Annotated in this window: 42 protein-coding genes and 1 pseudogene (2 of these 43 cut by a window edge); 24 read left to right on the forward strand and 19 right to left on the reverse strand. The window is 44.6% G+C overall.

Going from position 1 to position 57,671, the window contains the following annotated elements; all coding sequences use genetic code 11:
* Nucleotides 1-11,060, forward strand: partial view of a tandem-95 repeat protein gene (locus ACED45_RS05145; RefSeq protein ID WP_371713433.1) — the 3' portion only. 10,459 nt of this gene lie to the left of the window's left edge; the window shows 11,060 of its 21,519 coding nt (coding positions 10,460-21,519); its start codon lies beyond the left edge, outside the window; its stop codon occupies nucleotides 11,058-11,060.
* Between the two features lie 221 nt (nucleotides 11,061-11,281).
* Complete coding sequence (locus ACED45_RS05150) at nucleotides 11,282-11,635, forward strand: hypothetical protein (protein ID WP_371713434.1); 354 nt, start codon at nucleotides 11,282-11,284, stop codon at nucleotides 11,633-11,635.
* 225 nt (nucleotides 11,636-11,860) lie between these two features.
* Here ACED45_RS05150 and ACED45_RS05155 read toward each other — a convergent pair whose 3' ends face one another.
* From ACED45_RS05155 to ACED45_RS05175, 5 genes are all read right to left on the reverse strand, one after another.
* On the reverse strand, nucleotides 11,861-12,757 hold the full coding sequence (locus ACED45_RS05155; protein ID WP_371713435.1) for a sigma-70 family RNA polymerase sigma factor: 897 nt from the start codon (nucleotides 12,755-12,757) through the stop codon (nucleotides 11,861-11,863).
* 466 nt (nucleotides 12,758-13,223) lie between these two features.
* Nucleotides 13,224-13,556, reverse strand: a complete 333-nt coding sequence (locus ACED45_RS05160) for an Hpt domain-containing protein (protein WP_017088494.1) — start codon at nucleotides 13,554-13,556, stop codon at nucleotides 13,224-13,226.
* Nucleotides 13,550-15,139, reverse strand: coding sequence for a response regulator (locus ACED45_RS05165; RefSeq protein WP_371713436.1), 1,590 nt, complete (start codon nucleotides 15,137-15,139; stop codon nucleotides 13,550-13,552). Before ACED45_RS05165 ends, ACED45_RS05160 begins: the two co-directional genes overlap by 7 nt.
* 241 nt (nucleotides 15,140-15,380) lie before the next feature.
* The gene (locus ACED45_RS05170) at nucleotides 15,381-16,931 is read right to left on the reverse strand and encodes a DHA2 family efflux MFS transporter permease subunit (protein WP_017060506.1); all 1,551 of its coding nucleotides are present in this window, start codon (nucleotides 16,929-16,931) and stop codon (nucleotides 15,381-15,383) included.
* 3 nt (nucleotides 16,932-16,934) lie between these two features.
* A complete protein-coding gene (locus tag ACED45_RS05175) occupies nucleotides 16,935-17,999 on the reverse strand; it encodes an HlyD family secretion protein (RefSeq protein ID WP_371713437.1) in 1,065 nt (354 codons plus the stop codon).
* A 128-nt stretch (nucleotides 18,000-18,127) separates the two neighbouring features.
* On the opposite strand from ACED45_RS05175, the gene ACED45_RS05180 reads away from it, so the two are divergent.
* The 3 genes from ACED45_RS05180 (at nucleotide 18,128) to ACED45_RS05190 (ending at nucleotide 20,629) form a co-directional block, all read left to right on the forward strand.
* A complete protein-coding gene (locus ACED45_RS05180) occupies nucleotides 18,128-19,030 on the forward strand; it encodes a LysR family transcriptional regulator (protein ID WP_017097897.1) in 903 nt (300 codons plus the stop codon).
* A 210-nt stretch (nucleotides 19,031-19,240) separates the two neighbouring features.
* Nucleotides 19,241-19,774 carry a YbhB/YbcL family Raf kinase inhibitor-like protein gene (locus tag ACED45_RS05185; protein WP_371713438.1) on the forward strand — a complete coding sequence of 178 codons (534 nt, stop codon included), beginning with the start codon at nucleotides 19,241-19,243 and terminating at the stop codon, nucleotides 19,772-19,774.
* 57 nt (nucleotides 19,775-19,831) lie between these two features.
* The gene (locus ACED45_RS05190) at nucleotides 19,832-20,629 is read left to right on the forward strand and encodes a helix-turn-helix transcriptional regulator (RefSeq protein ID WP_371713439.1); all 798 of its coding nucleotides are present in this window, start codon (nucleotides 19,832-19,834) and stop codon (nucleotides 20,627-20,629) included.
* Nucleotides 20,630-20,637: 8 nt separating this feature from the next.
* Here the strand turns inward: ACED45_RS05190 and ACED45_RS05195 are convergent.
* Nucleotides 20,638-21,276, reverse strand: a pseudogene (locus ACED45_RS05195) (MFS transporter); the annotation flags it as partial.
* A 42-nt stretch (nucleotides 21,277-21,318) separates the two neighbouring features.
* Nucleotides 21,319-22,260, reverse strand: a complete 942-nt coding sequence (gene dsdC, locus ACED45_RS05200; RefSeq protein WP_146491657.1) for a DNA-binding transcriptional regulator DsdC — start codon at nucleotides 22,258-22,260, stop codon at nucleotides 21,319-21,321.
* Between the two features lie 255 nt (nucleotides 22,261-22,515).
* On the opposite strand from dsdC, the gene ACED45_RS05205 reads away from it, so the two are divergent.
* The 9 genes from ACED45_RS05205 (at nucleotide 22,516) to ACED45_RS05245 (ending at nucleotide 32,928) form a co-directional block, all read left to right on the forward strand.
* Nucleotides 22,516-23,847, forward strand: coding sequence for a D-serine ammonia-lyase (locus ACED45_RS05205; RefSeq protein ID WP_371713440.1), 1,332 nt, complete (start codon nucleotides 22,516-22,518; stop codon nucleotides 23,845-23,847).
* 160 nt (nucleotides 23,848-24,007) lie between these two features.
* The gene (locus tag ACED45_RS05210; protein WP_285954550.1) at nucleotides 24,008-24,781 is read left to right on the forward strand and encodes a hypothetical protein; all 774 of its coding nucleotides are present in this window, start codon (nucleotides 24,008-24,010) and stop codon (nucleotides 24,779-24,781) included.
* Nucleotides 24,782-25,077: 296 nt separating this feature from the next.
* Nucleotides 25,078-26,100, forward strand: coding sequence for a tryptophan--tRNA ligase (gene trpS / locus ACED45_RS05215; protein WP_102267544.1), 1,023 nt, complete (start codon nucleotides 25,078-25,080; stop codon nucleotides 26,098-26,100).
* Nucleotides 26,101-26,499: 399 nt separating this feature from the next.
* Entirely contained in the window at nucleotides 26,500-28,530 is a 2,031-nt protein-coding gene (locus ACED45_RS05220) for a M4 family metallopeptidase (protein WP_371713441.1), read from the forward strand.
* Nucleotides 28,531-28,729: 199 nt separating this feature from the next.
* A complete protein-coding gene (locus ACED45_RS05225; RefSeq protein WP_371713442.1) occupies nucleotides 28,730-29,107 on the forward strand; it encodes a VOC family protein in 378 nt (125 codons plus the stop codon).
* A gap of 137 nt (nucleotides 29,108-29,244) precedes the next feature.
* Nucleotides 29,245-29,712: a hypothetical protein gene (locus ACED45_RS05230; RefSeq protein ID WP_371713443.1), complete on the forward strand. Its 468-nt coding sequence runs from the start codon at nucleotides 29,245-29,247 to the stop codon at nucleotides 29,710-29,712.
* A 358-nt stretch (nucleotides 29,713-30,070) separates the two neighbouring features.
* The gene (locus ACED45_RS05235) at nucleotides 30,071-30,931 is read left to right on the forward strand and encodes a delta-class carbonic anhydrase (RefSeq protein WP_371713444.1); all 861 of its coding nucleotides are present in this window, start codon (nucleotides 30,071-30,073) and stop codon (nucleotides 30,929-30,931) included.
* Nucleotides 30,932-31,210: 279 nt separating this feature from the next.
* On the forward strand, nucleotides 31,211-31,837 hold the full coding sequence (locus tag ACED45_RS05240) for a LysE family translocator (protein ID WP_371713445.1): 627 nt from the start codon (nucleotides 31,211-31,213) through the stop codon (nucleotides 31,835-31,837).
* 140 nt (nucleotides 31,838-31,977) lie between these two features.
* The gene (locus ACED45_RS05245) at nucleotides 31,978-32,928 is read left to right on the forward strand and encodes a LysR family transcriptional regulator (RefSeq protein ID WP_054541129.1); all 951 of its coding nucleotides are present in this window, start codon (nucleotides 31,978-31,980) and stop codon (nucleotides 32,926-32,928) included.
* Between the two features lie 44 nt (nucleotides 32,929-32,972).
* Here ACED45_RS05245 and ACED45_RS05250 read toward each other — a convergent pair whose 3' ends face one another.
* The 7 genes from ACED45_RS05250 to ACED45_RS05280 are packed head-to-tail and all read right to left on the reverse strand — an operon-like array spanning nucleotide 32,973 to nucleotide 39,541.
* Complete coding sequence (locus tag ACED45_RS05250) at nucleotides 32,973-34,349, reverse strand: BatD family protein (RefSeq protein ID WP_371713446.1); 1,377 nt, start codon at nucleotides 34,347-34,349, stop codon at nucleotides 32,973-32,975.
* Nucleotides 34,336-35,070: a hypothetical protein gene (locus ACED45_RS05255; RefSeq protein ID WP_060981391.1), complete on the reverse strand. Its 735-nt coding sequence runs from the start codon at nucleotides 35,068-35,070 to the stop codon at nucleotides 34,336-34,338. The genes ACED45_RS05250 and ACED45_RS05255 overlap by 14 nt, the downstream gene beginning before the upstream one ends.
* A complete protein-coding gene (locus ACED45_RS05260; RefSeq protein ID WP_371713447.1) occupies nucleotides 35,064-36,044 on the reverse strand; it encodes a vWA domain-containing protein in 981 nt (326 codons plus the stop codon). The genes ACED45_RS05255 and ACED45_RS05260 overlap by 7 nt, the downstream gene beginning before the upstream one ends.
* A complete protein-coding gene (locus tag ACED45_RS05265) occupies nucleotides 36,037-37,074 on the reverse strand; it encodes a vWA domain-containing protein (protein ID WP_371713448.1) in 1,038 nt (345 codons plus the stop codon). The genes ACED45_RS05260 and ACED45_RS05265 overlap by 8 nt, the downstream gene beginning before the upstream one ends.
* A complete protein-coding gene (locus ACED45_RS05270) occupies nucleotides 37,067-37,606 on the reverse strand; it encodes a DUF4381 domain-containing protein (RefSeq protein ID WP_371713449.1) in 540 nt (179 codons plus the stop codon). Before ACED45_RS05270 ends, ACED45_RS05265 begins: the two co-directional genes overlap by 8 nt.
* A gap of 19 nt (nucleotides 37,607-37,625) precedes the next feature.
* Nucleotides 37,626-38,558: a DUF58 domain-containing protein gene (locus tag ACED45_RS05275; RefSeq protein WP_108117989.1), complete on the reverse strand. Its 933-nt coding sequence runs from the start codon at nucleotides 38,556-38,558 to the stop codon at nucleotides 37,626-37,628.
* Between the two features lie 14 nt (nucleotides 38,559-38,572).
* Nucleotides 38,573-39,541 (reverse strand): AAA family ATPase, encoded by a 969-nt coding sequence (locus tag ACED45_RS05280; RefSeq protein WP_017092117.1) that lies wholly within the window; start codon nucleotides 39,539-39,541, stop codon nucleotides 38,573-38,575.
* Between the two features lie 403 nt (nucleotides 39,542-39,944).
* On the opposite strand from ACED45_RS05280, the gene ACED45_RS05285 reads away from it, so the two are divergent.
* The 3 genes from ACED45_RS05285 to ACED45_RS05295 all read left to right on the forward strand — a co-directional run bounded on the left by ACED45_RS05285 (nucleotide 39,945) and on the right by ACED45_RS05295 (nucleotide 43,869).
* The gene (locus tag ACED45_RS05285; protein WP_371713450.1) at nucleotides 39,945-41,000 is read left to right on the forward strand and encodes a DUF1254 domain-containing protein; all 1,056 of its coding nucleotides are present in this window, start codon (nucleotides 39,945-39,947) and stop codon (nucleotides 40,998-41,000) included.
* Between the two features lie 418 nt (nucleotides 41,001-41,418).
* Nucleotides 41,419-42,945: a methyl-accepting chemotaxis protein gene (locus ACED45_RS05290; protein ID WP_017081145.1), complete on the forward strand. Its 1,527-nt coding sequence runs from the start codon at nucleotides 41,419-41,421 to the stop codon at nucleotides 42,943-42,945.
* 360 nt (nucleotides 42,946-43,305) lie between these two features.
* On the forward strand, nucleotides 43,306-43,869 hold the full coding sequence (locus tag ACED45_RS05295; protein ID WP_081008980.1) for a type II secretion system protein: 564 nt from the start codon (nucleotides 43,306-43,308) through the stop codon (nucleotides 43,867-43,869).
* A gap of 97 nt (nucleotides 43,870-43,966) precedes the next feature.
* On the opposite strand, the gene ACED45_RS05300 is transcribed toward ACED45_RS05295, so the two are convergent.
* The gene (locus ACED45_RS05300) at nucleotides 43,967-45,349 is read right to left on the reverse strand and encodes an MATE family efflux transporter (protein ID WP_371713451.1); all 1,383 of its coding nucleotides are present in this window, start codon (nucleotides 45,347-45,349) and stop codon (nucleotides 43,967-43,969) included.
* Between the two features lie 410 nt (nucleotides 45,350-45,759).
* On the opposite strand from ACED45_RS05300, the gene ACED45_RS05305 reads away from it, so the two are divergent.
* From ACED45_RS05305 to ACED45_RS05315, 3 genes are all read left to right on the forward strand, one after another.
* Nucleotides 45,760-46,323 carry a hypothetical protein gene (locus ACED45_RS05305; RefSeq protein ID WP_371713452.1) on the forward strand — a complete coding sequence of 188 codons (564 nt, stop codon included), beginning with the start codon at nucleotides 45,760-45,762 and terminating at the stop codon, nucleotides 46,321-46,323.
* Between the two features lie 123 nt (nucleotides 46,324-46,446).
* On the forward strand, nucleotides 46,447-46,881 hold the full coding sequence (locus tag ACED45_RS05310) for a hypothetical protein (protein WP_371713453.1): 435 nt from the start codon (nucleotides 46,447-46,449) through the stop codon (nucleotides 46,879-46,881).
* Between the two features lie 337 nt (nucleotides 46,882-47,218).
* On the forward strand, nucleotides 47,219-48,052 hold the full coding sequence (locus ACED45_RS05315; protein WP_371713454.1) for an alpha/beta fold hydrolase: 834 nt from the start codon (nucleotides 47,219-47,221) through the stop codon (nucleotides 48,050-48,052).
* Nucleotides 48,053-48,198: 146 nt separating this feature from the next.
* Here ACED45_RS05315 and gcvP read toward each other — a convergent pair whose 3' ends face one another.
* The 3 genes from gcvP to ACED45_RS05330 form a co-directional block, all read right to left on the reverse strand.
* Nucleotides 48,199-51,078: an aminomethyl-transferring glycine dehydrogenase gene (gcvP, locus tag ACED45_RS05320; protein WP_102447365.1), complete on the reverse strand. Its 2,880-nt coding sequence runs from the start codon at nucleotides 51,076-51,078 to the stop codon at nucleotides 48,199-48,201.
* A gap of 89 nt (nucleotides 51,079-51,167) precedes the next feature.
* Nucleotides 51,168-51,548, reverse strand: a complete 381-nt coding sequence (gcvH, locus tag ACED45_RS05325) for a glycine cleavage system protein GcvH (RefSeq protein ID WP_017105929.1) — start codon at nucleotides 51,546-51,548, stop codon at nucleotides 51,168-51,170.
* A 51-nt stretch (nucleotides 51,549-51,599) separates the two neighbouring features.
* Nucleotides 51,600-52,892 (reverse strand): serine hydroxymethyltransferase, encoded by a 1,293-nt coding sequence (locus ACED45_RS05330; RefSeq protein ID WP_054546921.1) that lies wholly within the window; start codon nucleotides 52,890-52,892, stop codon nucleotides 51,600-51,602.
* 440 nt (nucleotides 52,893-53,332) lie between these two features.
* On the opposite strand from ACED45_RS05330, the gene ACED45_RS05335 reads away from it, so the two are divergent.
* The 3 genes from ACED45_RS05335 to ACED45_RS05345 all read left to right on the forward strand — a co-directional run bounded on the left by ACED45_RS05335 (nucleotide 53,333) and on the right by ACED45_RS05345 (nucleotide 56,850).
* Nucleotides 53,333-53,956, forward strand: coding sequence for a helix-turn-helix domain-containing protein (locus ACED45_RS05335; protein WP_017064652.1), 624 nt, complete (start codon nucleotides 53,333-53,335; stop codon nucleotides 53,954-53,956).
* 446 nt (nucleotides 53,957-54,402) lie between these two features.
* The gene (gcvT, locus tag ACED45_RS05340) at nucleotides 54,403-55,536 is read left to right on the forward strand and encodes a glycine cleavage system aminomethyltransferase GcvT (RefSeq protein WP_371713455.1); all 1,134 of its coding nucleotides are present in this window, start codon (nucleotides 54,403-54,405) and stop codon (nucleotides 55,534-55,536) included.
* A gap of 252 nt (nucleotides 55,537-55,788) precedes the next feature.
* Nucleotides 55,789-56,850, forward strand: a complete 1,062-nt coding sequence (locus ACED45_RS05345) for a S1 family peptidase (protein WP_371713456.1) — start codon at nucleotides 55,789-55,791, stop codon at nucleotides 56,848-56,850.
* Nucleotides 56,851-56,965: 115 nt separating this feature from the next.
* Here ACED45_RS05345 and ACED45_RS05350 read toward each other — a convergent pair whose 3' ends face one another.
* Nucleotides 56,966-57,292 (reverse strand): hypothetical protein, encoded by a 327-nt coding sequence (locus ACED45_RS05350; RefSeq protein ID WP_371713457.1) that lies wholly within the window; start codon nucleotides 57,290-57,292, stop codon nucleotides 56,966-56,968.
* Between the two features lie 201 nt (nucleotides 57,293-57,493).
* Between ACED45_RS05350 and ACED45_RS05355 the strand changes: the two genes are divergently transcribed.
* Nucleotides 57,494-57,671 carry the 5' portion of a helix-turn-helix transcriptional regulator gene (locus ACED45_RS05355; RefSeq protein ID WP_256798264.1) on the forward strand. The gene runs 140 nt beyond the window's last position, so only the first 178 of its 318 coding nucleotides appear in the window; the start codon lies at nucleotides 57,494-57,496; its stop codon lies beyond the right edge, outside the window.

Consider the following 57,671-nt stretch of genomic DNA (forward strand, 5'->3'; position numbering starts at 1 on the left):
ACTTTAATGGCGAAGTTAGCCTAGATGTTGTCGTGACGGATGAAGATGGAGCGACTGAAGCAACAACGGCGGGTATTACTGTCCTTGAGGTGAACGATCCGCCAGTTGCTGGCCCTACGTCATACACCATCGATGAAGATTCAGTACTGACTTTCAATGAGTCTCAAGTTCTGTTGAACGCTTCTGATATTGAAGGTGATGTTGAGCTTGTTGAGATCAACTACGATGGCCCAGACGGTATCTTCTCAATCAATGGTGACGGTACATGTAGCTTCGCTCCGAATGAAAACTTCAACGGCCAAGTTCAATTGGATGTAACCATTCAAGATGAAGACGGCGCTCAAGTTGATACGTTTATTACGGTTGATGTATTACCAATCAACGATGTACCAGTATCAGGCGACCTTGCATACAGTGTTGAGGAAGACGGTTCGATTACCTTGAGCCAAGAGCAGCTTCTTTCTCAAGCGAGTGATGTAGATGGCGACGACCTTACTGTTTCTAACTTGATTGTTGATGGAGACGCGACGGTTGTTGCTAACGATGACGGCAGCTTTACCGTTACGCCAGATGCGAACTTCAATGGTGACATTGACCTAACGTTCGACATTAGCGATGGTACAGATACGCTGGTTGCGACGGCTGACCTAACCGTTAACCCAGTCAATGACCTTCCACAACCACAAGATCAAACGTTCAGCATCGGCGAAGACGGCATCTTGAACTTCACTGATGAAGACTTGCTGACAGGTGCGACTGACATTGATGGGGATGACCTGTCGGTTGAAGGCGTTACTTACACAGGTGCGGATGGTGTTCTTACTGATAATGGCGATGGAAGCTACAGCTTTGCGCCAAACGAAAACTTCAATGGTGATGTGAACTTCAGTTTTGATGTGTCAGATGGCACGGATACAGTTCAAGCCAATATTGATGTCAGCGTGACACCAGAGAACGATCCACCGGTTGCAGGTAGCACGTCTTACACCGTTCATGAAGACAACTCAATTACCATCAGTGACGAACAGTTACTTGCTAACTCTTCTGACATTGAAGGTGATGTGGCAGTCGATAGCGTGACTTACACTGGCGCTGACGGTGTCTTTGAAGACAACGGTGACGGTACTTACACCTTCTCACCAAACGAAAACTTCAACGGCGAAGTTAGCCTTGATGTTGTCGTAACTGATGAAGAGGGCGCAACTGAAGCGACCACCGCGGGTATTACTGTACTTGAGGTGAACGATCCACCAATCGCAGGCTCAACCAGCTACTCAGTCAACGAGGACGAAGTTATCACCATCAGTTCAGAGCAACTGTTGGCAAACGCTTCTGATATCGAAGGTGAAGTGGCGATTGATAGCGTTAACTACACAGGTTCAGACGGTATCTTTACCGACAATGGTGACGGAACATTCAGCTTCGCACCTAACGCTAACTTCGATGGCGACGTAAGCCTTGATGTTGTCGTTACTGATGAAGAAGGCGCAACCGTAGCGACCAACGCAAGCATTGATGTTCTGCCTGTTAACGATGCTCCGGTATCGGGCGACTTGGCGTACAGCGTGGACGAAGATGGCTCAATTACCTTGAGCCAAGAGCAATTACTTGCTCAAGCGAGTGATGTTGATGGCGATGACTTAACAGCGGCTAACCTAACCGTTGGTGGTGATGCGACAGTTACAGCAAACGATGATGGTAGTTTCACTATCACGCCAGATGCTAACTTCAATGGCGACATTGATTTGAACTTCGACATTACCGATGGCGATGCGACGCTTCAAGCAACGGCTGACCTAACGGTTAACCCAGTTAATGACCTGCCAACAGTCGGTGAGCCACAATTTGTGACTCAAGAAGACACCAGCTTTACCTTCACAGAAGAACAACTGCTGCAAAATGCGGGCGACATTGATGGTGATAACCTATCGGTTGAAAATGTGGCTTCAGATAGCGGTACTTTGGTTGATAACGGCGACGGCACTTACACATTCGCACCGAATGAAAACTTCGACGGCAATGTGAATGTGACGTTCGACGTGAATGACGGTACCGCGACAGTACCAGCAGAAGCGACGATTGATGTTCAATCTGTGGTTGATATGCCAGAGCTGTCGATTGCTTCTGACCTAGTGATTGCTTCAGACAACTTCGAGTCTGGCTCAAACGGTTGGAATACAGGCACAGAAAGCTCTCAAGGCTTCGAGTCGGGTGACATGCTAGGTCGTATTGGTGGAACGGGCGGTGATGAAGCCGTCAGCAAAACTTACGACATTCCAAGTGATGTGAGCGAAGTTAATATCTCGTTCAACTTCTACGAAATTGATTCTTGGGATGGTGAGTCGTTCCAAATCTTTGTCGGCGGCGAAGAGCTAACGACATTAGATAATTCTGCGTTCCGTACTCAAGATGGCACAACAACGCTTTACGATTCAGAAGGAAATGAAGTCGGCGAAGTGGTTCACGGCGTATCGCAAGGTGAGGGCTTCAGTGGTTGGAACGACCAAGCACACCAAATCAACCTAACGGTACCAGTAGAAGACGGCCAACTTGAACTTGGCTTCGGTTCAACCCTGAATCAAAGCGTCGATGACGAGGCGTTTGGTATCGACAACATCGAAATCACAGTGTCTGACGCGGATTACCAAATCATTGGTACTGAAGACACACCTGTACCACTTGATATTGATGCGGCGCTTACTGATACCGATGGTTCAGAAAACCTTGCTATTTTGATTGAAGATGTGCCGGAAGGCAGCTCGCTTTCTGCAGGTACCGATAACGGTGATGGCACTTGGTCATTGCAACCTGGCGAGCTAGAAGGGCTAGAGTTTATCCCTTCAGGTGACTTCAATGGTGATGTGGTTCTAACTGTAAATGCGACATCGACTGATGTTGATACGGGCACCACCGCGACGGCAACCCAAGATGTGACGATTCATATCTCGCCAGCGAATGATGCTCCAGAAGTTGATGGTGACATCAGTGCTGTGACAGCCGAAGACAACAGCATCACGCTAACTCAAGAGCAGTTGCTAGAGCACGCTGTTGACATTGATGGTGATGATTTATCAGCAATCAACCTAACTACCAATGATGAAAATGCGACCGTTCAAATGAACGACGATGGCAGCTTCACCATTACACCGAGTGAAAACTTCAACGGTAATATCGAATTTAGTTACGATGTAACTGATGGGGAAGACATGGTCGCGGCTGGCCTAGACTTGACGGTAACACCTGTCAATGATGCGCCAGAGCCACAAGACCAAGCATTCACTATTGGTGAAGATGGGGTTCTTAACTTCACTGACGCTGACCTGTTAACGGGTGCGACGGATGTTGAAGGTGATGACCTAACAGTCGAAGGTGTGACATACACGGGTGCTGATGGTGTGCTTACCGACAATGGTGACGGAAGCTACAGCTTTGCGCCAAACGAGAACTTCAATGGTGATGTGAACTTCAGCTTTGATGTGTCAGATGGCACGGATACGGTTCAAGCCAACATTGATGTGAGCGTGACGCCTGAGAACGATCCACCAGTGGCGGGTAGCACGTCTTACACTGTGCATGAAGACAACTCAATCACGATCAGTAACGAACAGCTATTAGCCAACTCTTCAGATATTGAAGGTGAGGTTGCGATTGATAGCGTGACTTACACTGGCAGTGACGGTGTGTTCGAAGACAACGGTGACGGCACTTACACCTTCTCGCCAAACGAGAACTTCAATGGTGATGTGAGCTTAGCGGTTGTTGTTACCGATGAAGAAGGGGCAACAGAAGCGACCACCGCGGGAATCACCGTACTTGAGGTGAACGATCCGCCAATCGCAGGCTCAACCAGTTACTCAGTCAACGAAGATGAAGTTATCACCATCAGTGCAGAGCAACTGTTGGCGAACTCTTCTGATATTGAAGGTGAAGTGGCGATTGATAGCGTTACTTACACAGGCGTTGACGGCATCTTTACTGACAATGGTAACGGTACATTCAGCTTTGCACCGAACGCAAACTTTAACGGTGATGTTAGCCTCGATGTAGTGGTGACAGATGAAGACGGTGCGACAGTAGCCACCAGCGCAAGTATTGATGTTCTTCCAATTAACGATCCACCAGTATCGGGTGATTTGGCATACAGCATTGATGAAGATGGTTCCATTACTCTGACTCAAGAGCAGTTGCTATCTCAAGCATCTGATGTGGATGGCGATGACCTAACCGCAAGCAACTTAAGCGCAGGCGATAATGCAACTGTTGTTGATAATGGCGATGGCACCTTTACGGTAACGCCAGATGCGAACTTCAATGGCGATATCGACCTAAGCTTTGATATTTCGGACGGCACTGAGTCGATTGTGGCGAACGCCGATCTGACGGTAAACCCAGTCAACGACTTGCCAACGACATCTGATGTTTATGCGAACGTTGATGAAGATAATGTCATCACTATCACGCAGGAGCAGTTACTTGCGAATGCCGCTGATATTGAGGGCGACGACCTTGTCGCTTCCGACTTAACATTAGTGGGTGACGATGCAACGATTGTCGACAATGGCGATGGCACGTTCTCAATCACTCCAAGCGAAAACTTCAATGGCTACATCGATGTTGCCTACAGCATCAGCGATGGCGACACACCAATTGCCGCTAACTTAGGCTTGACCGTTGACCCAGTTAACGACGCGCCAATTGTTTCTGCTGATGTGGCGATAACCATTGAAGAAGACGGTTCATACACCATTACTCAAGAAGAGCTCCTACAATTCGCGACTGACATCGAAGACGATGACATGACCGCAACTATCGGAGAGCAGGGCGATGAAACAACCGTAACCGGTACAGTGTTGGATGCTGAAACTGGCAATCCAATCGCAGGTGCGGATGTTACGCTAACCGACAACGCAGGTCATTCTTACACGGCGGAGACGGATCAATCCGGTAATTACTCTGTGAGCGGTCCAGTTGTTGACCAAGGTACCGTTACGATTGAACAAGAAGGCTCTATTACTAGCAGCTTCCTAGTTCCAGCAGGCGAAGATACCAACGGTGGTGTAACCGCTATATCCGAAGTACTTGAAGAAACAGATATGCGTATCGTGGTTACATGGGGCGACAGTCCACGTGATATGGATAACCACTTATGGCTTTACGATACAGAGAATGGCAATGAGCTAGACCATATTTACTATCGCGACATGAGCCATGATCTTGGTGAAGGTAACGTTGTTCAGCAAGATGTAGATGACACAAATGGTGGCGGCCCTGAAACCATCACCATTCCAAACTACCAAGATGCGGACATGCACTATTCAGTACACAACTACACCAGCAGAAGTTGGGATGTAGATGGTGTTGAAGATGTACAAGTTCAGGTGTTTGTAGGCGATACATTGGTTGAAACCTTCAGCCCAGATTTATCTGATAACCCATCAGGTGACCATTGGCATGTATTTGATATCGTGAATGGCGTTATTGTTCCAAGCCAATATGTAGGCAGCGAGAATGCGTTTGATTTACCAACGGCAGAAGAAGCGCTTGCGAATGAAAACGGCATTGATATCTCTGAATTGCTAACTGGCGATGAAGGTGATGACTCTGGTGATACGGGTGGAAACGAACCAAGTGTTGGAGATGTTTCCATTGAGAACGCTCTTATCACTGACAATGGTGATGGAACTTACACCATTACACCGGAAGAGAACTTCAATGGTGAATTCTCGATTAGCTACAACGTAGACGATGGCAACGGTGGGGTTACTCCAGCGGAACTAGACGTGACTGTAACAGCAGTTAACGACCTTTCTGTAATTTACGACCACGACTACACCATTAATGAAGATGGTTCGCTGACCTTTACCGATGAACAGCTACTGACTGGTGCAACGGATATTGACGGCGATGATCTTTCTGTCGAGTCGGTTAACTACGAAGGTACAGACGGTGTGTTCACGGATAACGGCGACGGTACTTATACCTTTGCTCCAAACGAGAACTTCAATGGTAATGTCGACCTAACTTACGATGTGAGTGATGGTACAGATGTTGTATCGGCGAATATTGATGTTCAAGTGGTTCCAATCAACGACGTACCGGTAGCGGGTTCTACGACTTACAGTGTTGAAGAAGACGGCAGTATCACCCTAAGCGATGCACAACTTCTAGCGAATAGCTCGGATGTTGAAGGGGAAGTGTTTGTCAGCGATGTAAGCTACAGCGGCACTGATGGTGTATTCACTGATAATGGTGATGGTACTTACACCTTTGCTCCAAACGAAAACTTTAACGGTGACATCAGTCTTGATGTATCTGTTATGGATGAAGATGGCGCAACCGCTGAAACAACCGCAGGTATCGACGTCATTGCTGTTAATGACTTGCCGGTTGCAGGTTCAACGACCTACAGCGTTGACGAAGATAACGTGATTACCATCTCTGAAGCACAGCTTCTTGCGAACAGCTTAGACATTGAAGGTGATGTATCCGTTAGCGACGTTTCCTACTCAGGCGCAGACGGTATATTTACTGACAATGGTGATGGTACTTACAGCTTCGCACCAAATGAAAACTTCAACGGCAATGTCAGCCTAGATGTCACCGTTGCTGATGAAGAGGGTGCAACGGCTGAAACCACTGCGGGTATTGAAGTTATCGCGGTTAACGACGCGCCAGTGTCAGGTGACTTGGCTTACTCAGTGGATGAAGATGGTTCAATCACACTAAGCCAAGAGCAGCTGCTTGCTCAAGCATCGGATGTGGACGGCGATGATCTTACCGCTGCCAACCTAACCGCCGGTAATAACGCGACCGTTACGGCAAACGATGATGGTTCATTTACCATTACCCCGGATGCTGACTTTAATGGCGATATTGACCTAAGCTTCGACCTTTCTGATGGTACTGAAACGGTTGTTGCAACGGCAGACCTTACTGTGAATCCAGTGAATGACATCGCAGTTGTAGAAGATGTCGCTTACACCATTGAAGAAGACGGTTCGCTTACCTTTACGGACGAGCAACTGCTAGCAGGTGCTTCTGATATTGATGGTGATGAGCTTTCAGTTGCCGACGTGTCTTACACTGGCGCAGAGGGTGTGTTTACCGACAATGGCGATGGAACCTACACCTTTGCACCGAACGAGAACTTCAACGGTGACGTAAGCCTAGACTTCTCAGTATCTGACGGTACAGAGACGGTCGATGCTAACATCGACGTAACGGTAACAGACGTTAACGATGCACCAGTGGCAGGCGCAACGTCTTACCAAATGAACGAAGATGGCACCATCACATTGAGCCCTGAGCAGTTGATTGCTAATAGCTCCGATGTGGACGGTGAAGTGTCGCTTGATAGCGTGAGCTACTCAGGTGCAGACGGTATCTTGGTTCAAAATGAAGATGGGTCGGTAACGTTCGCACCAAACGAAAACTTTAACGGCGACATCAACCTTGATGTGACGGTTATTGATGACGACGGTGCAACGGCTCAGACTACCGCTGGTATTGAAGTTATTGCAGTTAACGACGCACCAGTGGCCGGAAACGTGGCTTACTCGGTTGATGAAGACGGTTCAATTACGCTATCTCAAGAGCAGTTGCTGGCTAACGCATCCGATGTTGATGGTGATGCACTAACCGCAAGCAACCTATCTGCAGGTGACAATGCGACCGTAACAGCGAACGAAGATGGTTCATTTACTATCACTCCGGATGCTGATTTCAACGGTGACATTGATTTGAGCTTCGATGTGTCAGATGGCCTTGAAACTGTTCAAGCTGGAGTCGACCTAACGGTTAACCCAGTCAATGACCTACCAACAGCGGAAGACCAAAACTTTACTGTTGAGGAAGATGGAACGCTAATCTTCACGGATGCAGACCTACTAGCAGGTGCTGCAGACATTGACGGCGATGACTTGTCTATCGTTGACGTGTCTTACACGGGCGCAGAAGGTGTGTTCACTGATAACGGTGACGGCACTTATAGCTTTGCTCCGAACGAGAACTTCAATGGCGATGTCAACCTAGGCTTCACAGTGACTGATGGCACTGAGACAGTCGATGCCAATATTGGTGTGACGGTAACGGATGTTAACGATGCGCCGGTAGCGGGTTCTACGTCTTACCAAATGAACGAAGATGGCACCATCACAATCAGCCCTGAGCAGTTAATTGCTAATTGCTCTGACGTTGATGGTGAAGTGTCACTTGAAAGCGTGACTTACTCAGGCTCTGACGGCACCTTGGTTCAAAACGATAATGGGTCTGTGACCTTCACGCCAAACGAGAACTTTAATGGTGATATCAGCCTAGATGTGGTCGTGACCGATGATGACGGTGCAACGGCAACAACAACGGCAGGTATCGAAGTTCTGGCTGTGAACGATGGACCTGAATCTGAGGATGTGAAACTAACCACAGCCGAAGACAGCACCATTCTTATCACACAAGACATGTTGTTAGCTCAAGCTACCGACATCGATAACACCGCAGACGAGCTGTCGGCTTCTGGTCTACAAATCGACCCTAGCTTGGGTGAGTTGCTAGATAACGAAGATGGTACTTGGTCATTTACACCAAACGAAAACTTCAATGGCGATGTGCCAATGACGTTTAACGTTAGCGATGGCCAAGAGACAATTTCAGTCGACGGCAACATCGATGTTACGCCAGTGAATGATGCACCTGAAGCGCCAATGATTGAGATGCAAGGCGAAGAAGATGTGGTCATGGTGATTGACCCGGCTTACATCGCGGATCAAGTGACAGACCTTGATGGCGACGAGATCAGCATTGAGAGCATCACAGTTCGAGCTCCAGCGAACGCGACCTTAACTCAGCAACCAGACGGCATGTATCACTTAGTGACTACTCAAGACTTCAATGGCTTAGTAGAACTCGGTTATCAAGCGACTGACGGTGAAGAAGTGGTTGATGGCTCGCTGAATGTGGATGTCATTCCGGTTAACGACGCACCATTCAACGTCGGCAACGCAATGATGACCACCAACGAAGATGGCGCGTTCACCTTCGATGCTGGCGACTTGATGAACTTGTTCGGTGACATTGATACCGCAGACCTTGTTGTTTCTCGCATTATCACCGCAGACGGTGAAGATGGCGGAGAAGTTACAGACAACGGTGATGGTACTTGGACATTCACACCAACAGGCGACTTTGCGGGTGTTTCTGACCTACAAGTTGTCGTGAGTGACGGTGAGTTCGAAACGGTTCTCGATGTTCCTGTGTACGTACGTCCTGTCGCAGATGGCGCGGTTATTTCAACTGACCATGACGGTCCATTAGTCTTCGGCGAAGATGAAACGGGTCACTTGGGACTGAACGTTGGCCTAGTCGATGATTCAGAAACACTAAGTAACTTGGTGATGACAGGTTTCCCTGTTGGATTCGAGGTAACAGATGGTGTGAATACCGTGATGATCACCGAGCCGGGTCAATACATCGACCTGTTCGACTGGGATATCTCAAACATTCAAATGACGCCGCCTGAAGACTTCCATGGTGAGTTCTTCGTAACCGTAAGCGCAACAACGGTTGATTACGGAGATGAGCCGGAAGCGTTTGATGATGGTATCGATTCAGGTGATTTCGAAACTGTGGCGGGTGATTCCATCATCCTAACGGCGGACGACCTAATCGGATTGGCTGAGAATGTGGATGCTGACAGCGATGATGAAGTGAAACTGGTTCATCTTGCTGACCGCAGCCAAGGTGAGATTGTCGATAATGGCGATGGCACTTGGACGTTCACACCAGCACCAGGCTTCACGGGCGAAGCAGACATTGCGTACGTAGTTGATAAAGATGGCGTGCTTCATGATGAGCAAACTGGCGTAGTCGTGAAAGAAGGCGACTCACAAGAGAATGCAGCACCAGAAGTTAACAGCATCACAACGACGGAAATCGCAGCGGATGCAACCTTGTCGTTCACTGATGAAGACATGTTAGCGAACCTGAGCGATGCGGAAGGCGACAGCTTGAGCATTGAGTCAGTAAGCTTGATGGAAGGTCAGGGTGTAATAGAGAGCGATAACCAAGGTAACTATCAATTCACACCTGCTGAAGACTACACCGGAGATGTTCAAGTTGGGTTTATAGCGACCGATGGCGAAAATCGCATCGAAAGCTTCTTCAATGTGGATATCCAAGGCGGAGATGAAGCGGCGGCGAGTGAAGGTTATGCCATAGCTGATGATGGTTCACTAACTATCACGGATGCACAGCTGGTGGATGAGTTGGGCGTGAGTGATTCTGCACAAGTTGTTGATGTTGCAGACGCGAACGATGCTGGCTTCTTTGCTCAATCTGGTGACGGTGAGTGGACATACTGGCCGAACGAAGACTTCGATGGCAATTTAGCGATGAATGTTGAAGTTAACGACGGCGGTGAAGTATCAAGTCACAGCTTAAGCATCCAAGTTGAAGATGATTCAGTACAAAGTGATGAACCACAAGTCCAAGCTGCTCAAGAAACAGAAGAGCAACAAGTGGAAGTGGCTCAACAAGCTGATGACCAAGCTCAAGATGCTGAAACTGAAGACAGTACAGCCGATGTAACCGCGGCACCGGGCGATACTATCTCTATCTCGATTCCAGATGAGGTGAGTGGTAACGAATCGGTTGATTACGCTGATATGTCTGGCTTACCTGAGGGCGCTACTGTGAGCAACGCACTGGATAACGGTGATGGTAGCTTCACAATCAGTGGCAACCTAGAGCAGCCTGTATCCGTTGAACTTCCAGAAGGTTATGAAGGTACTAGCGAGATCCAATTCCAAGGTTACGACGAATTGGGTAGCTCAATAGACGGTGCTAGCGGTTCTGTTGAAGTTGAGGTCGATGATCAATACACCATGCAAGGTTCTACCCAAGAGCAGCAACCAGACATGGCGGGTATGGAATCTGGAGGCAGCGACTGGACAAGTTCAGGTGGTCAAGAGCAAGGTGTTGACTTCACGGACGACTCTGGAAGCTTCGATTCAGATTCTCAAACTGGAACCGATCAAGGCAACGACTTCGACCAAAGCTCGATTTAATCGAGAGGGCTTAGTTTTAGTCTGAACCGACATTTAGTCTAAACCAACAAGTAGATAGGGCAGCGTAAAGTTGCCCTCACTAAAGCCATGTGGGGTCATTGATGCATGGCTTTTTTATTGCTTGTTGTTCTAAATAATATTGTTTGTTTCGCTAAATAAACTTGAGAACAGACAAAAATGTCCTTAATTATTAGACGAGTTAGTTAGAAAGGAGGGACGACATGTATCGTTATGTCAGTTCACCGCAAGCGTCGAAGTACATCGTGCCACCACCTCAACATCGTGAGTTGTCGAGTGTGGATGTGCCTGAGTCCGAATTAGAGATGCGAGAAATATTGAATAATTGGTTTGCTGATGGTTTAGCACCCATTATTGAAAGTGAAGATGACTACATCTCTACGAGCGATCACGTTCGATTTGAAAAGCTCAGCGGCACCGTTGGGATGCTGTTGAGAAACAAAGATTATTATTTTGCGGCCAAACGGATTTTATCTGTGTGGGAACAAAATTGTCTTGAAACCACTTACATCAATTATCTCATTTTACGCAGTGAGCGAGTCACTTCTTTAAGGTAAGTTAATGCTGTGGCACTTGTCATTAGCCATTAGCCATTAGCGACTTACGGTTCGTGTGCTTACGATCTTTTTATTTTTCTAGCGAATCAGGTAAACAAAAAGGGCAAGCTTTGAGGCTCACCCTTAAGGTTCTTTTTACTTAACGTTGTTGCTCTCAATTAACGATGCTTTTGTCTAACGTTATTGTTCTTTCCTGTCGTTATAACTTCTCAGTAGGGGTGAGACTTACACCCAACCATCAAATTTGAGTCGTTTTTGAATTCTCTCGACTGCTTCTTTCTGCATTTGTCTAACACGCTCATTAGAAACATTTACATCTTGCATTTGTCCCACCTCAGACAGTGTTTTCACCTTGTTATCAAAGAAACCAAAACGGTGAATGAGAACCTTCTGTAATTTGGGTGGCAGTGTGTTTATGATTTGCTCTAGAGCTTGGGTAAAGGATTGATCCTCACAATCTTGTTGAGGGTCTTGGATATATTCACTTTCGCATTGATCAAGCACCATAGGCGCATGGCTAGTTCCAACCGTTGTCGTCACGTCAATAAACCCGCTTAACGCCACCAGTTGATCGACGCGTTCGGCCTTTACACCTGAACTGTCTGATAGCTCAGAAATTGAAATCTCTCTACTCATTTTTTTACTTACATCGAGCTTTTTGGACGCGAGGCTGTTTATTTCTTTGCATACGTGGGCGGGCAATCGGACAGTACGACCTTTGTTCATCAATGCCGCTTCAATATTCTCTCGAATCCACCATACGGCGTAAGTCGAAAAGCGATAACCGGGTTCGGGATCGTATTTATCGATTGCTTTGATTAAGCCGATGTTACCTTCTTCGATCAGGTCGAGCAGCGTGAAGTTGTTGCCTTTACGTTTTAGGTAACTCTTTGCGATTTTTACAACAAGTCGCAGGTTTGATTCGATCATGATGTCACGTGCTTGCTTGTCACCAGCGCGATTCAATTTTGCGTAATACACCTCATCTTCACGCGACAGCAGATCAATCCCCACAATATCCTTTAGATAGTGAGCATAAGGTTCTGCAGTGGTAGAAAATGATTCTTTAATGGGTGTGTCATCCGTGAGCCCCTGAAACGCAGCAAAACTGTCATTGTTCATTTCCTTGTCCTTTTTTAGCCGACTGAACGTTTTATTTTTTTATTTTATTATTATGCCACCAAGTGATTAACGCTTGGTTTCATTAGAGTGTAGGTAACAGTTTCTTCTTTACCAATAAATAAAATGCAACTTCGTATACTTACGTCACAAAAAGATCTACAAGTATTTAACCATTTTACATCTCATCGAGCGTGTCGGTTTTTCATAGGAAACATGAACATGCATAGCTTATAAAGTATGTATTATGCATTGGCGTATGTAGATAAACCGAGTGAATTTTTAGGAGCGGGCGGCTATATAATTGATAGGGAAAATGAGGAGAACGTGGCAAGAGTCGAGGTTCCATGTTGTCAAAGTACCTCAGGTCTTTAACCTGTTCAGCTGACATTGTTTGCTGCGTAAAACTAGAAAACCGATTAGTGAAGACTAAAAGCTGTTACGGAATACTAAAAGCTCATTGAATTGACTAATAAGTGCTGAGCACCTCATCGATTTGTTTGTTGATGATCTTCATTTCGCTGTAGATAACAGAAAGATCATCATCTTGAGGTGCAAGCTTATTAAGTGTGTTTTGCTCGACTCTTTCTAAGGCCACGGTAGCGGTTTCTTCGCCGAAGCTGGCCAATATGCCTTTTAATGTGTGCACGGTAAAATGAAGCTTGCCCCAATCCTGTTGCTGTACCAGTTCTTGTATCTCTTCTAATGAATTGCCATGGTCTTCTTGATACACAGACAACACAGCGAAAATTACTTCTCTGTCATTATCTAAGTAGGCATTTAAGGCATCAAAATCTAGCATATAGACTCCTGTCGGCTGTATGTTGAAAATGGGCTGGGCGGCTTAGTAGAAAAACCAGATCTTAATGAATCACTGAGCCATTGGCTCCATCTTGGTGGAAGCTCTAGCTGTGCGAGCTGTTTCAAGTATTCGTGTCTAAGGTTTTCTTCTATATGAGCTTTATGGACGGCATATATATAGTCAAGTTTCGCCGCAATTGAATATGGGTAATTGTGAATGTAGTCCTTTAGTTCTTGGATGGAATCGGAATTTTCGATATTTACACAAGTAGAAGGATCTACATCTTTTGATTCAAGTTGATGGTTTATTGTCTCCCCTCGAGCTTTTAAGCACTCTGCAACTAAGTGGTACAGGGAGTACTCGCCAAAGTAAGTCAGAAGAGGCAGCAATTGAAGCAATAAGTGAGTGGGTTGGTTGTAAAAGTTATTTGCTAACAGTGTCGAGGCTCGAATCACTTTCTTGTGAGCAACTTGAGGGCTGTTCTCAATGAGTAAAATATTACTTTGAAATAGGGCAAGGCTGGCCAGAACTTGTTGCTGTTGTTTTACCGGAAGTTTGAGATTTACCAACTCTGTGAATTGATTAGCATGTTCCAGCAGAATACGTTTGTACTTTAATTGTGTCTCACGTTGGTAGGTCGCCTTTAGTGAACTGAAGTGAGCGTCAATGGAATGAATAATATCAATGTCGGCAGACGATATATGCGTCGCGTACATCTCACCAAGCTTGATAAGCATCAGGGTGTTATCGACGTTTTCTGCCAAGTCGATTGCTCTTATCGCACGGTGACTGATGCTAGGCGTCATTTCAAACGCTCTTATGGCCAGTTTAAGTGCAGGCAGTAACATATTATGTTTTTCATAAATGCAGCTTAAACAATCAATAACGTTTAATGACAACGGTTGAGCAATCAGGTAATTGTGGAGCTTTTCTATGGCTAGGTTCGGTTTTCCCAAGCTGTCTAGAATTAATGCCTCTGCGACTAATTTGGTCGGGTGCATATTCGTGTTTGAGTTGTTGATTGTGCTTGAAAGCAAATCCCATTCTTTGCCTCCAATTAAGTGCTCAATCAACGTCGCTTCAAACTGAACGCTATTGCCATTAGGGGAGATCGCTAACGCTTGTGTCAATCGTTCCAGATTAGTGATCGGATATAAGTCATTCAGTTGGGTGAGTTTCTTCGAAACGGACACAGCACTTTGAATCTTCTTGCCTAAAGATTGAGTATTGATCGGTTTAGAAACAAAGTGATGTGCTTCGCCAGAAAGGGCAGTCAATACGGTTTCCTGACGCATATCCCCAGAAACAAGAATCGTGGCGACTGTATGATCGATGAGCCTGTTTCGATAGAGGATCCCCAAAAGCTCAAACCCCGTGAAGGATTGCTCTAAGTGGTAGTCAATGAGGAGTACATGAAATGAGTGCGTCTCGACCGCCTTGATGGCTTGTCGATAATCGGTCGCAATAAAGATGCAATCATGTGAAATGCCCAAGCTCGAGAGTTGCTGCTTAATAAGTATTGTTGCGCTCTTAGAGTCGTCGACAATCAAAACCCGCAGGTCTGTTGGTAAGGTCAAATCCATTTTCCTCAATACCAAATGTTATGTTTAATCTAGGTGTCAGGTTGCACATTGTCAAGGTGCCTATATCACATACAAACACTCAATAAACTATTGGTAATTAAAGAGTATTCGATAACATTTATGAAAGCCTTAAAACGCAGGTTACGTTTACCTTATTTTTGTGGGGTTATCCGTGTTTTAGAAATAAAAAAGAGGTAAGCCGATAAGCTTACCTCTCTGTTTTCTTACTAAAAAACTAGCGCTAATCACGCATGTTCAAAATCAATACTGCCGCTAGAGCCAAGAACGCCGTCATCATTAAGAACACATCGTTGTAAGCCATGATGGCAGCGTCACGTTGCATTGTACCAAGTAAGCTTGCTTGCGCTTGCTGCATCGCCGTTGCAGCATCACTTCCTGACTGAATGAAAAACGCTTGTTGTTGCTGAAGCGTCTGCCAGCCAAGTTGACTCACAGAAGGTAACGACTCCTTGATGTGTGCCAAGTGCTCACGGGTTTTGTTATCCAATAGCGTAGCGATAATCGCGATGCTGAAAGCACCACCTAGGTTTCGCATCACGTTGGTTAAAGTTGATGCGTCTGGCGTGTCCATTTTACTGATGTTCTTCATGGCAACCAAAGACAGCGGAACCATAATAAATGGGCTACCGATAGCACGCAGAACCATAGACAAAATCAGCTGCTGGCCACCAAAATCGATTGTCATATGCGTATTCACGTAACAACTGAAACCGAACATTGCGAAGCCAAAGGTCACCAAGTACTTAGGCTTAATGATCTGTGTTAGCTTGGGCACAATTGGGAATATCAGAAGTTGTGGGAAACCCATCCACATTAGCACTTCACCAATTTCCATCGCGTTATATTGCTGAATTTGAGTGAGATACATCGGCAGCACATAGATAGAGCCAAGCAACGCCATCCCCAAAATCAAATAGGCGATACAAGACATAGCAAACTGCCCATCCCGCAATAGCCGCAGGTTAACCAATGGCTTTTTGTGTTGGAGTTCGTTTATCACGAAGTAAACTAAACTCACCGCCGACACGATACTCAAGCCAATAATAAAGCTCGAACTGAACCACTCTTCACGGTTACCTTCTTCTAGCACCACTTCCAAACAACCTAGCCCTAACGCCATGGTGGCAATACCAAACCAGTCCGCTTTTTTCAGCGTGCCAAGGTCGAGCTTTTCATCATCCAAGCCATATCGGATCATGGTGATCACAAGCAAAGCAGGCGGAATATTGATGTAGAAAATATAGTGCCATGAAAAGTTCTCCGTCAGCCAACCACCAAATGTTGGGCCGATCGATGGAGCAAAGGTCGCGGTTACGCCAAACAGTGCCATACCCACAGCCCGTTTGTTAACAGGCAATAACTGAATCACTAACGAGAAAGCAAGTGGGATTAAAGCACCACCACTGAAGCCTTGCATCGCACGGAACACGATCATCGAGGTCATGTTCCAAGAGAACGAACACAACAAAGATGAAATGGTGAAAATGGCCGTCGTCCACGTGATATAACGGCGTTTACCGAGTGCTTTAGAAAGCCAACCACTGAGTGGGATAGCAATCATCTCTGCGACTAGATAAGACGTAGAGATCCACGAGCTTTCATCTAAGGTGGCAGACAGCGCGCCTTGAATATCTTTGAGAGACGAATTGGTGATCTGAATATCCAAGATCGCCATAAACGCGCCAATCAAACCACCAAATAGGGCGATCCAATGGCGTCTAGAAACCTCGTCGTCATCATTAGTTTGGGTGACAACACCAGCATTACTCATGATCTAGCCTCGTTTATCGATGGTCGCTACCACAGACAAACCAGGAAGCAGTCGACCTTTCAATTCTTGCTGATCTGGAATCGTAATTTTCACAGGTACACGTTGAACGATTTTAGTAAAGTTACCTGTCGCGTTTTCTGGTGGCAGTAGCGCAAACTTGGCGCCAGTTGCAGGGGAGAAGCTGTCTACCACGCCTTCAAGTGGCTGACCCGGAAAGGCATCTAGTTCGACTTCTACCGTTTGGCCTTTGTGAATGCCGCTTAGCTGTGTTTCTTTGAAGTTAGCTTCAATCCACAATTGGTTGTTTGGTACCAAGCTCATAAGTGGCGCGCCTGCTTGAATCAGCAAGCCTTCACGGACGCTACGTTTACCAATCACGCCATCCGCTGGCGCGTAAACCTTGGTGTAATCAAGGTTAAGTTGTGCTTGATCTCTTTGTGCTTGAGCTTCAGTCACGGATGCGTTTGCTTGTTCGATTTCACTCGCAATCACGATTAGTTGGTCATTACTTGCGACGAGGTTTGCTTTTGCTTCTTCAAGTTCTGCTTGGGTGACTTTTTGTTGTGCGACCATGCTGTCGACTTCATCTTGCGAAGCATAGTTGCGCTTTAATAAGCTGCGAGAACGCACGACTTGTTGGATTGCACGCTCGTATTCAGCTTGTGCGGAATCAACACGGCTCTCGGCTTGATTTATTTGGCTACGTTGTAACGTTTGTTGAGCGATAAGGTTGTGTACGCTTGATTGAACGACGCTTAAATGCGCATTCGCCTGAGCAAGTGCAGATTGGTAATCACGATCATCAATTTGAACCAACAAGTCACCTTGTTTAACCGATTGGTTATCACTCACGTAAGACTTAACAATATAACCTGACACCTTCGGGCTTATATTCGTGATGTCGCCTTGTAGGTAGGCATTGTCGGTAGATTCAAAGTATTGGCCATAGCCGTACCAATATCCGGCACCAGCAAGACCTAATGACAGCATGATCGCAGTAGCAATAAGCGGAGCTTTTTTACGTTTTTTTGTGCTTACTGATTGCGAAGCGTTATTGTTCTCTGTCATTTTTTGTTTCTCATTTTGTTTTTATTTAGATGTAACGAATTGTAAATGAATTCGATTGATTGATAAGATAGGAAAAAAGGGAAACACTGTTGCAAAAATCTTACTAATATAGCTTTGGGAGAAGTACGATGGACTTAAATGCTGTGACTGTTTTTACACAAGTTGTTGATTGTGGGAGTTTCACGCACGCAGCTGAAGCATTGAACATGACCAAGTCGACCGTCAGCCGAAAGCTAGACGAGCTGGAGCAGCACCTAGGTGTGAGGTTGATCACTCGTTCGACACGAAGTTTAGTTTTAACGCCAGAGGGTGAGCGCTTTTATCAGTCGAGCATGCAGATGCAAGAGATCATGAACCAAGCTGAGTTAGAGGTTTCTGCCAATCAGGATTTGATCCGAGGGCAGTTGAATGTTGTGTTGCCTGTCGAATTGGGACATCAAGTATTAGCCACATACATCCACAGTTTCCTAAAAGAGCACCCAAACGTGACTTTGAACTTAGAACTGTCAAATCGAGAAGTCGACATCATTGCGGAGGGGATCGATCTTTACGCACAAATTGGTGAGCTAGTGGACTCGAGCTTGGTTTCTCGCTACCTCACAACATCGAAGCGTGTATTGGTAGCCAGCCCTGAGTATTTAGAACAGTTCGGTGAAATCTCTTCACCCGATGACCTTAAGCCTCCATTTAGGATGATTGAGGTGGTGAACAAGGCGGCACGTCTACCTAAGTGGCATTTACAATTAGAAGGCGGAGAGTCGATTTTGATCGATCTACCGTGTCAGTTGCGGGTGAATACCATCACGGCATGCCTAACAGCGTGTGTGGATGGGCTCGGCTTGGCGGTGCTTCCTGAATTCATTTGTCGGGAACACTTCAAGACAGGTAAGCTGATTCGTTTGTTACCTGAATATGAGATGCCAGAAGTTTCAGTGAGCCTAGTGTATGCAGACAGGCAGTTGATGCCGAAACGTAAAAAGGTCTTTATCGACTATCTACTGACTGCCTTTCAAAATAGGAAGCATAAGTAGGGTTCTACTATTTGTTAGGGACAATTTTTAGTTAGCGTGAACCCAAGATGTGCCTTTGAATAGCAATTGTTGAATGTTTTTCAAAAAACAATAGAAAATGCAGTAAGTATCATTATAAAGTCTATTGTTAGTCAATTGTATACTTATTGTCACTCTATGGCGGACCGATCTGACTATACTGAGTTCATACCTAATCAGAGGAACACAATCATGAAAGCATTCACTAAATCAGTATTGGCAATTGGCATTTTAGCTGCAGGCACCGCCCAGGCGTTTGAACTAACGAGTAATGATATTCAAGAAGGTCATCCAATGGCGAAGACCTTTGAATACTCAAGCTGGGGCTGCGATGGCGAAAACTTATCGCCACAATTGATGTGGAAAGATGCACCAGCAGGCACCAAAAGCTTTGCAATCACGGCGTATGATCCAGATGCTCCGACTGAAAGTGGCTTCTGGCACTGGGTTGCGTTTGATATCCCTGCAACTGTGAACGAGTTACCTCGCGGTGTCGACATCTCTAAAGTCGGTGGCAAAGAAGGTCGTATTGATTACGGCACAGTTGGCTACGGTGGCGTTTGTCCTCCTGAAAAAGATGGCATGCACCGTTATCAATTCACTGTTTGGGCATTGCCAACGGATAAACTCAACCTAGACGAAAATACGCCGTCGGCTGTGGTTGGATTCACGTTGAACAGCATGGCTTTAGACAAAGCGAAACTGACCGCAACTTATACACGTTAATAGCTTATGTACGTTTAAAGCTTATACACGTACATAATAAGTAAACAAGGGGATGAGATGAATCATCAATATCAAGTCACGATCTTTCGTGCAGAGCAGTTACAAAAGCTGCGTAATGTGAGGATTCTATCCCCTAGTATCATTCAGATCATTACAGGCAGTAAGCGCCTGTTTTGGAAAGATTCGGCGGTAGAGCTCTCACATTCTGAGCTGCTGTTGTGTGAGGTATCAGCTTCACTAAGTTTTGAGAACATGCCCCACAAAGGGCGTTTCTTGTCGCGAGTATTCAGCTTTCAATTCCAACCTTCTCAGGCGATGCTTGATTTAAGTGAGGAACGTTCGAATGATCTGGGACTGCCTACAGTGAAAGCGGATCGAAACTTACAAGACTCACTCAACGCGCTGTTCTCGTTTGATACACAGAGCATGAGCAAAGAGACTCAACAGTTTTGGTTGCAGGGCTTGTACCAGCAATTAGCTGAAAAAGCGGTGCTGCATCGATTGTTTGCCAGTGCCAACGTTTCGTTTAGCCAAAAGCTCAGCCATTATCTTTCACTCTCACCAGATGAGAAGCATCCGCTAGAGTCGGTGGCGGAGCGTTTTGCAATGAGCCGAGCCACGCTGATTCGAAAGCTCAAGTTGGAAGGTATGCAATATCGTGAGGTGTTGGCTGAAGTTCGGTTGAGTCATGCGCTTTATCTGATGCAAAACGGACAACAGAATGTAGCGATGTTGGCTCAGTCTTGCGGTTACCAATCGGAAGGGCGTTTTAGTCAGCGCTTTAAAGGGAAATTTGGTTTGTCGCCAAGTGAATACATCAAAACCGTCGTCAGCAATAGAGTCGCGACACCGTAACCCTTCTTGTTTGGCCCAAGCGCTAACGTTACTTGCCACGCTACGCCGCTTTTAATCATCTTCTTCATCGGCAGAGGTTTGTCTTGTTGCTTGTTATTGTTGGCCGAAGATGAGCGTTTTCTGATTTTAGGCAACCAGATCATCAAAGCTAATATTGGAAATACCAAATTCATTAACAGCGCTAATTGCCAACCTGTCGTAGTGAACAAGGTGAGCTCTGAAAATGGCACCATCAAACTTGAGCCTAACGTCGAGCCGATGCCCATCGTAAAGATGTACAAAGAAGTCACAGTAGCGATGCGTGTCGGGAAGCTAATTTTCACTACAACGGGTAACAACATGTTGCCAATCGCGATACCAAGCCCAATCATCACGGTGCCGATGTATAAAGTCGGAATCGCTCCAAAAGACCTCAGCGTGATCCCAGTGGTAATCAAGACCAAAGCCAACAGCAAGCTAGGTTCAAGCCCAATTCTCTGAGATATTTTGGTCACTAGCGGTGAGAACAGGGCGAAGGTTAACAGTGGTAAAGCCGTTAAAAATCCAGCAGCAGAAGAATTAAGGCTGAGCCCTTCCATAACCTGAGAAAGCACCGGAGCTAAGCTCGTAAAAGGCCCGCGAAGGTTAAGTGCCAAGAATTCCCATATTCCACGTACTCCGTATTACTCACACGATCCGAACATACACACCTACATTTGATCTCTTTGCTCTAAAGCCCACTCAATAAACATTTTAACTTTTGGTGATTGGTGTTCTGACGGCGTCGCAAAATAATACTGTTGTTTGCACGTAACTGGTGGTTCAGCAAACGGTGCGATGAGCGTATTGTCTTTAAGATATTTCGATACAACGCTATATCGCCCAATGGCAATACCTGCATTGTTTATAGCTGCCAGTATCGCGAGATCTGAACGGTCAAACTCGATGTTAGAGTTTGAATGCACAGTGCTGAGTTTGTTCGCTTGTGCCCACACTTCCCATTCATTGCGGTTCGAATCGTAGTTCCATGCTTGGTTGTCATGCAGTAACGTTGCTCTATTGAGGTTCTCTGGTTGTTGATTAAGCCCGTGTAACTCAGCGTATTGAATGCTACAAACCGGAGTCATGCTCTCGTGCATGAATGCTTGGCAGAAAAGTTTATCGGGAAAAAGATCATCGAAGTAGATGGCAATATCGATACCGTGTCCTTGAAAGCTGATATTTTCATTACCCGTTAGCAGCTTTAATGTGATTGATGGGTAACGTTGTTTGAAGTCCGCTATCCGAGGTACTAGCCAACTCTGCGCAAATGTCGGTCGTGAATAGATCGTGAGTGTGCCCGATATTTCGTCGTTCTTAACATCTAAAATCTCTTGGTTTAGATCATTCAAGGTGCGGCTCAATGCGGCATAGATGCGTTTGCCTTCGCTTGTTAGAGCGATTTTTCGGTGCGCACGTTCAAACAGCTGTATATCCATTTCTCTTTCGAGCTTGTTGATACGATGAGAAACCGCACTTGGTGTCATCGATAATTCTTGGGCTGCAAGTGAAAAAGAACCATGTCGAGCCGCCACTTCAAACGTGTGCAGTTTTGACAGCTGGTGGCTGTTTAAGCGTTGATTTTTGGAGTACAGGTTGTCTTCGCTATACATGTCGTTAAGGGCACCTTGGTTCAAACAAGAGGAATTCGATACACATCGTGGATGTCATATCATAGCTATATCTATGAGTTATAGTTAATCATAACTTGCTTTAGCTGAGTTAATTCTCGAACTATTAGGCCATAGATGAATTTAGTTCATGTAAGTGTGATTTTTCGTCGTTTGAACAAACACCAAAATCCCGTTTAAATAGGGTTACTAATGATTGAACCTGCGCAGTACGCGCTTTACCAGAGAAGGTCACCCATGACTGAATTGAATATCGATAAACTCATCTCAGATTTCCCATTACTTCAACAATTAATTGCATTGGAAGAAGTGGTTTGGTTTAACTCAAATGTGACGACTCTGGAGCACGGTTTACCTTATGTCGGCTTGGATGAGAAAGACATCCATGATGCGAGCTTGAGGTTACAAAGGTTTGCTCCTTATCTAGCCAAAGCATTTCCTGAAACTCAAGTGAGCAATGGCATCATTGAGTCTGAGCTTGTTGAGACCCCATCGATGAAATCAGCATTGGAAGCGCATTATCAGCAGCCTATTAAAGGGCGCTTGATGATGAAGAAAGACAGCCATTTACCGATTTCAGGTTCAATCAAAGCCCGTGGCGGTATATATGAGGTACTGACTCACGCTGAGAAACTCGCGTTTGAAGCTGGGTTACTAAGTGAAAGCGATGATTACAGCAAATTGCTAGAACCCGAGTTTCGTGAGTTCTTTAAGCAATACAGTATTGCGGTAGGTTCAACAGGGAACCTAGGCATGTCAATTGGTATCATGAGCGCGAAATTAGGCTTTACCGTATCCGTTCATATGTCTGCCGATGCGAGAGCGTGGAAGAAGAACAAACTGCGTGAGCACGGCGTAAATGTGGTTGAGTATGAGCAAGATTACGGCGTTGCGGTTGAACAAGGACGAAAAGAAGCTGAATTGGATCCTCGTTGTTTCTTCATTGACGATGAAAACTCGAAGACACTGTTCCTTGGATATTCGGTGGCAGGAGAAAGACTTAAACAACAATTTGAACAACAGGGCATTGTGGTTGATGAACAGCATCCGTTGTTTGTTTACTTGCCATGCGGCGTGGGTGGCGGGCCAGGTGGTGTTGCATTTGGTTTAAAGATGGCTTTTGGTGATGATGTTCACTGCATTTTTGCTGAGCCGACTCATTCTCCTTGCATGTTGCTGGGTGTTCACACTGGTTTGCATGATGAGATTGCAGTGCAAGATCTTGGTATCGATAACCTCACCGCCGCAGACGGTTTGGCGGTGGGTCGAGCATCTGGATTTGTCGGTCGCGCGATGGAGCGTTTGCTTGATGGTTACTACACATTAACTGATGAACGTATGTACCAATTGTTAGGCATATTGAACCAAGCCGAGGGCATTCAACTTGAGCCTTCAGCATTGGCTGGTATGCCGGGCGCCATTCATGTTGAGCATAACAGTGAATATCTGAAGAGGTTAGGCATCGCCGAATTTACGTTAGCGAACGCGACTCATCTTGTTTGGGCGACAGGCGGCGGTATGGTTCCAGAGCAAGAAATGGCAGCGTATTTAACGAAGTCTTCGTTATAAATTGAATAAAAAGCGGGTGCTCGTGGCTGTTTTATCCGCTTCAATGAAACAATAAGTTGCGCAGATCGTTACCTAAAACACAGATTTTATAAATTAGACTTCATCCTTGTTATCACTGTCAGTTAGGTTGAGTGGCACTCAATTTGATAGGGATAGAGCGATGCCAGTACAACAACCAAATACACCAGAAAAACTCCTACAACGTTTAGATGCGATTGGAGAATCTTTAAGAGCTTCTGGTAAGGCGCACGCCTTGTTAGGGCTAGGTTCTGTTGGCATTGAAACGGAGCGATTGGATCAATATTCAGACGTGGATTTCTTCGCGATAGTGCAAACGGGGCATAAGCAGTATTTCTTAGACAGCTTGCATTGGTTATCTGACATTCTTCCAATCGACTATGCCGTAAGGAACACGGTCGATGGCTATAAAGTACTTTATGCCGATGGGATATTCTGTGAGTTTGCGGTATTCGAACCCCACGAGTTAGCGCATATTCCATTTGCTGAAGGGCGCATTGTTTGGCAGCAACCTGAATTTGATACGCAGTGTTGTGTTCCACCAGTAAAAGGGGAGGCACACGCTAACACTCAAGAGTGGCTCATTGGTGAGGCACTAACCAATCTTTATGTGGGTATGTCTCGCTATAATCGAGGTGAAAAGCTGTCGGGCAGTCGGTTCGTTCAATCTTACGCACTCGATCGCTTGATTGGTCTTGTGGAGCAAACGGAACAGTCTGAGCCTGAATTCGTTGATGAATTTATGTCGGATAGAAGGCTAGAAGTACGCTTTCCTAAGTTTGCTCAATTGCTACCAAGCTTTACACAAGGTTACGAGCGTACTGCTGAATCGGCTCTGGCACAGCTCGAGTTTTTGAATGCTCACTTTAACGTCAACCAAGCAATGCGTTCTAGAATTATTGATTTATGTAATTAATACATTTACTTACGATGTGCATATTCAATAGTTCCTGTTTTGAAACGCCTTGAAAACCGGTTTCGGTACGTTAGTTTTATTGTCTACCAATAAAAGGGTTGTCGCTAACTCTTATTATTGGTAGGTTTTAATCATGAAATTTAATTCCGCTTCAACTTCAATTTTCTTTTGGTGGTGCTCTATTTAGAGCAGCACGGAATACTCACATTCTTTAGCTGCTGGAAGGTAGTGAAGAATGTCACCAAGAATGTCGTCTCTTTTTATCTCCAGTAGCTTTTATTACTTGGAGATACCTTATGAAAACACCTCAAAACACGAACAAACCTGAAATTATTCTGACTGGCGACCGAGCTACCGGCCCTTTACATCTGGGTCACTATGTTGGCTCACTTCAGCAGCGCACTTCGTTGCAGCATATTCACGACCAAACGATATTGGTTGCCGACATGCAAGGGCTTACTGACAACGCTCATAATTCTGCCAAGGTATCGTCTAACATTCTCAATGTGGTGGCTGATTATCTAGCGGTAGGTATCGACCCAACAAAAACCACAATCTGCCTTCAATCGCAATTACCAGCACTGGCTGAACTTACCATGTTCTACAGCAACCTTGTGTCTATCGCTCGTTTGGAACGCAATCCAACCGTTAAAAGTGAGATTCAAAACAAGGAGTTTGGTCGCTCAATTCCGGCTGGTTTTCTTACTTATCCGATTTCACAAGCGGCTGATATCACAGCCTTTAACGCGACTTTGATTCCTGTTGGTGACGACCAATTGCCGATGCTAGAGCAGACCAACGAGATCGTGAGAAAAGTTAACTCACTCGCGGGCAAGCCAATCTTAAATGAGTGTAAACCTCTGCTTAGCAACGCCTCTCGGCTTCCGAGTACGGACGGTAAGAGCAAGATGTCCAAATCAATGGGCAACGCTATCAACTTAGGTGCGACCGAGAAAGAGATTCGAGCAGCAGTGAAATCCATGTATACCGACCCAAATCATCTACGAATCGAAGATCCGGGCCAAGTAGAAGGGAACATCGTGTTTACCTATCTTGATGCTTTCCATACTGACGCTCACTACGTCAATGAACTAAAAGATCACTACCGCAGAGGCGGGTTAGGGGATGGCCAAACTAAAAAGGTATTGGAAGAGTGTCTACAAGAGATGATTCGACCGATAAGAGCGCGCAGAGCCGAACTGTTGGATGACAAAGCGCAACTCATCGATATCTTACGCCAAGGTACACAAGTCTCGAGAGAAAGAACCGAAACCGTGTTGTTTGATGTTAAAGAACTATTTGGCCTGAACATCTTGTAAGTTTCATCAGCGATTATTCTTCATCTATTCACATTTCATCCTTCACTTATTCATCAGACCACTGCCCGATAGCGATCTGATCTCGCTATCGGTTACCCGACCTGTGTGAAACTATCAAAGAGGTTATCGTTCACGTGACTTCTTTGGATTGGTTTTAATGCTTATTACTGTGCGATTTATCATTTCCTATTTATAGAAATAACACTTTAATATTTAACTAACTATAAGATTTTAAATAAATTTTTGCGGTATATCTCAATTCGAAAGACATCATTAATTATGTTTTGAATTAATCTCACATATGCAACTGAGTTTATTTCTTTATGTGCAATATCTATCGTTAAGATGCGACTTCATCTAGTTGGTGAATCAATAAAAACATAATTATAAAGGTGATGTATGCGTGGTGCACATTTACTAATGCTATTTCCGATAGCGTTTACTTCTCAAGCTGCCAATATTGTCGACTACTCGCAAGTCGATTTATCTACAGTACTCAATCAAACAACACAGGGTTTTCCCGCTGTAAGCCAACCACTTGCTTACCAAGACGCAAGTCGAGTGAACACTGGTACAACAACACTCCTACGTAAAACACAACTTCACTACGGGATTCCGGTTTACGGTCAATCGGTAGTGGTTGATCTTTCTCAGAAGGGCTTTGCGAAAGCGGTTGATGGCCAAGTATTAACGGGTATTGAGTCAGATATTGGCTCGACACTGCCAATGATTAGCGCAAAGCAAGCTGTCGATATTGCAAAGTCACAGCACAAAGGGGTTGCCGCGGCGACTATTCGTGACCCTAACACCGAGCTTCTTATTTGGCTTGATGAACAGCAACAAGCGCGCCTGATTTATAAGGTCGATTTCTTGCAGACTCTGGGCATGGCACCCTCAAGACCGATTACGCTTGTTGATGCTAAATCGGGTGAGTTACTGGATCGTTGGGAAGGTATTGCGTTCATTGAGGCAGAAGGACCGGGCGGAAACCAGAAAAGTGGCCGTTATTACTTTGGCTCGAACACACAGTTTGGCGGATTCCAAGTCAACTCGTATTGCCAGATGGACAGCCAAAACGTTGTGACTATGAACATGAACAACCAACAAGGCTCAGGGCAGATTCATCAATTTAGTTGTAACGGAAATTACGGTAAGAACGTCAATAATTACCGCGCTGTTAACGGTGCGTATGCGCCAATGAACGACGCACATTACTTTGGCCAACGTGTGTTCGACATGTACCAAGATTGGTTGAACACACGTCCTATTCAACAAAAGCTTACTATGCGTGTTCACTACGGTTCGAACTATGGGAACGCGTTTTGGGATGGCCGTCAAATGACGTTTGGCGATGGTAACCAATCCATGTATCCATTAGCGACGTGGGACGTGATTGCTCATGAGGTGAGCCACGGCTTTACTGAACAAAACTCAAACCTTGAGTATCGTGGTATGTCGGGCGGAATGAACGAATCTTTCTCTGATGTAGCTGCTGCGGCGCTTAGTGAATATGTACATGGCACTTTCAATTGGAAGATGGGCGAGCATGTAATGAAGCATAGTGATGCGATGCGTTACTTCATTAACCCAAGTCAAGATGGTATGTCTATCGGTCACATCAACCAGTACTACAATGGCATTGATGTTCACCATAGTTCAGGGATCTTTAATAAAGCGTTCTACCATCTAGCCACGAGCAATAGTTGGGATATCAAAAAAGCGTTTAAGGCTTACGCAACCGCGAACCAACTTTACTGGACACCAAACTCGGATTTCCAACAAGGTGCCAATGGGGTTTGCAAAGCCGCTGAAAAGCTAGGTTATGAGACCTCTGCAGTGAAATCTGCGTTTAGCGAAGTGGGTATTAATGTACAAAACTGTGGCTCTGGTCAGCCAAATCCGAACCCTAATCCTCCAACACCAACACCGGGTATCACGGCTCTAGAGTTTAATGTGCCTGCACCTGTGCTGAGCAGCGGTAACGACCAACAGCAATTTGTTCTAAAGAACAGCTCTCAAAGCGATGTTTGGCTCCAAACTTACAATGGTTACGGTAACGTTGATTTGTATGTTGCAATTGGTCGCCCTGCATCCTTGAATGATTACGATTGCTCGTCTACCAACTTGGATAACTACGAGTATTGTGGCTTTGGAGGTATACAAGGGGATGATATCTACGTAATGGTATCGGGTGCACAAGGGGCAACGGACGCTTATGTAGCGGTAAGCAGTGTATTGGAACTGCCTCAGCCTGAACCACAGCCAGAAGGTTCTTGTGTTGATGTTCCAGAGTGGAGCCCATACATTTTCTATCCTGCAGGCGCTACCGTTCAGTATTGGGGTACCCGTTTTACGGCCAACGTTGAAAACTGGGGATCCGATCCGTTCCAGAGTTATTGGCATTGGACATTTGACGGGATGTGTGACTAACTTAACCCGTTAATCCAATAGAAAAATCGAACAAAGGGAGTGCTTAAAAGTACTCCCTTTATTCGTTAATAATGAGATGTAACGACGCATAAGATGCTTGTGTTACTCTTCTAGGCGCTAGATTATGAGTGATAAACATTCAGGGCTTCTGTAGAGCGGTTAAACTAGGAAGTCCGTTATTCATGGAGAGCCATCATATATGGAAGTAAGTCATCTAGATCACCTTGTATTAACTGTTAAAAATATCGAGATAACAGTAGATTTCTATCAGCGCGTATTAGGTATGAAGCCCATCCAATTCGGGGAAGGACGCTTGGCGTTGTCGTTCGGCAATCAAAAGATAAATCTTCATCAATTAGGTAAGGAGTTCGAACCAAAGGCAAAACGCGTTCAAGCGGGCAGTGCAGACCTCTGCTTTGTTACCAATACACCAATTGTTGAGGTCGTAGAGCATATCCAAGCGCAAGGAGTCGTGATAGAAGAGGGACCAGTACCGCGAACAGGTGCAATGGGAAAAATTGTCTCTGTTTATATTCGAGATCCTGATGGCAATCTGATTGAGATTTCGAATTATTAGGCTCAAGCGCTAAACCCGTACGCTTTTGTTTACTCTTTCAAAACTCGACTTTTCACGTTTACTCCGCTTATTACTGGATGTCATCAGCCAAATAAAATACAATCGAACAATGTTTTATTAATTCGTGATTTATCATTATGATGAGAAACTTACTCACATTCATCGTTAGCCTGTTCTTCTTAACAGCTTGTTCTTCAACGAGTAATCATCAGCTAGACGACAAGACATTGAGCAACGAAGACGCTATGTCGAAAAGCGTAGAGAAAGAGGGCAATCTCGAGACTTCAATGGATACAAATGCTGAGACCAGCGGCGAATCTTCCCATGAACTACCCATTAGCGATGAATCTATAAATGGCCATGACGCAAACTCAAACCTTGATTCAAATAAAGGCACGAGAACTCACGCTAATGCAGATCCAGAATCAGCGGATCCCTCTCAAGTAGCAGCAACAGAAACAACTGAGAATAGCGATGAAAAAGGTATTGGAAGCTATTTTATCCGTCATAACGAACCGACCAAGACGGTGATTAAATCATTAGAGGGCGTGACAGATGCATTGAACGTCATGACGTTTGGGATATTTGCCACGGGCCACGGTTGATCCGTTAACCAGAAAGCCAAACTAATAGATAGAATGAGACGTGAAGGCGAGCCAAATGGTTCGCCTTTTTTATATCAGAAACTCTACTATTAGCTCTGGTTGTAGCGTGTTGTCCGCTTGTTTATCGGCTTGAGTCAAGGGACAGTCAGCAAAGTAGGTATTTGTTTGTTCTGGAATGGACTCGCCGTATTTACCGTGTTTGACTTGTTATATACATCAAGGTTTTTAATACTCTTCCCAAAGTAAGCTGTGAAATCTAATCTTACAAAGACAAGCACCATATTCACTTGCGAGCATAGTAATATGTTTGCTGTTAAGTTCATTTTAGGTTTAGTTATCAATATTCTAGGGAAGAGATATGAAGAATAAGAGTGTATTTTTAAGCGTCGCGATGGCTATGTTGGCGGCTCAAGCGAACGCATCTGACGCGAACCATGAGTCTGTAGCTGACAGTGTTATCGCTGAACAAAGAGCAAACCTATCTGAAAACACGCAAGGAAAAGGTTTTGGCCCACAAGCGCCTCGCGATTTAGGCTCAGCCGAAGGAACAAATACCCGATTGTTTTCGGATGCGCCAGATTCAACAGCCATGAATCTATGTAATATCCACTTCCATAAAAACGCTGAGCACAAAGGTGGTGAGTTTACTCAATACGCTGGTAACGGTGATGGTAAAGGTTTCCAGAGTGGATTTAAATACACAGGTAAGTTGAGCGCGGCCGAGCTTAAACCATTCGAGCAGAAGGTTTGTCCTAGCGACCACGGTTCACTTAATTCTGGTGACACTATCGAGGTGCATTACGTGTACTCGACTGCACAAGTTGAACCAGGTGAAACATTGGGTGCTTGTTTTAACGACGCGATTACCAACCCGCAACTGCGTGTAGAAACCCAAGTTTACGTATTAGTGAATGACGACAAAGCACTCGATTTCGAAGCACTCGCTAAACATTCAAAAGTCAACGGATTACACCAAGCCCCAAACATTCCTCAAAATACGGGTTCAGCGATTCAATACGCAGGTTCTACAACGGGTCCTGGTTACAATGAGCAAGGTTCACCTTTCCAAGTAACATGGAGCGTTCGTCCACAAGTTGCGAAAGTAAACATCGCGACAGTGGGGAGTTGGTGTGAAGGCAATGACTTTAACGAAGACCACGCCCACGGTGTGAGAAACATAGTCGTAAACCCTGAGTTGTTGTCACCAATATCGAACTAATCTTGTTACGTTGATTCGTAGTCAATATTTTGCAAAGGCGGGCCACTAGGTTCGCCTTTTTTGTGTCTTAACGAAAAACATGTTGGGTTTAGCTTTGCGGTTATGCTTAGTGGGGAAGTTACGTATGACACTTATTCAAAACATGAGTCTTGTGAATCGTTCTTAGTTAAAAACGCTGTCAGTCAAACACGCTCTTAGACAAAAACGCTCTTTACCCGAATCGGGGCTCCATGATACGTTCGAAAATTATAATGTTGAATGATATTTGAGGGACGACAGATGTCACTAGAAGGCGCAGTTACATTCTTTATTGCCATGTTTATATTTGGTATTACTCCGGGGCCTGGCGTATTTGCCATTTTAGCTCGTGGCATGGTTAACGGTTGGCAAAAGTGCATCACTCTTTCGTTAGGGATGATATGCAGTGATCTTATCTATCTTGCGCTTGCCTGTTTTGGTCTAGCGACGATTGCTGAGAACTGGTCGTTTGCCTTTGAGGTGATTCGCTATGTTGGTGCCGCTTATTTGATTTACTTGGGCTACAAGATGTTTAAGAGCCTACCTGAAGTGCAAGGTTCAGCAGAACTTGCGGCCAAACAAAGTCAGAAATCGGAACTCGCCAGTTTCGTGCAAGGCTTTTTGATTTCAGCATCAAATCCGAAAGTGATTCTGTTCTATATTTCATTCTTGCCGACGTTTATTGATCTGACGGTTTTGCATTCACAAGATATCGTCTTGGTTTCTGTTTTAGCGGCGGTTGCTCTGATGTCCGGTTTAATGCTAATTGCAATGGGTGCGGGTAGAATGGCTAGTTTACTTAAAACGCCACGTGCACATAAAAGACTTAATCAGAGTGCTGGTGGAATAATGATTGCTGCAGGATCATATTTGGCAATAAATCGATAAATACGATTATTTGAACAGAAAGGCGAACCGATTGGTTCGCCTTTTTAGTTGGATATAAGTTGCAAGGGTTAATAGAGACTTGTTTGTTAGTCACAATGGTGCAATTATTTAACGAGTGATATTACTCGGATGCATGTCTTATGATGACTATCGAACAACAGCTTTCTCGGTTGGACCTAAACTTATTAGTGTCGTTGAGTGTTTTAATCAAAGAGAGGAACGTAACGCGCGCAGCCAATACTTTGTATCTGTCTCAACCTGCGATGAGTCGTACCTTAAGTCGCTTGCGAGAGTTGTTTGATGATCCACTGTTTTATAGAGAGTCTAATGGTTTAGTGCCGACGCAAAAAGCGCTAGAACTGCAAGCACCTTTAGAAGAGTTGCTATTGGCGATGCGCAGCCTAGTAACGAAATCTGCGTTTGATCCTGCTGAATGTGTTCAAACCTTTGTTGTTTCTGTACCGCCATTAATGAGTCGGATGCTTTCTGTGCCTCTTGCTGAACGGTTCATGCACGATGCTCCAAACGCCAGTCTTATCGAATATCCCATTGCGAAAACGCCCACTAGCCAGCTGTTGTCACGAGACGTAGATTTTACTATTCACATCGAAGCCCCGAGCAATCCCATCGAATTTCCATACGTAAGTCTTGGGCAGATCTATCCGGTATTTTACGTATCTGAACATCACCCTTTAGCCAAAGCAAAAAATGTCACGCTTGAGCAGTGCCTCGAATCTCGTTTTGTTGACCTCACGCTCGATATTCGCTCGAATTACGGGCTGCAACACCCTGTAGACACTTACTTAGTTAAGAATGGAATGCAGAGAGATATTGCCTTTAAAAGCGGACAGCTTCTTACGTTGGTGGAAGTGATGCAGAGTTCGAATACAATTTTGGTTGCGACCCACAAATTGACGGAACTAGAGGGAATAGGCGACAAGATAGTACCGATATTCTCTCTAGATAATGTACCCGAGTTAATGTTCGAGCTGTTTTTGATTGAGCATAAAAGAACCGTTACCAGCCCAGCACATCAATGGTTCAAGAACTTAGTCGTGTCTGTGATTGAAGACGTTGTTTGTGATAGTTGAGCCAACGTCTTTGCTAACACCGCAGCCTAAGTTAAGTTGACCGCTTAGTTCAGATTCCAGTTAAACCTAAACGGTGCTCTTCGGGTTTTGGGTGAGTCATTGATGGCTTTTAACAGTGTTTTTGCTTCTGCTAGCGAAACTGAGAGGGAAGCTGAAACCGAGCTTTCAGTATTTTTTGCGTAGCCAAGCTTCAATAACTTCTTCCAAATGTCGTTTGATTCAGAATCTAGAGGCAGTTGAAGCGTGCCTTTCGACAAGGTTGTTCGCCCCGTAATCTCATAGATAGTTTGCACCGCTTTGCTGTACTGCTTTTCTTCAACGTGTCGACAAAATTGAATATTCAACTTTTTGGAATTCAATTGCTGGCGTGCGACAAAATAACGCTTTAAATCAATAAAATGCTTTCCGATTAGGCGAGCAATCGCAGCAAGGAATATTCCCGCAATGACCAAGTAATACCAATATTGGCTTAGCCAATTCGATAAGGTTTGAGCTCCGTCGCTCGATCCTAAAGTGTTGCTTAGTGAGTCTAATAACTTTGCGTCACCGACTTGAAGCGTTTGCTGCTCAACAGTCAACGATTCCAGCTGATTGGTCTTTGTGTTCCACCATGTCATGGTCTGTTTTGGTAAGACGACTTTCCCTTGTTCTTGAAGAATTAACGTTACCTGTTGTTTGAGTGTCGCGGTATTGCTTTTATTCAGGCGATTAAATACGTTTTCTTTGATTGCTGGTTTGCGATACAACTCAACGCCAGATGTGTCTGGGATGTTGATCTCAGGCAGCAACATCATGTGTGAGTTTGCCACGCTCAATGTATACGTTGCAGTGACAGCGTGGCCAACTTCGAATTCGTCGGTTAACGGACGATCAGTTGATATTGAAAGCTCAGCATTTGGGCTAACAATCAACGCGTCTGCATCAATGTTTCTCACGGGCATTTTGGATGTAAAGTTAATGGGTTGCGATTGAATCACGCCCTCAACAACGTTTGCGCTGGTAAGCTCTACACTAACGGGAATGTTCAATTCAGGGACGGTAAACTCACCAGTTTGCATAGGGTACAAGTAGTAGCGTGCTTTTTGTGTAAACCACTTAGTGCCTTCAATTGTGCGTGCTGAACGTGCGACTTTCTGCTCATCTTTCTTTACGACTGTGTTGGGTATATCTAAGTAAGGTAATGCCAACTCTTCTTGAAAGGGGCGGGTACTCAATATTTCAACGTTAAGTGCGACTTGTTGTTTCACAGCGACATCTTGAGTTTTAATTTCAACGCTGAGCTTTAATTCACCGTCACTGACAAGCTGGTCTAGGTTAGTAGAACTTGCTGGCATTGAAATTAAAAACATCATCGCTGGTAAGATAGAAAACCAACACTTCAGAAGGGCTAATGCTCGGGTTGTCGATTTAGTTTTGTTCATTGCTGTATTCCTGCTGAAATTTTTGTCTTAGAAACTTAGATGGATTCTGTCTGACCTGTTTTAGCCAGACTTGGTCAGAGATCACGAGCTCCTTCTGACTCCCTTCTTTTGGTTCGTCGTCGACCAATTTCCTGTCATCAATGACTTTTTCTGAATCTTGCTTTGTCGGTGGTGTGTTCTTGATCTTTTCTATTGCAGCTTCCACAACTGCAAGGTTGTTGGTTGCTTGTTCTGCATACGTTTCGTTGTTCAACAGTTCGTTGTAAAGCGCAGTAGCTTTATCAAATTGAGCTGTATGAGCGTAGCTGTTCGCGACGATTAACTTAGCGAAATCAGTGAGCGCTGCCGGTTCGCCACCTTGTTCACTTGCTTGTGGACTTAATTGCTCAATCGCACCAAGGAAATCACCAGACAAATAACGACTGTAGGCTTTCCATGTTGAATCATCGAACAGAGCGGCACTTTGCGCGTAGTTGCCTTGCTTGAACTCGACATAAGCGTGTTGATCGTTGGATAGCCAAAAATCAAAAAATGAGTGCTTATTGGCGATTCCCCAAATCAGATTTCCTGCAATAAGCACAAGCAACAAGTGCATTGGCTTAAGTTTGGATAACCAAGCTAAACGGTTGGACTTGTTCGGAGTCGAAGTAGTTGGCTTCGTCAGATTATCAATCTTTTGATTGATTACCTTTTGATTCACTACCTGTTTATTATTTACCACTGTAGCGTCCACCCTTTTCTAAACCACATTAATTGGATAGGCAGCAACAAAAACAGCAACCAATAGCCCGCGTCTAACCAAGGTAGGGCGTTATCGCTTACTGCAAACAGGTTGTTTTGAATACCCTGATAAACCGCTTCTACGTCGCTAGCGTCATGAGTGAATGAAACCATTTTTCCATGCCCCGCTTGCGCCAGTTGTGACAGTGAAGCGAGTTGGTTTTCGGTTAAACCTGCCGTGCCATTTCCGCCACTCTGCGGGTTTTCCCCCATAGCCCAAACGATCACTTGGTGTTGCTGTTGTTCAAACGCTTTAGAGAATTGTTCTATCGCTTCGTCATTGGTCTTGTCTGTCAGTATCAAAACCGTTGATGGCGCTTTTGCCTGTGAAATTAACTCGAGCGTCGGCTTTAACACCGAAGCGGGTTTGCTCTTGTTATCTGGCAGTAAGCTTCCATCCAATACATCAAGGAAGTATCGCGTTAACTCTTTGTCTTTGGTGACAGGCATCGCGACATGCGCACTACCGCCGTATATGACCAAACCAGTTTTTGCGTCGCCGCGTAGTTCAACAAGCTGATTGATCTTCTGTTTAGCGCGCTCTAATCGTGACGGCTGAATATCGGTTTTATTCATTGAATCAGAGACATCTAAGGCGATCACCAGCTCTGAGTTGTCTTCAAAAAATGGTGAGGGTTGTTGTTGCCACGTTGGGCCCGCCATAATGATCGTGGCTATAACCGCAAACACCAAAAACAATCGATTCGGAGAAACCATACGCGCTCGATTTTGGTTGAGAGACAGATGTTCTACCATGTTTTTAGACATTACAGGCTGCCACTGTGCGACCAAATCCTCTTGTTGAACGAGTGCACGATAAAACAACACGAACGGGACCAATGCTAACAACCACAGTGGACGCATGAAATGAAACTGGGTGATATCGCCACCAAACAATGTATTGAAATCAGTCATTGGTTAGCTCCTCTCTGCGGCGAATAACACGCTTTACTTCTTTTTGATGACGTCTTTGACGGCGTAGATTGGCACCAAACACGATTAAGGCCGCGAGTAGGTTGCTCACCAGACAAACGCCAAATGCATAGTGGTGCAAACTGTGTTTAGGACGGTGAGATAACAGTTCAAACTCTTGCTGTTCTAGTTCATCTATCGTTGCGTAAGCTTGTTCGAGTTGCTTTCGGTCCATGGCATGAAACATCTGCCCGCCAGTTGCTGCTGAAACCTTTTCTAAAGTGGGAAGATCCATCTTGTAGCGACCTTTGGTACTCGGGTCACCAATTGCAATGGTGTAAATCTTCACGCCATATTTGGCGGCGATTTCTGCGGCTTTGACAGGAGGCATTTTCGAGCTGGTGTCATCCCCATCGGTTAGCAGAATCATCACTCTTTGGCGGCTCTGTTCTTGTTCGAATACGGCAATTGATAAGCCAATTGCATCGCCAAAAGCGGTTTGAAATCCAGCGTAGCCAAGCTCAACGTCTTCGAGTAGTGATTGCCACACGTCAATATCTTCAGTAAATGGCGCTTGAACATAAGCTGAGTCGGCAAACAAGATTAACCCTAAGCGGTCATGTTCTCGCTGGGCTGCGAACTCTCGCAACACCTGCTTTGCAATCGTTAAACGGTCGTGTTTGTTGCCTTGTTTATCGGCAAAATCCTCTTCTGACATCGAACCTGACAGATCCAGTGCGACCATAATTTCACGAGCGGATTTCTTTTGTTCAATTGGTTCGCCTACCCACATCGGTTTAGCAATCGCGACGACTAAAGCGAGATAGCTGATAATGACCAATAGCCATTGCACTTTACGACGGTTCATCTTGACCGCGGTTTCAGAGGGCTCTTGTGAAGACACGGCAATCAGGCGATCGAAAAAGGGCACTTGAATCGCGCTTTTTGACTCTTTGTAAACAGGCAATAGCCAATACACGGCAAAAGGTAAACAGAGCAGTGCAAACGCTATCGGGTATTCAAATTCAATCATGTGACACCTCGTGATGCTTTATCCAAAGTGCAACGTTCTCCATGATGGCGTTTCGTTTTTCTTCCGTTAATGTCGCTGCTGAAGAGTAGGCGAGTTGAGCAAGTACGCCTGAAAGTTCTAATGTAGAGAACTCGGTTGAAAATTGGCGATTAGTGCAATGGTCGTCTAACCATTTTTCCCAATCTGTACCGGTTATAGGTGCGACCTCTGCGCGAGGAAAGGCGTACAATGCGGTTCTTCGTAGCAGTTGTGGTAGCTTTTGAAATGATGAAATGTCACCGGATTGAGCCTCTAAAGAGAGCTGCTCGAGTTCTACTAAAGCAGCGCGTCGGTATGTGTTTGCTAGGTACTTTTGAATAACTAAATAGACACGATATAAAGCGAAGCAAAACAGCAACAAGAGTAGCCAGTACCAGCCTGGAGCATTCGGTAGCCACGAGATACTTTCTGGCAAAGAAGGCTCAGACAAAGAGGCCATTAATGGATTCACATTTTCTGGCTGTAAAGGCTCAAGCCCAGTGTTAGTCGTCATAGTCTGCATTCTCAGTTATTTAACTCGCGCCGAGTGCTTTTCTAAGCTGAACATCGGTTGGGTCGACGGTGTTGAAAGGCAATACAGGGATTCGATATTTCTTCGCCACTGCCGTGAAATTATCAATGGCTTGAACCACGTCTTTGGCGAATGCATCGCGTAACTGTGCTTCTTGGCCTGATACGGATAATTGCAATTGCCCGTCGCTAAGTACCATCTTATTAAGCGTGGCTAAATCATGCTCTAGTGGGTCGGTAACATGACACAACACCACATCGTTGTGCTGACAGAGCGCCTTGATTTGCTCTTCGCTACGCTCGTTATAGCCGTAGCCATCGGTAATCAAGATCACTAACCCATCATGCTTAACCAACCTCTGCGCTTGATGAAACAATTTAGCGAAGGAATTGGATTGGGTGTCTTGAGCCTTTCCCGCTTTGAGCTGCTGATTCTTACTCGCAATCTCATTGAGTATTTTGAGTACGTGATTTGCGCTGCGTTGCGGTGAAATAGGCAGGGCAGTGTTGTCGTTATAAACAATGGCACCAACACGATCGGTACTGTCTATAACTTTCCAAGCGATCAAAGCTGCGATTTCTGCAGCAACTACAGATTTCATTCGACCTGTGCTGCCAAAGAACATGCTGGTGCGCTGATCGACCATGACATAAACGTTACGCTCGCGTTCTTCAGAGAATATTTTGACGTGTGGCTTGCCCGTTCTATTCGTCACTTTCCAATCCATGGTGCGAATATCGTCACCAATCTGATAGTGACGCATCTCTTCAAAGTTCAATCCTCGCCCACGTAGCTTCGAAACATGGCGACCTGTTAACGCACTGTTGATTGGCTGATTAGGTAGAAAGTCAAAGCCATGCGCCTTGTATTTCAACAATCGCAATGCCTTTAGATCGGTATAGATATCGGGATCAAGTGTTGGTTTCGTCTCCATGGTGACCTCTCGCGTTACGCTACTGCAACTTGAGACAAAATCTCATCGATGACTCTGTCTGAACTGACGCCTTCAGCCAATGCATCGTACGATAGAATCAGGCGGTGGCGCAGAACCCCATGAACCACGTTACGAACATCATCAGGGTCGACAAAGTCCTTACCGTTTAGCCATGCCATCGCTCGTGAACACTTGTCTAACGCGATGGTTGCACGCGGGCTTGAACCAACACCAATCCATTGTGAAAGGGGTGACTCTGGGTACAACTCTGGTTGTCTTGTTGCCACCACTATCGCGACAATGTATTTAAGAACCGCGTCGCTACAATGTATGTCGCGCAGTTGATCGCGAGCATCAAAAATGCATTGAGGATCAATGGGGGCAGGTTTGTCTGTGCTTGGTTTTTCCTCACTGCGAACCATCTTAATGATCTGCTCTTCGGCATCCGCATCTGGATAATCGAGATTTATTTTCATGATAAATCTGTCCATTTGCGCTTCTGGCAGTGGGTAAGTCCCTTCTTGTTCAACCGGGTTTTGTGTCGCTAAAACCATGAATAGATCAGGCAGTTTGTAAGTCTTGCCAGCTACAGTGATTTGTCGCTCTTCCATTGCTTCCAACAATGCAGCTTGTACCTTTGCTGGGGAGCGGTTGATCTCATCGGCCAGTAATAGATTGTTGAAAACGGGGCCCGGTTGGAAGGTAAGCGTCGGTTTGCCGTCTACATCTTGATACACCTCTGTGCCTGTTACGTCCGAAGGCAACAGATCTGGAGTGAATTGAACACGACCAAGGTCAACTTGTAGGGCAGAAGCCAATGATTTGATAGAACGAGTCTTTGCTGTTCCGGGTAATCCTTCAAGCAGAACATTACCATTTGTAAGTAGCGCAACCAGTAATGTGTCAACCATATGTTGTTGGCCAATTACCGAGGATTCCATCTGCTGCTTTAGTTGGTTTATAGAGTCTAAAGTTGGGTTCATTTGCTTACCTATTGACTAATTAATCAAGTGAGATTCAGGTCACCAGATGGCGAAAAGATAAATATTGTTAGTTAAAGCAATTATTTAAATCACCTTTGCTAAGGGTAGTCGAAAATAATTTCGACATACGCGATCAACATATCTTTGTTAACGACTCACCTTGGAAATACTGAATTGCATGGTCTATAAATAGGCTACTGTATTGTTTGTATTTTAATCAAGAATAAAGGTTGATAAGTAACATTACTTCGCTGCATATCTATTATACGGCGATGTCATTTGTGAATTTATGCTGCCTTGATAACATTGTTCACAAGTTGAGCGGTTAACGAACTAACTGTTCTAACAAAAACAAATGGACTATGTATTGATTTAGCGTTATCGATTTTATTAGAGGTCAACAATGAAAAAATTAGCATTAGTAGTTTTAGGTTTAAGCGCAGTTTCTCTTTCTTCTTACGCAGCTGAAGAAGTTTCAACTCTGACAGAGTTCTTCAATGCCGATGGTGAAGTGACTACCGTCGACAATTACGCGGTGTACGAAACGTCACGCCAATATTTGAAAAACCAAGAGCTTGTTGGCGTTAATAAATTCCTACACAAACGCGAGCTAACGCCAACTGATAAACAGCCTGTGGTTCGAATGAACCGAGACACTTACTACTCAATGGCTGTGATTAACGTTTCGCAAGGCGCGACGATTACGCTACCTGAGATTCCTGAAGGAAAATACATGTCGATGGAAGTGATTACAGAAGACCACCGCATTCAGCCAATGCAATACGGTTCTGGTACGTTTGATCTTTCTACACACAGTGGTGACCACGTTTATGTCATCGTTCGTACCGACGCGACGTTCACCAAAGATGAAGTTCACAAAATCCAAGATCAGATGAGCATTGATGCAAAAGCAGACGCCGAATTCATGGCAATGCAAGTGGATGAGAAATCATTCGATGAGGTCGAGAAAAACCTTAAGATGGAAATGCCAAAACTACTGAAACGCGATGGTGCTCAGGCGACGTTTGGTATGTTTACCAGCCCTGAAGATGCTTCAAAAGAGATGTTTACCAAAGAGAAGTACGCAGTGGGTGCGGCTATCGGTTGGGGTGGCGCGCAGTTAGATGACAATATTTACGAAGTCTCAGGTAACTTCCCAGCAGACACTTGTCATCAGGCGACCTTTGATGACCCAAAAAACCAAGCGTTTTGGTCGGTAACTGTCTATAACAAGCAAGGTTTCATGTTTGGCGAAGTGGCGAACGTAAGCTCAAACACGGCTGAGAAAAATGCAGACGGTACTTACACTGTAAGCTTTGGTTGTGGTGATGATGCAGTCAACAACATCAAAACAGCGAACGACTCTGGTGTGTTTAACTTGGCTTTCCGCCATTACATTCCGAGCCAAAAAGTACGTGATGGATTCCGAGTGCTTCCTTATGTGAAAGTGATTAATTAAAACGATATAACTTAAACGGAATAGCTTAAAACGATATCGCAAAATATCGATTCAAGAAGCGCGTTATTGCCACTGGCAGTAACGCGCTTTTTTATTTGTTCGATAGCAGTGTCTCTGGCCGATTGCTGTGTATTCACACGTGTTTGTCTAAGCGACTTCATTAGTTGTTAATCGGATTTCCCAGTGTAGACTCCGCGATATATACGCCATATGTTATGTAAGTGTGACTAACATACGCTTCTCATATAATTTAGCTAAAGTTATCGAGATTTTGACAGATAAAGGATCAGTGGGAGCTCTAACACGAGACAGAACGTGCGAGCTTTGGTTTCAGTTATTGAAACCTTCAGAGAACTTTTAACAAACTTGCGTCGAGACAACCTAAATGAAGAAAACAATCCTATTTGCCGTTTTTATTATGTTTGGCATTGCAGTCGCTGCGAGTATGGCGTCAACCTATTTCATTTCAAGTGAAAAAATCGATGAGATAATATTGAACAAATCTCAAGTTCAAGCTGAATTCTTGGCTGGAAATGCTGGGTATATCTTAGAGAATTCGGACAACCCAGTTCAAGATTTACAAAAGCTGGTGGGTGAGCTGAAACAGCGATCTGATGTCACTTATGCCATTGTTATTGATAGTAACGTAAGTGCTATTGCTCACAGCGATAAAAATAAACTTAATAAGGTTTACGAAGATAGCTATACCGTTAAAGGTGCAACCCAAGGCGTACAACAGTATTCAAAATGGTACGCTGATGTTCAAAAAGTATGGGTGTTTGACATCATGGCACCTATCTACGTCAACGGTGAGCTGTACGGCACCTTTGATATCGGCATTCCTATCACAGAGGTTAGCCAAGCAACGAACGGTATTATTAGCTACCAGCTAGCTTCAATGGTTTTCATTTTTGTTGTTTGTCTCGTTGTTCTATCGCTTCTTCTTAGCAAACTGATGCAGCCTCTCTTAGTATTGAAAAACACATTACACGATATTTCTGAAGGTGATGGTGACCTATCGGTACGTTTGCCTATCAAAGGGAATGACGAAGTTGCTCAAATCTCATCGGCTTTCAATGTGTTCGTTGGCAAGGTGCACGAGATTATTACTCAAACAGTGAATACGGGTGTTGAATTAAATAGCACTGCTATTGGGCTTCGTGAACAGTCGCAGCAAGCATTGCAAAGAGGACAAGAGCAGAACGAACAAACCATGTTGGTCGTGACATCTATGAATGAAATGATCGCCACGGTTAATGAAATTGCGTCTAGCGCGGCTGGTGCTGCAAGCGCGGCAAACATGGCGGCAAGTGAAACTCAAGAAGGTCATAAGACGATCGAGAAGACCACAAATTCGATTGCAAACCTTGAAGCCGAAATGAATAGTGCTTCTAACATCATCGTGAGCCTTGCTGATAATACTCAGTCGATCGGTACGATTCTTGACGTTATTCGAGGTATCTCTGAGCAAACAAACTTGCTAGCACTCAACGCTGCAATTGAAGCTGCACGTGCCGGTGAAGCTGGTCGAGGCTTTGCGGTTGTTGCTGATGAAGTTCGTAACCTTGCGACAAAAACAGCACAGTCGACCGATGAAATTGACACTATGATCAACCAACTTCAAACCGAAGCTAAGAACGCTGTTAGCTCGATGAGTAATAGTAAGAACCTAATTGAAGAGGGTACGACTGAAACTGAAATGGCTCGCCAAGCTTTGGAAAAGATTTCAACGCAAGTTTTGGCTATTCTCGATATTAATACGCAAGTCGCAACGGCAACGGAGCAGCAGTCAGCGGTAGCGAATGAAATTAATATGAACATGGATACGGTTAATAGCTCAGTCAAAAACGGTTTGAGCGCAAGTGAGAAATTAGAGCAATCAAGCCAGCACCTGGCAGAGCTATCACAAGTTCTCGATCGTTATGTCGGTTCATTTAAAATCTAGAATTCCCAACATATCTCTTTAAGAGAGGTGTGGGTCTCCAGTTATTTAATAGCGCTTATGTCATACATGAGCGCTATTTTTTTGCGATATGCAGACACAGATATTCCGATAGAGCGCAATAGAAATGAAGAATGTACCTGCAGTGTAAACTTGTGACAATTTGGCCTATTTAGAACAACGCGATCAAATAAGACAGTGACAGCAGGTACTTACTTTTATTTCCGCATGCGCAAGGTCAAAAAATCGACTAAACAACAGCTCTGACGCGACACATAAGGTGTTCCGCCTCTCATCACGATGTATAGTTATTGATAGTTCATTCAGTAATTGTATCTGTAGTTGTCAGTTGATGTGGGTGTTATGAAGAAAAATGGATTTACTTTAATGGAATTAATCATTGTGATCGTGATACTTGGAGTATTGGCCGTTACAGCAGCCCCGAGATTCCTCAATATTCAAGAGTCAGCAAGAGAAGCGGTACTTGAAGGTGTTGCTGGTGCGATGGAAGGTGTTATCACGCAGGTGACTTCTAAAGCCATTATTGTTGGGCTTAATCCGGACGCAACAAACCCAGGTGATCAGAGCAACTATGTAATTGATTTTGGTATCGGTAGCGTTGAAGTCGATTGGGGAACACTTTGCCCTGAAAGCCGAGGGGAGTCCGGAGACAAGTTAAAAATGCTCGATTTCCTTACCTTGTCAGATGATGACAGTATTATCTCAGATTATGGAAATAGACATACGGTAGTCGGATACAATCAACCTTTTAGTGACGCAGACCTGAACAGCAATAATATTACCGACGATGCCTTACCTTCGGGTTGTTATGTTATCTATGATTCTTTTGGCGGCAGGACAAGTGGAGACACATGTCCAGTAGATGGTTGTGAGTGTACAGTTCGCGTTATGAACGATGAGTGTTAAACCAAGCACATCATCTGGTTTATAGAAATTCAATAAAAAAGCGCGTTATTGCCGAGTAGCAATAACGCGCTTTTTTCTACTAGCTTATTGGCCTATCTTAGTTTGCCAATGGAGCACTTGCTGGTGGCAAGTCACGTTTCTTAATCACGTGTCGTAAGCGAATTAACATCAGCGTCGCTGAAACGCTCAAGCCCGTCAGGATACCAATCCAAAAGCCTTCTTCACCCATTGCTGGAACAATGTGGTCTGTTAAGCCCAACACCATACCTAATGGTAGTGCTAAGCCCCAGTATGAAGCGATAGCTAAGATCATCGGGATCTTAGTGTCTTTATAGCCGCGCAGTGCGCCGTTAGCAGACGTTTGCAATGCATCACTAAACTGGTACATCGCCGTAAAGGTCAACAATACTGCTGCCGTAGCACTTATTGCAGGGTCGGTGGTGTAAAGTCTAATGATCCACTCAGGGAACAGCAGGAACATCGCAACTGAAAGTAATGAAATCAACGCGGCAACCAAAATGCCGACTTTGCTGCGTTCAATTGCGCCTAGTTCGTCTTTCTCACCTAATGCATGTCCAACACGAATCGTAATGCCAAACGAGATACTCATTGGAATAACGTAAGTTAGGCTCGAGATGTTAAGTGCAATTTGCGCCGCTGCTACGTTCTCTGCACCAATACGGCCGATCATAAGAGCGATAACCGCAAAGATACTGCCACACACCGCGATGTTCATCCCGATAGGTAAACCTAATCTTAGAAGGTGGAGCATCTCTTTTGCTTTTGGCTTCGCGTCTGCAAAGCTAATAATAGTTTTGTAGTGGTGATGGCCTTTAATGTAGGAATACAGCATTCCCGACATTAACCAGTACACCAAGCTTGTCGCCCAGCCACAACCTACAGCGCCCATTTCAGGGAAGCCAAATTTACCGTAAATAAGCACGTAGTTGACCGGAATGTTCACCAACAAACCAATTACCGAAATGATCATCGGCACTTTGGTGTTGTTCATACCTTCACAGAAACCGTTCAAGGTGTAGAACAGGGCAATACCCGGCACACCAAAGGCGAGGGCGAAAGCATAATCACTGCCGATAGGAATAATCTCAGCGGCTACACCAATCCACTCTAAGATCGGTTTCGCACTCACCAAATAAGCGATGAGTAATACGCTAGCAATTAATGCAAGCCAAACCATCTGGAAGAATTCAACAGAGATACTCTGAAAGTCGCGAGCGCCACGGTGGTAAGCAACGACAGGCGTTAACGCCATAATCACGCCACGCAGTAGCAGTAACACTGGGATCCAAAGGCTAGTGCCAAGTGCAATAGCGGCGAGGTCGGCAGGGCTTACTTGGCCAGCCATTGTCGTATCGACAAATCCCATCGCTTGGGTAGCTATTTGAGTCAAAATGATTGGAATCGAAAGATGCATAAGCGCACCCGATTCACGAGTAAAAGGACGAAATTTCGTTAGCATGGAAGTTCACAACACCAATATAAATACACGAATGATGGCAGGATGGCCGGTGTGTATTTTAGGATGTGCCCCGTTGGGCGGGCGACAATATAAACACCTTACCGTATAGGGTCAAGCATTGGATTTATAGAGTTTAACTTGCTCTGAGATAGTCACGGGTTCTGATGGTTGAGATACAGATCTAACGCACGTAACTTAATGATTTATTAGGGGTCATACTAGAAAGATAAGTTCAACATTTGCCACGCTAATCACTAAGGTTGTGGTATAAGTGATTGTTATGGAAAGACAAAGGCTAGTACACTTGATGGCATAAAGAGCTAGATAGAAAACTCTGTCTTTAAATGCAGAAATTTTTCGATTTAATAACCGTTATTTTTACGAGTACCCCACGTTATGGAGGAATCTTCATGGAAACTTTAGCAGATGTACTTTATCGGCAAATGACATCATGGAGTGCCACATACTATAAAGAGTTTTTAAAGCAAGATATATCAACGTTTTTCCCACAATCAAGTAAGATCTTTACTAAGAATTTGCTCAAGGATATTCACTCTACTGTGGAGCCCATGCAGTTAGTCATCATTGGTCATTTGTACTTTGATTATTTTCTATTGCGAGCATTAGAAGAGTCAGGAATTAATAGCAACGACAGGCGATATCAATCATTCAAAGCAAAGTTAAATAAGTCGCAAGAATTAGAACTATTAACCCAACTGCAATATGAGTTTCTTGATGAAATAAATAAGCTAAGAAATCGCTTTGCCCACGATGTTTTTTTCGATATTACTAGTTGGGATCCAACAACTTTGCCTCTCGTTAGAAACTATTCCCTAGTTGTACCAAAGCGGAAAGACTTACTGGTTAGTTTCATTGTAACTCACATCAGATTTGGCTTTTTCTTAACCTGTATGGAGGCTGGAGGTAAGAATGAATGGCTGGCTCTAGAGAATGTACCCAAACATTACAACTAATTTAAGAATGATTCGCAACGCGTAGCATTATTATGCGTTGCGCTTGGTGTTTTAAGGAGATGTGCGTAAGCATCGTATTGCGTTGCATACCATTTAAGCGTGCGTTAGGTTTAAGGAGGTATTATGAAATCAAGTATAGTTGCTTTGTATTCACATTGGTTAAATGCAGACTCTGTAAAAGTTGTTATCAATACTAATATTCCGACAGATGAGGGCTTTCCAAACGAGATCCAAAAAATATCTCAGCTGCATTCTTCATTTCGTCGGGTTTCTGTCTTTTATTCTTTGTTGTACGTCGTCGTTGAAGGTTATCGGGAGCTAAAGATTTCCGATGAAAAAGTCGATTCATTACTGGAAGCAGAAGATTTTGTTGATTCTTTGCGGCTTTTTCGAAATGCTACATTTCATTATCAAAAAGCGCCAATCCCAGAAAAAGCTATGAAATTTCTGGAAACAGATAACAGTGAATATTGGATTCAAGAACTTCATAGTACATTTCGTCAGTACTTCGAAAAACAGCTTCCAGTACAGGAAACAATGGCGATATTAAAAGCCTAACAAACTACAATGGCGTCAACATCAACTTGGCGCTTTCTATTTTGTTTATACAATCACTTCTTTGTTTTGAACTTACCCCCACAGAGCCAGCAGAAACACGAAAAGTCCAATCCCAAGCGTGACTTTTAGAAGCAAGCCAAGAGGGGCGCCACCTTTTGGCGCTTTGTTACAACATCCCATCATCGTTTCCTCATTCATCGTTGCATTCATTTCACCTTAAACCTTTCCCTTACGGTAAGGTCAATGAGTTTATAAAACTTCACCAAATTAACCTTTCTTATCGTGTTGGATTCGTTATGATAGATCCAAATTCTGCGATTAGAAGTGAGAGGGTAATGTGCTGATAGAAAAGTGGTTAGAGATTGATGGTGACCAGCTTTATTGCTTGTCGACCTACATCAAAGAGTCTCAGGAAACACTGGTGTTGATTCATGGGTTGGGTGAGTCACATTTATGTTTTGCCGACGCGTTAGATTGGCTCCCGAATTACAACTTAGTCATGTTCGACCTGTGTGGTTATGGCTATTCTCCTGCTTCAAATGTATCCCACTCAACAGAAAGCCAAGCAAAGCGAATATTGAAAGCACTCGACCAATTGAACATCCATGATTGTTTTCTACTTGGGCACTCTTGGGGAGGCGATACATCGACGTTGGTCTGTGAATACGATACGAAAGGTATCGTGCGTGGTTTCATTAATGCTGAAGGCGGGCTGCATGAAGAAAGCATCATCCTATCCCAGATTATTGCAGACACATACTCTGAACTAAGCACTGACAAATTTGCGAACTGGGTGAAAGGAGAAGGTTTCGCAAAACGTTTTGCCATGGTTTGGGGGCACGGAGCGGGTGTTAAGTATCTTTCGTCAGTTAGACGATGTGAGCCAGAGGTTCTTGGGCAAACCGCCAGTGAAATCTACGGGCAACATGCGACTCAAGATATCCGTGGCGTGGTTGGCTGGGGACAAATCTTCGAAAACTTATCCATACCTAAAGTATATTTTTGGGGTACTGACAGCCTAGAGGGTTGTGAACGTGCGAAAGTGTTTATTAGTACGTTAGACAATGTTTCATTTGAGGGCGCAAACCACTGGGTGCAAAACGATCCGGCCAAATTCTATGCGGAAGTAGATAAGTTTATTACTGCCGTTACAAATAGCACCAAAACTTAGATATTCAACAACGATAATAGAAAGTCAATATGTGGATTGTTGGTTAGCTGGCGCGATCTTTACCTCTCAGCATGAAATGATTGATTCTCAAAAAACAAAAAAGCGAACCAAGTGGTTCGCTTTTGTTTATCTAAAATCTACAAAAATTAGTCTTCGTAGTTGTCGATGCTTGGGCAAGAACAGATTAGGTTACGGTCGCCGTATACGTTGTCTACACGGTTAACAGTAGGCCAGTACTTCGAGTTCTTGGTTGCTTTCGATGGGAAGCAAGCCAGTTCACGAGAGTAAGGGCGATCCCATTCTGCGCCTGAAAGGTCAACTTGTGTGTGCGGTGCGTTCACTAGAGGGTTGTTGTCTAGTGGCCATTCACCCGCTTTTACTGCTGCCATTTCGTGACGGATTGCGATCATCGCTTCACAGAAACGGTCTAGCTCTTCTAAGTCTTCTGATTCAGTTGGCTCTACCATTAGTGTGCCAGCTACTGGGAAAGACATCGTAGGCGCGTGGAAACCGAAGTCCATTAGACGCTTAGCAATATCTTCTTCGCTGATGCCTGTGTCTTCTTTAAGCGGACGAATATCGATAATACATTCGTGCGCTACGCGGCCGTTAGTGCCACGGTAAAGAACAGGGTAGTGAGGACGTAGTTTTTCCATCACGTAGTTTGCGTTCAGAATCGCTACTTTCGTTGCGTCTGTTAGGCCTGGTTCGCCCATCATTGCGATGTAAGCCCAAGAGATAGGTAGGATTGAAGCACTACCTAGATCTGCTGCTGATACCGCGTAGTCAGAACCTTGTACACCGTTTTCGATGTGACCTGGTAGGAAAGGTGCTAGGTGCGATTTAACACCGATAGGACCCATACCCGGACCGCCACCACCGTGTGGGATACAGAATGTTTTGTGTAGGTTCAAGTGAGATACGTCTGAACCGATGAAGCCAGGTGAAGTTAGGCCTACTTGAGCGTTCATGTTCGCGCCGTCTAGGTAAACCTGACCGCCCGCTGCGTGTACTTGTTCACACACTTCTTTCACTTGCTCTTCGTATACGCCGTGCGTAGAAGGGTAAGTGATCATGATGCTTGATAGGTTTTCTTTGTGCTTCTCGATTTTCGCTGCTAGGTCTGTCATGTCGATGTTGCCATCTTCATCACACTTAACAACCACTACCTTCATTGAAACCATTGATGCTGTTGCAGGGTTAGTACCGTGCGCAGAGCTTGGAATCAGACAAACGTTACGGTGAGCTTCACCGCGGCTTGCGTGGTAACGTTGAATTGCGATTAGACCTGCGTATTCACCAGATGCACCAGAGTTAGGCTGTAGTGAGAAATCGTCATAACCAGTGATTTCACATAGCTTCTCTTTAAGATCTTTCGCTAGTGCTGTGTAGCCTGCTGCTTGATCAAGAGGTGCGAACGGGTGAATTGAACCAAACTCAGGCCATGTTACTGGAATCATCTCAGCAGCTGCGTTCAGCTTCATCGTACAGCTGCCCAGTGGGATCATGCCGTGCGTTAGTGAGAAGTCTTTGTTCTCAAGCTGTTTTAGGTAACGCATCATTTGCGTTTCGCTGTGGTGCGTGTTGAATACTGGGTGAGTTAGGAACTCTGATTCACGACGGCAGTTTTCTGGAATTGCTGCAAACTCGTTTGATGCAATGTCAGAAGATAGTGCTTGAACGTCTTCTTTAACGTCGAAGATTGCGAACAGTGCGTTCACGTCGTCGATCGTTGTTGTTTCATCTAAGCTGATACCGATTTTGCCAACAAGTCGACGAAGGTTGATGTCTGCTGCTTGCGCTTTTGCGTACAGTGCATCTGTCTTCTCTTCAGAGTTGATTGTGATGGTATCAAAGAAGCTGTTGTTCGTTAGCTCGTAACCCGCTTTAGTCAAGCCAGCCGCTAGGATAGCTGTCATGTGGTGTGTACGACGAGCAATAGTACGTAGGCCTTCTGCACCGTGGTAAACCGCGTAGAAAGACGCCATGTTTGCTAGAAGTGCTTGAGCTGTACAGATGTTCGATGTCGCTTTCTCGCGGCGGATGTGTTGCTCACGAGTTTGCATTGCCATACGTAGTGCTTGGTTACCGTGCGTATCGATAGATACACCAATTACACGACCTGGCATTGTACGCTTATGCTTTTCACGAGTACCCATGAATGCAGCGTGTGGACCGCCGTAACCCATAGGAACGCCGAAACGTTGCGCTGAACCGATGACTACGTCTGCGCCCATTTCGCCAGCAGGCTTAAGTAGAGCAGAAGCAAGTAGGTCAGTAGCCACTGTAACCAGTGTTTTGTTAGCTTGAGCTTTCGCAATGATGTCTGTTAGGTCACGCACTTCACCCGTTGTACTCGGGTATTGAAGAAGCGCACCAAATACGTCTTGCTCTGGAAGTGTTTCAAGAGCACCAACCATTACTTCAAAACCGATGTACTCAGCACGAGTTTTAACAACTTCTAGTGTTTGAGGGTGAACATCGTCAGCAACGAAGAATACTTTGCTCTTGCTTTTGCCAGCACGCTTACACAGTGTCATTGCTTCGCCAGCCGCTGTCGCTTCATCAAGAAGGGATGCGTTCGCGATTTCCATACCGGTTAGGTCCATTACCATTTGTTGGTAATTGAGTAGAGCTTCAAGACGACCTTGAGAAATCTCTGGTTGGTATGGTGTGTAAGCTGTGTACCAGCCTGGGTTCTCTAAAACGTTACGTAGTATAACGTTTGGAGTGAATGTGTTGTAGTAGCCTTGGCCAATGAAAGTACGTTTCACTTGGTTTAGGTTAGCGATCTCTTTAAGAGAGGTCAGCATGTCCATTTCGCTCAGTGGCGCAGCAAGTGTCATTGGTTTTTCAAGGCGGATTTGTGCAGGAACCGTTTCGTCGATCAGTGCGTCTAAGCTAGTCGCGTTGATCGCTTGAAGCATTTTCTGCTGGTCTGCTTTATTAGGGCCGTTATGACGAGCAACAAACTCGTTTTGAGTACCCAGGTCTTTTAGTAATTGGCTTTGAAGTAATTCAGTCATGATATGTTCTACTTTCTCTTTGGAGCCGTGAGCTAGCCCCTAAAATTAAGCTGCTCAAAAGAGCAGCTTTATCGTAATGAGGTTACCTATTAGTCTTCTTCGATAGAGCTTAGGTATTCTTCCGCATCTTTAAGGTTGTCTAGTTCAGACGCATCAGACATCTTCACTTTAACAATCCAACCACCTTCATAAGATTCTTCGTTAATTAACTCAGGGCTATCTTCTAATTCTTCGTTGATTTCTACGATTTCGCCAGAGATTGGTGCGTAGATATCAGAAGCTGCTTTCACTGATTCAACTAGAGAGAAGCTTTCGCCAGCTTCGATTTCGTCTCCAGTGTCAGGCAGGTCAACAAACACAACGTCACCTAGCATCTCTTGAGCGTGCTCAGAAATACCGATAGTTACAGTACCGTCACCGTTGTCTTTTACCCACTCGTGGCTGTCTGCAAACTTTAGTGTATTGTCCATTGCTTATTCTCCAAAAATTTATGAGGTTTTAATTTAAATCTTAAAAACGGTTTAACGGTAAAGAGGGAAGCGTTTGCAAAGCTCTTTAACTTGCTTGCGAACACGTTGCTCAACTTCAGCGTTGCCTTCAGGGCTTTCAACTAAGCCATCAAGTACATCGCCGATCCATTCACCGATAAGTTTGAATTCTTCAGTGCCAAAACCACGACTGGTTCCAGCTGGCGTACCCAAGCGGATACCAGAAGTAATCATAGGCTTCTCTGTATCGAATGGTATGCCATTTTTGTTACATGTGATCCCTGCACGCTCTAATGCTTCTTCAGTTACGTTACCTTTCAAGCCTTTAGGGCGAAGGTCAACCAGCATTAGGTGCGTGTCTGTTCCGCCAGTCACAATGTCACAACCGCGAGTTTGCAACACTTCAGCAAGAACTTTTGCGTTGTCGATCACTGAATCAATATAAGTATTAAATTCTGGGCCAAGTGCTTCGCCAAACGCCACTGCTTTAGCCGCGATAACGTGCATTAGTGGGCCGCCTTGTAGGCCAGGGAACACTGCAGAGTTGATCTTTTTGTTGATGTCTTCGTGGTTCGTAAGAATCATACCGCCGCGTGGGCCACGAAGTGTTTTGTGCGTTGTTGTTGTAACAACGTGTGCGTGTGGTAGTGGGCTAGGGTGAGCACCTGTCGCGATAAGACCCGCGATGTGTGCCATATCGACCATAAGGATAGCGCCAACTTCGTCAGCGATTTCACGGAACTTAGCGAAATCAATAACGCGTGGGATAGCACTACCACCAGCAATAATCATTTTAGGTTGGCTTTCGATAGCTAAAGCGCGAACCGCTTCGTAATCGATTTCTAGAGTGTCGCGGTCTACGCCGTATTGAACTGCGTTGAACCACTTACCAGACATTGCAGGACGTGCACCGTGTGTAAGGTGGCCACCAGCGTCTAGAGACATGCCTAGGATAGTGTCGCCAGGTTGAAGCAGGGCAAGTTTAACTGCGCCGTTTGCTTGAGCGCCTGAGTGAGGTTGTACGTTTACGTATTCACATTTGAACAGCTGTTTAGCACGCTCAATCGCGATAGCTTCAACGGTATCTACGTGCTCACAACCACCGTAGTAGCGACGGCCTGGGTAGCCTTCTGCGTATTTGTTGGTTAGGCAAGTGCCTTGAGCTTGCATTACTGCTTTAGAAACGATGTTCTCAGAAGCAATAAGTTCGATTTGTTCATTTTGACGAGTATTCTCTGCTTGGATGCCAGCAAATACTGCATCGTCAGTACCAGATAGGTTCGTAGTGAAAAAACTGTCTAAGCTATGGTTTTGGTAAGCGTTCATTGTCGAGACCTTTCATTAAGCTAATGGTGATTGTTTTTATAGTCCATTAGGTCTTACGTTGATTTCTGCATCGGAATCGTTTGCGCTATATAGGTATAAATAAACGTGAATTGCGTTATAAATATACTCTTACAGCGTCTAAGCGATCGTTGTAGGGTCAATGCAGCACGAATTGTTTCCCAAAAAGTTCGGGTAAAAACAGCTCTTACAAATGTTAAATCTATCATTTGCTGCAAGCTGAAGTAGCATCTCTTCATCTAACAAGTCGATAACATAGCTCCGATAAAATCAATTTTCAACAAAAATTTCCAATAGGAAACAACTTTTCTTGTTTTGCTACGGGGAGCACGCTTTATTTCTCTGTGTGCTCTTTAATCAACAAAGCGCTTCATGCAACAATGAAATTAATAGACAGGAAGCAAGAAATTAATGAGGGACCTATGTCAGAAGACATTTATGATGAGTACCCATCTTTAACGTTGGCGAAGGAAACGTTAGACCAGAATATTGAACCACTTAGGCTTGGCCAGCGCATTAAAGATATCCGCGGCAAGCTTGGGATTACGCTAGAAGAAGCAAGTCAAAGAACAGGTTTAGCGCGTTCTACGCTCAGCAAAATTGAGAACGAACAAATCTCGCCAACCTTTCAGGCTATGCAAAAACTCGCGATGGGCTTGCAAATTGACATGCCTCAACTCTTTGAACCACCGAGGAAAAAAGTTGCAACGGGACGTCGTGACTTAACCAAAGCGGGGCAAGGGAAGCCACACCCAACACCGACTTACGAACATGAGTTGCTTGCCACAGAGCTTTCTAATAAGAAGATGATGCCGTTTAAGAGCCGCGTGCGAGCACGTACTTTTGAAGAGTATAATGATTGGGTTCGCCACGACGGGGAAGAGTTCTTAATGATCATATCTGGCGACGTGATGTTCTACTCAGAATTCTACGAACCTGTGCCAATGAGCGAAGGCGATAGCATGTATTATGATGCCAATATGGGCCATATGCTGATTTCCACCAGTACAGAAGATGCACTCATTTTGTGGGTGACTGCAAAATAAGTTAACAAACTTAGTATTTCTTATAGTGAATGCAAACGTTTGCTTTTGTTTCGAACGTTAGCCAATAGATGCGATATTGATGTGAAAATCATCAATATCGCGTTTTTGTATGTATCTATAACTTGTTTTTAAATTGTTAAATGTCACATTTTGAGCTGTTTTAATCTTGTTAAGGGTGTAAAACTCACTCAGGCTTGTTTATTATAGTGAACACGGTTTACTCATGTTGATTGAAGTTTACTGAAGTGAATTCTTAGAAAGTGAGTTGTATGGAATTTGTACAGCTATTCATATTTATAAAGCAACAATATAAGCCTATATAAAAGACAACACTTTTTACTATCTACTGTTTCTAATGTTAATCCGTATCGTTAGAAGCGACTCTAAATAGAGATATAAGCGGCAGACTCGGTTTGGAAAGCCTGCAACGCTTCATGGAGAAGAAAATGACTCAAGAACACGCTAATCAAGACCTATTAACAACACCACTGCATGCACTTCACGTTGAAGAGGGTGCAAAAATGGTTCCTTTCGCTGGCTACGATATGCCAGTTCAGTATCCACTAGGTGTTAAAAAAGAGCACCTACACACTCGTGATGCTGCCGGTCTTTTTGATGTTTCTCACATGGGGCAACTTCGTCTTCATGGAGCGAACGCCGCTGCTGTCTTAGAATCTTTGGTTCCTGTAGATATTATTGACCTTCCTTCTGGTAAGCAGCGCTATGCGTTCTTTACTAACGAGCAGGGCGGCATTATGGATGACCTGATGGTTGCTAACCTAGGCGATCACCTGTTTGTTGTTGTGAATGCAGCATGTAAGACACAAGATATCGACCATCTAACTGCTCACCTCCCAGCTGATGTAGAGATGGAAGTGATTGATGATCGCGCTCTGTTAGCGCTTCAAGGCCCTAAAGCGTCTGAAGTTTTAGCTCGTTTCCAACCAAGTGTTGCAGACATGCTGTTCATGGACGTTCAAAAAGTCGATATCGACGGCGTAGAGTGCATCGTAAGCCGCAGTGGTTACACGGGTGAAGATGGCTACGAGATCTCTGTACCGAACGATCATGCTGAAGTTCTAGCGCGTAAGCTGACTTCAGAAACTGAAGTTGAGTGGATTGGCCTTGGTGCTCGTGACTCACTTCGTCTAGAGTGTGGTCTATGTTTATACGGTCACGATCTAGACACAACGACAACACCAGTAGAAGCTAGCCTTCTATGGGGTATTCAAAAAGTTCGTCGTACTGACGGTGAGCGTGCAGGCGGTTTCCCAGGCGCTGATATCATCCTTGAGCAAATCGCAACGAAAGATGTTCAACGTAAGCGTGTTGGTCTAGTTGGTCAAACTAAAGCACCAGTACGTGAAGGTGCTGAATTGTTCGATGCTGAAGACAACAAGATTGGTGTTGTAACGAGCGGTACTGCGGGCCCTAACGCAGGCAAGCCAGTTTCTATGGCGTACGTGCGTACAGACCTAGCAGCAATTGGCACTGAAGTATTCGCTGACGTTCGTGGCAAGAAGCTACCAATGACAGTAGAAAAAATGCCTTTCGTACCTCAACGTTACTACCGTGGCTAATCTCTTTTAAGAGAAACCACTAAGTTAAATTAAAGCCTATTGTTTGCTTCTCTGTATTTGAGGGGGTTAACGGTAGGCTTTTTTGTTTTTCGCAGAGTATAAAACTTAGGATGATTGGCTAAGATAAGTTGTTTATAAAATGAGAGGTGTGGCCATATCGTTACAAATACTTACTATACTCAGGGTTATGCCGTGTTATGGTGCCACATATCATTTTTATAAATAAGTCGTAGTGGTTACAAGGAGTTGACTATGAATGTGAACTATACAGTGAGTCCGGTTCGTAAAGCCGTTTTAGTGCTATTGACACCGTTCATTTATACATCTAGTGTATTGGCGACGGAAAACACGGTCGAAAGTACTCCTGATGTTGGTGTCACTCCTTATATCGTGAATGGTAGCAATGCTTCGGTCATTGAGTTTCCTTCGATAGCAAGCTTGTTCATTGATCGTAGTGGTTATGATGGTGTTTACTCAACAGACCCTTACTGTGGAGCGACTATTCTTAACCCAACCCATATTTTAACGGCAGCGCACTGTATCTATGGTGACGAGAATGCTCAGCTTTTTACTACGGTTGTTCCCCAACTAGAGAATACGTCTGAATTTCCGAATGGTAATATTCAGAAAGTTCGAGTGGCAGAGGTTTATTATCGCAGTGATTATTCGAATAGTTTAAGTAAGTTATTACCAAATGACGTTGCTATTTTAAAGCTTGAAACATCACTCAATATCGGTGCGAACATAATTCCTCCTTCCTCTGAACTTTATAGAAGCTCTAGTAGTCAATTTGTCGCTGTTGGTCATGGAGATACGGCAACAGGTCAAGATACGACTAACCGTCTTCAAAAAGTTGACCTCACATATGTTGAAAACAATGTTTGTGCAGGTGTGTTTACCGATGGTGTATCGTTAACGCAAAAACAAATATGTTTTAGTGGTGCTCAGGGAGCCTCAAATTTGTATGGTGGTACTTGTCAGGGTGATTCTGGTGGGCCGGTATATTGGTGGGATGGTTCTGCCTACCAACAAGTTGGGATTACCAGTTTTGGTCCAACAGTTTGTGGTGGTAGCTCTAGTGTGACATCGGTATTCACTGAAATCTATGACTACAGAGATTGGATTACAGATGTAGCTAATGGTGTAATTAGTAGTTCTGAAACGGTTCGAATTTCTGCAACAGATGCTAAGCGAACGGCTTATGTGAATGCACGAACTTCATCTGGCTCTGGTGGCAGCGGGGGCAGTGTATCATTTGGTTTGTTAGGTGCGTTGATGTTACTAGGTGGGTTTAGACGAGCGATATCTCGTTAGATTCTTCATGTTAGTTAAACAAACGGCCAGTCATTCAACTATGACTAGCCGTTTTTGTTTTGTTCTATTCGTTTAAGCCGTTGAGAGTTTGGTGCTACTCGTTGATATTAATAGACTAGACGCACAAACCAGAGGACACTCTTCTACTGTACCTTTCTAGAATTTCATCCATCTCTTTTATTGCATCGTTGATGTCTTTAATACCGCCTTGCGCGACATATTTTTCATTTTGGTTCAACGCAGAAAAAGCCTGTCTTAATTCCTTGTCTTCCAACATGTTCCCGTGCAACAACACTTCTTTGTAAGTGAGTAGCCTATGCTGTACCGCGATAATTTGATTGCGGGTATTTTCTGATTCTAATGCGTGCTTTATGCAAGGAAATGCCAATGTATAGCGATTCGCAATTTCCAATTTGACGTTTTCATTATTCGCAATTTGCAATTTTTCTTATTTCCCAACACTTGAATATTCAAGTTTACTAGCCTGTACGCTCACGACCGATCTAAGTGTCAAAGTTTATGAAACGTAACGTTTTTTAATAATCGAATAATATGCCTTTAATGGCGTATGTAAACCGTTGCGAGTCAATATGGTCTGCTTCTTGCTGAAATTAGGTCATAACTGTCTATTGAGGATAAGCTTATGTCACAAGAACCCATAATCATGGCGCTGATTGATCGCAGGAAACTCGCTAATTTGTCCCAGGAAAAATTAGCCTCAAGCGCGGGAATGAGTTTAAAAACCTATCAACGAATCGAGCGTGGTGAAGCTGATATCAAAATGTCGCAGTATCGTTCTATCACCAGAACTTTAAAAGTGA

Source organism: Vibrio crassostreae (assembly GCF_041439375.1).
Lineage (GTDB): Bacteria > Pseudomonadota > Gammaproteobacteria > Enterobacterales > Vibrionaceae > Vibrio > Vibrio crassostreae_D.

Bases quoted from the DNA above. Each gene is read 5' to 3' on its own strand.
- ACED45_RS05150 (WP_371713434.1), top strand. From the start codon at position 11,282: ATGTATCGTTATGTCAGTTCACCGCAAGCGTCGAAGTACATCGTGCCA.
- ACED45_RS05155 (WP_371713435.1), bottom strand. From the start codon at position 12,757: ATGAACAATGACAGTTTTGCTGCGTTTCAGGGGCTCACGGATGACACA.
- ACED45_RS05160 (WP_017088494.1), bottom strand. From the start codon at position 13,556: ATGCTAGATTTTGATGCCTTAAATGCCTACTTAGATAATGACAGAGAA.
- ACED45_RS05165 (WP_371713436.1), bottom strand. From the start codon at position 15,139: ATGGATTTGACCTTACCAACAGACCTGCGGGTTTTGATTGTCGACGAC.
- ACED45_RS05170 (WP_017060506.1), bottom strand. From the start codon at position 16,931: ATGAGTAATGCTGGTGTTGTCACCCAAACTAATGATGACGACGAGGTT.
- ACED45_RS05175 (WP_371713437.1), bottom strand. From the start codon at position 17,999: ATGACAGAGAACAATAACGCTTCGCAATCAGTAAGCACAAAAAAACGT.
- ACED45_RS05180 (WP_017097897.1), top strand. From the start codon at position 18,128: ATGGACTTAAATGCTGTGACTGTTTTTACACAAGTTGTTGATTGTGGG.
- ACED45_RS05185 (WP_371713438.1), top strand. From the start codon at position 19,241: ATGAAAGCATTCACTAAATCAGTATTGGCAATTGGCATTTTAGCTGCA.
- ACED45_RS05190 (WP_371713439.1), top strand. From the start codon at position 19,832: ATGAATCATCAATATCAAGTCACGATCTTTCGTGCAGAGCAGTTACAA.
- dsdC (WP_146491657.1), bottom strand. From the start codon at position 22,260: ATGTATAGCGAAGACAACCTGTACTCCAAAAATCAACGCTTAAACAGC.
- ACED45_RS05205 (WP_371713440.1), top strand. From the start codon at position 22,516: ATGACTGAATTGAATATCGATAAACTCATCTCAGATTTCCCATTACTT.
- ACED45_RS05210 (WP_285954550.1), top strand. From the start codon at position 24,008: ATGCCAGTACAACAACCAAATACACCAGAAAAACTCCTACAACGTTTA.
- trpS (WP_102267544.1), top strand. From the start codon at position 25,078: ATGAAAACACCTCAAAACACGAACAAACCTGAAATTATTCTGACTGGC.
- ACED45_RS05220 (WP_371713441.1), top strand. From the start codon at position 26,500: ATGCGTGGTGCACATTTACTAATGCTATTTCCGATAGCGTTTACTTCT.
- ACED45_RS05225 (WP_371713442.1), top strand. From the start codon at position 28,730: ATGGAAGTAAGTCATCTAGATCACCTTGTATTAACTGTTAAAAATATC.
- ACED45_RS05230 (WP_371713443.1), top strand. From the start codon at position 29,245: ATGATGAGAAACTTACTCACATTCATCGTTAGCCTGTTCTTCTTAACA.
- ACED45_RS05235 (WP_371713444.1), top strand. From the start codon at position 30,071: ATGAAGAATAAGAGTGTATTTTTAAGCGTCGCGATGGCTATGTTGGCG.
- ACED45_RS05240 (WP_371713445.1), top strand. From the start codon at position 31,211: ATGTCACTAGAAGGCGCAGTTACATTCTTTATTGCCATGTTTATATTT.
- ACED45_RS05245 (WP_054541129.1), top strand. From the start codon at position 31,978: ATGATGACTATCGAACAACAGCTTTCTCGGTTGGACCTAAACTTATTA.
- ACED45_RS05250 (WP_371713446.1), bottom strand. From the start codon at position 34,349: ATGAACAAAACTAAATCGACAACCCGAGCATTAGCCCTTCTGAAGTGT.
- ACED45_RS05260 (WP_371713447.1), bottom strand. From the start codon at position 36,044: ATGACTGATTTCAATACATTGTTTGGTGGCGATATCACCCAGTTTCAT.
- ACED45_RS05265 (WP_371713448.1), bottom strand. From the start codon at position 37,074: ATGATTGAATTTGAATACCCGATAGCGTTTGCACTGCTCTGTTTACCT.
- ACED45_RS05270 (WP_371713449.1), bottom strand. From the start codon at position 37,606: ATGACGACTAACACTGGGCTTGAGCCTTTACAGCCAGAAAATGTGAAT.
- ACED45_RS05275 (WP_108117989.1), bottom strand. From the start codon at position 38,558: ATGGAGACGAAACCAACACTTGATCCCGATATCTATACCGATCTAAAG.
- ACED45_RS05280 (WP_017092117.1), bottom strand. From the start codon at position 39,541: ATGAACCCAACTTTAGACTCTATAAACCAACTAAAGCAGCAGATGGAA.
- ACED45_RS05285 (WP_371713450.1), top strand. From the start codon at position 39,945: ATGAAAAAATTAGCATTAGTAGTTTTAGGTTTAAGCGCAGTTTCTCTT.
- ACED45_RS05290 (WP_017081145.1), top strand. From the start codon at position 41,419: ATGTTTGGCATTGCAGTCGCTGCGAGTATGGCGTCAACCTATTTCATT.
- ACED45_RS05295 (WP_081008980.1), top strand. From the start codon at position 43,306: ATGAAGAAAAATGGATTTACTTTAATGGAATTAATCATTGTGATCGTG.
- ACED45_RS05300 (WP_371713451.1), bottom strand. From the start codon at position 45,349: ATGCTAACGAAATTTCGTCCTTTTACTCGTGAATCGGGTGCGCTTATG.
- ACED45_RS05305 (WP_371713452.1), top strand. From the start codon at position 45,760: ATGGAAACTTTAGCAGATGTACTTTATCGGCAAATGACATCATGGAGT.
- ACED45_RS05310 (WP_371713453.1), top strand. From the start codon at position 46,447: ATGAAATCAAGTATAGTTGCTTTGTATTCACATTGGTTAAATGCAGAC.
- gcvP (WP_102447365.1), bottom strand. From the start codon at position 51,078: ATGACTGAATTACTTCAAAGCCAATTACTAAAAGACCTGGGTACTCAA.
- gcvH (WP_017105929.1), bottom strand. From the start codon at position 51,548: ATGGACAATACACTAAAGTTTGCAGACAGCCACGAGTGGGTAAAAGAC.
- ACED45_RS05330 (WP_054546921.1), bottom strand. From the start codon at position 52,892: ATGAACGCTTACCAAAACCATAGCTTAGACAGTTTTTTCACTACGAAC.
- ACED45_RS05335 (WP_017064652.1), top strand. From the start codon at position 53,333: ATGTCAGAAGACATTTATGATGAGTACCCATCTTTAACGTTGGCGAAG.
- gcvT (WP_371713455.1), top strand. From the start codon at position 54,403: ATGACTCAAGAACACGCTAATCAAGACCTATTAACAACACCACTGCAT.
- ACED45_RS05345 (WP_371713456.1), top strand. From the start codon at position 55,789: ATGAATGTGAACTATACAGTGAGTCCGGTTCGTAAAGCCGTTTTAGTG.